Consider the following 55,860-nt stretch of genomic DNA (forward strand, 5'->3'; position numbering starts at 1 on the left):
CCTGACCCCGGATGCCCTGCGGCTTGCCGAAGAGGGGGACTTTACCATCCGGCTCATCGCTGAAGCAATCCCGAAAAAGAAGATCTTCCGGGTTTCGCCCAGACTTATCGAGAAAAGCCACCCGCTCGTGGTCGAGGGCACCTTAAATGCGCTCACCCTTGAAACCGACATGGCAAAGGAGATCACCCTGATCGGGAAGGGCGCGGGGTCGATCGAGACGGCGAGTGCTATCATCGGCGACATCCTGTACATCCGCGACCACTATGGCAAGCGTGCTTGAACACCGGCGGGAATACCTGCGCCTGATGCGCCAGTTCACGCAGGACGCCGGTTTTTTTACCGTTACCGATATCCAGAAAGCCGCAGGTATCCCGCGGAGCACGGCACAGGACTGGGTAACCAGGCTCGTCCGGGAGGGCTGCGTGCTCGTAAAGAAGGAGAAGTCCGGGAGGATGGCCGCCCGCTATGCAGCCCTCTCCGCCATACCCGAGAGCACCTGCCGGCGGATTTTCACCACCACGGACGGCAGACGGGTCGAGATCTTCCACGACTGCATGAGTGGGGCGTGTGCAGCCTTCTGCGGGTACCATCACCTCCGCGCCGGTGGCGTGATAAACGCCGTGACACGCGACGGGACGCTCCTGCGGGAGTGTGCCCGGATAGGGGACGCGCCGGTCTCCATCGGTCTTTCGCCCGATGCTGCAGTCGGGATCTCCGGTATTGCCTGTACAGGCGACCATATTATCCAGCGGATCCGCTGTATCGGCGGGCCGGCGTATTCGCTCACCGACATGATGGCACGCGCTGAAGGGGTGGCACGCGTTGAACTGGATCACGTGGGGGGAATTGTCGAGGGAAAGGTCTGGACCCAGGCGCTCACCCACCTCACCATCGGTGTCGACGATACAGACTCGAATGCCGGGGGGGCAACATTTGCCCTCGCCCTTGCGCTGCTGACCCGGCTTTCAGCGGGGAAGAGCGTGCTCCCTATCAGCCATCATGTAGTGATGCTCAACGATAAGATCGACAATAAAACAGCCGGCAACTCATCAAGCTACATCGAGGTGGCTGTGCACCCATCCCGGATCGACCGGGTGATGGCCAAGAGCCGGGAATTTGTCGAGAACGAGTCCCTTTCACCCGAATGGGGGCTCGCGTTTCTCAAGGGGATGACGATTCCCCCGGTGCTCAGGGAATATGGGAGAGCAGTACGGTGCGCTGTTGTTGACCGTGCCCGGGCAGAAGAGACCGCACAGCAGGCCAGGGCCGTCCTTACCGGGGGCAACGGCGTTATTGGGGCCCTGGGTGCCATAGCGCTGGCCCGGCTGCCGCATGAAATCCAGCTGGACCCGGCACAGCCGTTTGCCTGAATAAGGGGAAGGTTCGTTGCCGGGGCCATTTCCGGTTTACGTGATAAACTCCCCGGCAACCAGCCGGCAGAGCCGGTTGCTTTCCCTTATAAAGGCAGGGGTATCCTTTTCAATCGCCTCCTGCTGTGCGGGGTCCAGGTCACGTATCCAGTCCCGGATAATCCTCTCGGTAAGTTCGAGGTGAAACTGCAGGGCGGTGGCGGTTTTGTACACGAATGCCTGATGCTTCACGGCGGTACCGGTGGCGGCAAGGCAGGCACCAAGGGGGAGATCAAAGGTTTCGCCATGAAGCTGGAAGGCTGGGAACCGGCCCGGAAACCGGGAGAAGATCCCGGGTGCCTCCGGGGTCCGTGAAAGATGGTACCAGCCGGTCTCCTGCTGGTACGGATAGACCCGGGCACCAAAAGCCGAGGCAATCAGCTGGGCTCCAAGGCAGATCCCGAGCACCGGGCGACCCCTGCCGATGGCATCCCGGATTAGCGCCTTCTCCTCTTTGAGGTAGGTCAGCTCTTTCTCGTCATTGACGCTCATCGGGCCGCCCATGAGCAGGAAATGGGTAGCACCGGCCGCAGCGGACGGTATTTCTCCGGTCTCATAGAGCCGGAGATACTCGTACGGGACACCCTGTTCGATAAAGATCGTTTCAAATAAACCGGCCGGTTCTGACGCGATATGCTGGAGAATAGCGACTTTCATGCTCAGCTGCTGATAGGAAAAGAAAACCTTTAATTGCTTTGCCTTAAGGCGTGTCCTGAGATCTGCTGGTTTTTCATTTGCGTCACGAACCGTCCTTTTCACAAAAGCAAGGTTCATCAGCCAATAGGGATCCAAAAGCCAACATCCTGAACGAACGCTTATCAACTTTTCACAGCAATATACAACGCATATCCTTTTCCGCCCGCAAAGTGGCGCATATCTCTGGTGCGTGATACATTTGGTGCAATACAGAAAGAATAATGAGGCCATTTCTGAGGTAGTTAGTACTATCCTGCTGGTTGCGATCACGGTCATCCTCGCCGCAGTCATCGTAGCGTTTGTAATGGGCATGACCGGGAATATACAGAAAGGCAAGATTGCGACATCGACGATCAACCGGGTAAACGGGTCGTTCGTGACAGTTACCTTTGCCGGGGGTCAGAACGCAGGATCGGTAGTCGGGATTAACTGGACCGTTAACGGCGGGGCGCCGGCAACCTGGATCGGCGGATCAAGCGTAACGGCCGGCATACAGAATCGCCCGGCAAGCGGGGGTATCCTTTCCATCGGTGCAAACGCACTGCTTGCGGCCCCGGATCCCGGGAAGGATCGCGTACTGGGTATCGCCGTCTTTACAGACGGTTCGCAGCAGGTTATCCTCGACAAGACCCTCTGATTTTTTCCAAAAACCAACTGATTTTTTGATATTTTTTTCCCACGGCTGCCGTCCATTCCCATAAAGGGAGCCTTATCCAAATCAGGGAATGCCCCGTATTGAGGCAGACCCTTCACGTCCTATCCCGCTAGCCTCAAAAACCGGGTTGTGGATACTCCCCGGGACAGTTCCCAGGATCCTATATACCGCTCCGGCTGTTTGTCGGTTCGTGCAAATATTCTCGATAAGAGATTCTGATTTTTCTGCCCTGCGTCTGGGATCTAGACTAACGATCCCGTTAACCGCTCTGCTCCACGCAAAGCTCAGGTAGATGAAAGGGACCATGAGGTACCCCACCTCACTTTGTGTCTTATGGGGGTCCCCCTTTATTTTTGGCAGAGACCCTAAAGTATCGGCGGGGGGTCCTTTTGATCTGCGAATATTAAAAGCGACTCCCGCTTATGATCATGATAAGTGGGTCCCCCTTAGGATAGAGGAAATGGGGAGCCCCTGTTTCTTCTCGTCAGAAGTTTCAGTGGAAATGGGGGTTCAGAAACTGGAATAAGTAAGGGGACTCCCGCTTTATGTTGAGTAAAGCGGGTCCCGGTTATTTTTTTGCAGACGCCCACATGGAGGGTATGGGGGTGATCAATATTTTTAAAAGGGGATTCGTGATCATGATGAAATGTAAGGACAATCTCTTTTGGCAATTGCCGAGTCGTGAGCCGGCTTATAGAACAGTGATACCAGAAAAGAGGGGTGGTATTTTATGAGATACCTACCACCCAGATTCAATATGCGAGGAGCCGGATTCGAACCGGCGAACCCCTGCGGGAATGGACCCTAAATCCATCGCCTTTGACCTGGCTCGGCGATCCTCGCTTGCTGACACTATTGATCGGGTTAAATAAAGAGCATATCGGGCCGGGCGGCCACCCTACATCTCCACCCGGGTCACAACACCGTGGATCTTGTCCGAGGGCAGGCGGTAGAACTGCACGACCGACGGGGTGAGGTGCTTGATGGCCCCGAAGATCTTCCAGACCACGTGGTTGGTGACGATATCTTCCATGCCGTAGAAGATGGTCTTCTCATCGATATCGGCATCTTTTAAAATGGTCGAGATATCCACGATCTCCATGTATCCCAGATAGATCTCGAAGATCGAGAGTCCCTTGGTAAGCTCCCGGGTCACGCCCCAGGTCACTCCGAACGGCTGCTCTGTGCGGATGATCGAGATGATAATGTTCTCCTCGTATACGATGTTGTTTACAAACATCGTGCGGGGAATATACTGTGGGATCTGACGGAAGTCACGGGCAAAGTACAACGCAGAACCGGAGATCTTGTTCACCGTTTTGTAGAGAGTATTGAACTTCGGGAGGAACTCATCGAGCGGTACAGGCTTGAGGGAGGTGGCAAGCCGGCGCTGGCCGTTGGTGTAGATGAGGATGATGCCGAGCGGGATCGAGGCGATCAGGAGGGACCAGAAGCCTCCCTGCGGGATCTTGTGGAAGTTGGAGAGCAGGAACGTACCCGTAACGATGAGCACCCCGCCCGCAATCAGGCTTTTAATGATCTCTCCCCGCAAAACAAAGATCCAGAGAATCAGGATGCTTGTGATCATCATCGTCCCGCAGACGGCGAGGCCATACGCATGTGTCAGGTTATTGGATGACTGGAAGATCAGGATAATAAAGAGGACGGCAAAGAGGAGCATCCAGTTCACGACATCGATGTAGATCTGGGAACGGAGATGAGGCGAGGTATACTCGATGTGCAGGAGCGGCAGGATGCGGGTCGTGATTCCCTGGTACACAATGGAGAAGATACCGGAGATCATTGCCTGCGAAGCGATCACGGTCGCTGCAATGCTTAAGAGCAGGAACGGGATGTAAAGGAATTTTGCCTCGGCAAAGATCATGTCGAAGAGGACGTTCTGGGAACCCGGGTGGGCGAGGAGAAACGCACCCTGCCCGAAGTAGTTGATCACCAGGGCAAAAAATACCAGGTACCATGCCTTTACGATCGGGTCCCTGCCCAGATGCCCCATATCCGCGTAGAGCGCCTCGCCACCGGTAGCGCAGAGGATGACGGCCGAAAGGATAAGAAATCCCGCAAGGCCGTTGTGCAGGAGGTAATCGAGGGCATAGGCCGGGTTTATTGCAAAAAGCACCTGGGGGGCCAGGAACAGGGCAATGAAACCAGAGACTGCAAGCACCGCAAACCAGACCACCATCACCGGGCCAAATGCCCATGCCACCTTCTCGGTTCCCCGTGCCTGGAATGCAAAGAGGCAGATGGTGATGACAGCGGCTGCAAGCATTAAAAAGATCCGGGCGGTCTGCTCATAGCCGGGGATGAGGAGTACGCCCTCGACCGCTGAAAGGATACTGATCGCCGGGGTTATTACGCCATCCCCAATAAAGAGAGAGATACCGATAATGGAGAGAAGGGTAACAAACGCGATCTGGTTGCCAGACTTTAACATCGGTAGCAGGATCTCCTTGAGCACGATTGTCCCGCCCTCACCTTTCTTTCCCAGGTGCATTGCGAGGAAGGTGTACTGGATCGTGACAAGGATCGTAAGTGTCCAGAAAATCAGGGAGAGGATGCCCATCACATTCTGGGGCGTAGGGGGGATCAAAAGGAAGATAGCGGTGAGCGTATAGATGGGACTCGTCCCGATATCGCCAAACACGAGACCCATCGATTTGACGATCCCGGGCATCACAAAATAATCCCTGAGCATTCCTGCTTTACCCGTGGGGATAATGAGGGTATATTGTTTTCTCTTTTCAGCGCCGGTAACGTCCGGTTGCCCCCGGTTTTCGGTCCTAGAAAACCAGAAAACCGCGGGGATCAGGGAATGGTATCGACAGGCAGTGCCGGCTCCACCTGATCACTGGCCGCTTTCCGCTCATCGGTCCAGATCCGGTAGCTCTTCATCACCAGGACGATGATGAGCGGCCCCAGAACGAACCCGGCCAGACCAAGGGTAAGAAGACCCCCGATTAATCCGACAAACATGATCACCGGGTTGATCTTCACCCGGCGGCCCACAAGCACCGGGCGGATATAGATCTCGGGAAGTGCCGAAACCACGACATACCCCAGGATGATCATGATAAGCAGGCCACGGAGGTCCCCGAGTGCGAGTGCATAAGCACCGACGATGAGAAACGCGACCGAGGAACCGAGAATGGGGATGAGCTCGCAGAAAGCGGCCAGAAACGAGTAAAAAAAGATGTTCCCGTACCCCAGCAGGTAGAAGACCGGGAGAGCAATAAAGAAAGTGAGGGCCGCGATCGCGAACTGGACGATGTAGATCACATAAAGTGTATCGACAGTCACGGGTACAAGCTGGTCGCAGTACCCCTTTATGGGTTCAGGCAGGTGCCGGAAGATCCGCTCCTTTATGGCAGTCCCTTTCAGGAGAAGGAGGAAAAAGGAGAGGAAGAGGACAATTCCCTTGAATGCGATCAACAGGAGATTATCAGCAAGGGTTGTCCAGTAATTGACAAAGAGGGCGTCTCCTTTTGCCAGCCATACTTCGAGCGTGTCCTTGTTGAGGGTAAATCCGAATGCCCCCGGCCGGGTGGACGGGCTGGCAAGCCACGAGCCGATAGTAACAAAGATCTGGTTGATAAGACCGGTGTTTGCCCGCAAAATCAACAGGGTAATGTATGCCACAAGTGCAAAAACCACAAAAAGGCCAATCGTGATGGCAGCCGCCGATATTGACGGGCGGATCGATCGGGAGAGGCGGTTATGGACCGGCATCAGGACCACTGCAAGCGATCCCCCTATCACCGCCATATCAAAGACCGGCCAGAATATGACCAGGGCAACCACGGTGAGAAAAACAACCACAAAAAACGGGTAGTACTCCCGGTCAGGACACTCCATAACAGATCAGATGGTTGCCGGCATGAACGTAAATATATGCGTGTGAGGGCGGAGGTAATGCAACAGAACCCATAACAAGGGAGAGATGCCAACTATCTTCTCATTCCCATGAAGCGACTCGATCACCTTGCCATGATTATCCACGATGTGGGACGCATCTGCAGGTTTCTGGGATTTCTCTCGCTCCTGCCCTTTGTGGTCCTTGTCATTTTCCAGGAATGGGACATGATCATACCTATGGCAAGTGCCCCCGTTGCCTTCCTCTGCCTTGGGTACCTTCTGACCCGGGTGAAGGTCAGGGACTACGAGCCGCCCGTCTCGATCATGCTGGTTGCGGTTGCCATTGCATGGTTTTTGATCGCGCTCATCGGCGCCCTGCCCTTTGTCCTGGGCATGGGCATGTCTTATACTGACAGCATCTTCGAGGCAATGTCAGGCTGGACAAGCACCGGCTTTACCATGATCCCGTCGCTTGAGCAGGTTCCCATGACGCTCCTCTTTTGGCGGACCTATATGCAGTGGATCGGTGGCATTGGGATCATTGCATTCGGGATATCGATGCGGAGGAGGAGCCGGTTTTCGCTCTTCCAGATCTTCCGGTCCGAGGGAAAACCCGATGACCTCATGCCCAACCTGATGTCTACGGGCTGGAGAATGTGGAAGATCTATATCTTCCTTACCCTGCTCTTTACAGGCCTGATAATGCTGGCCGGTATCCCGCTTTGGGATGCGCTCAACCTAGTTATGGTCGCAATCGCTACCGGAGGATTTACCCTCCATTCGGCAGGCCTTGCCTATTATAACAACTCCTTACTCGAGGCACTCCTTATCCCGGTGATGCTTGCGGGGGCCATACCATTTAAAATCTATTTCCTTTTATACCGCGGCAAGGTGACGGCACTCTTCCGGGACCATGCTGTCCGTCTCCTGCTCCTTCTTGCATTGGCCGGGTCGGGGATTGTTTCACTGGAGTTATACCTCTTCAATGGTTTTGCTCCCGCAATGGCACTCCGCGAAGGAGCTTTCACCGCAGTTGCCGCTATCTGTACCTGCGGTCTCCAGAACGCAGATGTCCATGTCTGGACCGCAATTCCTCTAGCCGTTATCGCACTCCTGATCTTTATTGGCGGTGCAATGGGGAGCATGGCCGGCGGGATCAAGATCAACCGCCTCATGCTTGCCTATGAAGGAGTGAAGTGGTGGTTCCGGCGGTTCTTTGTCAGTAACCGGGTGATCGTACCATTCCGGTACGAGAAGCGGACACTGTCGCGGGAAATGTCGGAGATGGAGATCTCCAAAAATATGCTCGTGATCGCCCTGTACGTCATCACGATATTTGCAGCAACCATTCTCTGCCTCCACCTCTATATCACGTCATTCCGGCTTGATGAGGTGCTTTTCGAATGTATCTCTGCCCTCTCCAATTCAGGCATCACGGTTGGGTTTATCACTGCCACCAGCCCGGTTGCTATCAAATGGATCTTTATTGTCCTGATGTGGCTGGGGAGACTGGAGATCGTGCCCGTGATCATCATGGTCCTGGGCATTACAAAAGGAGTCCGGGATGAATTGTTCACCGAACCGCCGGGGCAGGGCTCCCACCCGTATACATCGGTAACAGAAGAGTCCGGCTGAACCGATCCTGCAACCCTAAGTTCAGGATACAGGCGGGAAAAGATCAGCCCGCCCCGGGATATACAATGCCGCTGCATACTCTTCTGCAAAAGCAGTGTCCACCATCAGGTCGATATATACCATGTGGTGGGCCAGGGATTCAGCAGCGGCCCGGTTCTTAAGCGAGAGGAGACACGCATACGCTCCCGCAAGCGAACCATTTCCGATCGAATGAACCGCGGCAGCCGGAAATCGCGGGAGAATCCCGAACCGGACCGCATTATTGATGTCTGTGTAGGCTCCGAAAGCCCCGGCAAGGTAAAGGTGCCGGATATCACCCACCACATACTTGTACCGTGCAAGAAGGACCGCGATCGCGCCACAGGCTGCGGCCTTGGAATCCATAAGGTAATCGATATCCTGCTGGGTAATAACGATCTCCCGGCCGGTGCCTGTCTCGGACGCCCGGGCAAGGAGATACCCGGCCCCTTCCGGATCAGTCCGTACCCGGGGGTGCGAAAAGTTAAGTTTGCCGGCAAAATCAAGGGCGCCGGTCTGCACCATGGCCACTGCAAGATCCACGATCCCCGAACCACAGATACCCCGGGGCGGGGCAGATCCTATCGTGCTCCACCGTATCTCCCCGGTGACCGGATCGCCCTCCACGTGATCGATCGCCCCTTTCATCGCCCTCATGCCGGCACGGATACCGGCCCCCTCAAAGGCAGGGCCGGAGGCGCAGGAGACCGAGGCAGCCCAGTGCCGGTTGCCAAGGACAATCTCCCCGTTAGTCCCAAGATCGACCAAGAGCGAGAGTTCATCCGAGGCATACATCCCGGCGGCGATCATGTCCCCGATTGCATCCCCTCCGACAAACCGGCTGACATTGGGGAGGCAGTACACCTCCGCTGCCGGATGCACGGCAAGACCAAGGTCCCGTGCGGCCCTGACCAGTGGTGCCCGTAAAACCGGGGTATCCGCGAGTTCGAGATACTGGACGTCGAGGCCGCAGAGAAGGTGATTCATCACCGTGTTTCCCCCAATGCAGAGATCGAGAATAGCGGTCCTTACGATGCCGGCATTGAGAGCCAGGGTACCGATGACATCGTTTATGCTGGTGGCTGCGGCCTTCTGGAGTGCTGCAAGCCCTGCGGGCGATGCTGCGTACCCGATCCGGGTAAGCAGCTCCTCGCCATACGTGATCTGGCGGTTGAGAACGGAGGCAGTAGCGAGGACCTCCCCGGTATCGAGCCGGGCAAGGCAGCCAACAACTGTGGTTGTGCCGAGATCGATGGCAACACCATAAAGAGGCTCGGTGCCGTCAGCAGGAGAGCGCGCAAGCATGGTAGGCGGGGCGTGGAGTGCAGAGATGATAGCCACTTGCGGTTGATCGGATGCCAGCAGTGCGTGGTACTGCTCATCGGTCATCCGGGGCCTGAGGCCGGTGTACCCGGCAAACCGGATCGATTGGGACGCAAACGGCAGACCCTCTGAAGGTGAAAGCTCCACCCGGTACCGCCTGATAACGGGTTCGGGCGTCCCGATAGCCGCTGGTCTTGTTACCAGGATCTGGGGGGAATCGATCCGGCTCTCTACCGGGATCGTGAACTCCGCATCGTCTGCAAGGGTAACCTGACAGGCAAGATGGTACCCTGCTTCCCGTTCCTCTTGCGTAAGACGGCACCCGGTGCCGATCTCCGGCGCATCCCAGCAGCTTCCCTTGTCCAGGATGACCCGGCATTTCCCGCAGGTCCCCTTCCCCCCGCAGATACTCTCAATAGAGAGCCCGGCAAGCGTGATTGCTACAAGAAGGGAGGTCCCGGACGGGACTGTGACCACCCGGTTCATCGGCTGGAGAATTACCCTGATTTCCTGTACGTCCGGCTTCTGCATGGGTTGTCTTCCTCCTTTTCGGATACCTGCAAGACCGGGGCCACCTTTTTTTGGGGGGGTTATCGCCCGGTCACCATTTCTTCGGCGGCCAGTGTGCCTTTAAGAAGGCCGGGATACCCGAAGAGTCTTTCGGGCCGACCAGCACATGCCAGCCGCTTGCTTCCTCGGTTTCACCGCTCAGGCGGGCGGCAAGGCCGGGGATGATCAGGTACCGATAGTTGACCCGGTCGGCAATACCGGTCTCCTTTAAAGCTGCTGCAATCGTCTCCGCGTTCAGGTACCTGCCGGCCACTGCGCTTTCCACGCTGTTCCCACCGGTATCAACCACAATCAGGAAACAATCGATCCCTGCTGCCTTGATATCACTTTCAACCGTGAAATACGTGAGCGCGTAATTGGTGGTGATCAATACCGGAGCATCTTTCTTGGGGGTGCCGAAGATCCTGATGCCGGTATCGACAGAAACCGGCTTCCTGGGGTCCGTATAGATATTGAAGCGCCAGATCAACTGCGGCAGGAGAACCCAGCCCTCAAGGGAATGGAGGATTAACAGATCGGCGTACCGGGAGAGGAGCATGGATGCAGCGCACGCCTCCTTCCACTGGATCAGCTCGTGAGAGATCTCCGGGGAAAGCCACGCGGTGATCGGCGTCCCGATCAAAGGGTATCCCAGGAGATCGTCCCCGTCAGCAAAGACCGCCCTGCGGATCTGGGAGAAGGTATGGATTGTCCCCGAGAGGCCGGGTTCAACCGCGGTCCCCGGGTCAAGCACAAGATCGGTCACCCCATAGGCTACCAGGGTTTTTACCAGCGAACGCAGGAGTGCGATGTCGTGGGGGGCCGAGACCACGAGGGGGCAGGTATACCGCAGGGCGAGTTTGGCCATTTCCTTCCAGTTGTCCTTTGTGGCCGCATAGAGAAGAGGGCGGCGTTCGCGGATATGGGCTAGGCCCGCCGCCATGATGGCTGCATCGTAGGTGCAGAGGATAAGGGGGAGATCGGTCTGGGCAGCCACCGCAGTCACTGCGGCGGCAAATGCAGCCGGGTCGTGCCGGGTGGAGCGGATCGCGATCGCATCCAGACGAAGTTCGCGCCCGATGTAGTTGTAGGAGAACTCCGCGATCGCTTTCACCCGTGCGTCCCGCTCCCCTTCGGCAAGGTCATCAGAGATATCGATGGCAATCGGGGTCGGGTTGTGGTAGGTGAATTCATGGCGGTAAAGGACATATTTCCCGCCCAGTTTCATGGCTCGGTCACCGGTCCCGACCACAACGGTTCTGACCGGGGGGGCCATGAGGTTTTCGAGTTTTGCAAAATTGACCCGGTACTCCTCTTTGGTAACTGGCGGACAGTTGTCAGCCGCAAGCTCTCCGTTCACCACTTTCGTGGCAAACGCCATGCAGTTAGCCTCCCCGCATTCCTTGCAATTGGTCTTGGGGAGGAGTTTGTACACGTCGATCGGGCTGATCTCCTTGATCGTTTTACGGGGTTCGCGTTCCGACATCGTGCACCTCCCTAGATCTTCATGGTCGCCCAGCGGGCAATCCCGTCCGGCACCGGCGCGTCCTTCTCGGCAAACATCCGGATGGTGTCCTTGCAGGTCCGGATCGCGGCCGGGTGCATCATCATAAAGATATCCACCCCGGCAAGGAGGAGCGTGAGTGCGTTTATCGTCTCCCAGAGGGGGCCGCGAAGCCCCCGTGAGCCATACTTCTTGTCCATCTTCATCCACGCCTCACGGGCCGCCCATGCATTGGTGGAGGCGGAGATGGTGGGATGCTGGAGCTCGGTATCGCCCATAAGCGCTGCGTGCCGGGCCCGCTCGTGGATGGTAAACGAGTACTCAAGGCCGTACCCGAGTGCGACCGTGGTGAGATCCATCACGATGTCCTCATGAGGCAGGTACTCATAGAGCCGGCGGTTGAGCTCCTTTGCCTTGTTGAGCTCAAGGCCGGTGAAGCCAAGCACCGCGTGGTTATGCTCCTTTGCCGACCTGGCTACTACGTCCAGCGTCTTGGTCTCGGTCATACCGAGGGTGACGGAGTTCAACAGAAGCCGCTCGCCATCGGCAACCTCGGATACTTTTGTGAAGACCTGTGCATCTTTCTTCGGGTCTCCGCACCCCCCGATGATGAGCGGGACATCTACGGCCTGTAGCACCTCTTCCACGGTCTTTGCCGCCGCTTCCGGTGATGCATCCCGGATAAGCGGGTCTGTGGACATGAGGTGCACGGTGATCATGTCGGCGCCATACTTCTTCACGTTCATTTTCGCCCATTCGGCCGGATCGCTGATGACGTCTTTGACATTCTCCATGAGCACCCGCGGAAGTTGTGTCTCCATATCAAAGACATCAAGAGCAAAGACCGGAGGGCGGGGTGCGGGATGATCTGCGCTGACAAACGGGGGATAAGTCGATCCACCAATGACGAGCGTTTTACCGCGGCTGCCTCCCCCGGCTTTCGTCGCGCCCAGATTCACTTCGTGGATCCTGCCCACGAACTCCTCCTTGTGCGGGAAGAACGTCTCTGCCAGAAGGGCGGTCGGTTTCTGGGAGACTGCAGGCAGGCCCTGAGGGGCTGCAGGAGATCCGGTGGGGATCCAGAACTCGAAATTGCCTACCTCCATGGAAAAGTTTTCCAGCTCAAGGCGCTCTTTGCCGGAGAGCAGGGCAAGGAGCCGGGAGATCGCTTCCTGCCCTTCCTGTGGCTCATATATGTGTATATCTTTACGCGGGTTTTTCTCCGGCATATCTTATGCACCTTCCCCCGGTTTTTTGGGTTGTATTGGTTCGATGATAACCCTGTCAGCGGTGATCTTTGCGTTCTTGAAGATGATCTTGAACCCTCCCGCCATGACCGGGAAATCCCCGCCGGAGAATACCTGGACGGCACCGTTTACCGGTTCCAGGGGATCAATCTCCTCTGCCTTCCACCGTTCTGTTACCGGGTGGGTCCTGCCGGAAAGGAAGTCACGGAGTTCACTTACCGTGCTTACATCCTTTTCCGTAGCGATACACGCGAAGAGATCCGCCGGGATGAAGTCCCTCATCTGCTCTTTGAGATCCGAGGGCATCCAGACCACCCGGGCATATCCCCCGTCCGCAGCAAGGAACCGTGGAGATCGCATATATTCGAGTGAGATCCCGTGGAAACCGTCCACCTGCCGTCCACCGGCAGTTGAGTCCGCCATGGTCGAGAAGGGCAGGCCGTTCACGGTCACATCCTTGTAACCCCTCATCACGATCCCGAATCCCTCGACCTCGGGGATGTAAAAGGCGATCCCCTCAAAACAGCCGCAGGAGGTGTGCGGACAGGAGAAGGCACTGTACAGGAAGATCCGGCTGACTGTGCCCAGCGACCGCTTCTTTGCACTCTCGTTGATCCCGGAGTACTCACCTTTGATCGCGTCAAGGCACTCTCCCTTGCTGATAGGAAAGATCGGGCCCTTGGGATCGATCCGGGCCGCTGCCCGGCCATCAAACCAGCTGATGGCCCCGCAGTTTGCGTACCGCTGGGGTGTGATTACGCAGACGTGGCTGGGCGCAAATGACTGGCAGAGGGCACAACCATAGAAGACATCCACATCGTCATCGGTCAATCCCCGGGCCCGGGCATCGCGTGCCTCGTACGAGGCCATCGCTTCGGCGTACCGGGCAGAAATTTTCTCTTTGTCGGTAAAGAACGTGACCTGGATCTTTTCAATGATCGGAAGCTCGTTTTTTAAGAGATCAATAAGGACCTTCCCCACGTATGTAAGGGTGGTGAGCCCTTTTGTATAGGCCTTCCGGGACACCCGCACCCAGATATCGTAACGCTGGTTGAGGTGCATGAACCCTTCGACATAGTTGGTGTACTCGTGGATCCGGCGCTCGATTACGCCCTCGATATCCTCTTCGAGTTGGGGGCCTGCAATCTCGATCAGGATACCGAGAGGGTACTTACCCCCATCCTGCATTTCGGAAAGGTCCGGGCCGGTCACCGTGATCGCCCCATCACGGATCGCCCCGGGTTTTCGCACTTTTACAAGCTCGAACTTTTTCTCCACCGAGGGACCACCAAGCTCGACGTGCATATCGTTCTTCCGGATCCTCTCTCCTACGTGGACAAGCCCGACATCCACCGGCATATCCTCAAACATCTGCCGCACCTCCCGTTGTTCCTGCGATGATGGCCTCCAGGTTCTCCTGCCAGTCCTTTTCGGAGATATTGGCAAACGACCAGGTAGCGTTGGGCTGGTAGGTATTATCCAGCGTGATCGTCTTGGTATGGGGGGCAAAGTTCTTGAGACCGGAAAGAAGCGTCCATGCCATGGGGTAGGGAAGACCGGCGATAATAGCAAGGTCACAAGGGCCTTTTCCCTCAGGTCCTTCCCAGCAGGGATCCGCGATCCTTTGGCCGGCCTCGACTGCCGGTAAGACCGTAGCGTTCAGGTATCCCCTCTCCCGGAGAGCCCGGTTGATATGCCCGGTGGCAATGACCGGGATCCGGTGCGCCCGGGCGAGATCGAGCATGAAATCAACGAGTTTCCGGTTACCGATTTCTCTCGATGCTGCACCGTTGCCAAGCAGGAGCACCGGGAACCGGGCACGGCCAATCACGGCTTTTGCCATGGCCGGTTTGGTGATAACGGCAGCTTTTTTCGGGCCACCCACTTCTGCGGTCTGCCAGGGATCTGCCGAACTCATGGCTGGCCCTCCCCTTGGACATCACGGGCAAGCAGGGTCGGATCCGGGATGGGCGTTTCCTTCCAGCCGGACTGGGAAAGGATACGGGTGATCTCACCTTTCAGAGTCACGGGGATATCCGCATGGGTGCGGACATAACGCGGGATGTCTTCGGGCATTGCGCCGTTGCTGCGCTGGTACAGGTCGATATAGTGCGTGAGCTTCATTGCGCGGCCCCGGGTCGTATCATTAGGCCGCATACAAAGCTTCGCCACGAGCACCATCGCCTCTTCTTTTGTCTCCGCGGCCACAAAGAGGTGCTCCGGGGCCGGGCCGGCATAGACTTTCTCGCCGGTCCGCTGGTCTTGGACATACCAGTCCTCATCATGGTCGGCCCGGCCAAGGAGCATCCTTCGGTATTTCGTGCCGTGGGGGCCGACTACCACCGGGATCCCAAGGCGCCAGAAGCCGCTTGCGATTGCCGCTGCCTTCTGGGACATTGCTCCCCACGCAACCCCGACCGCACCTACCCGGTTGTGAACATAGTCAGCGATCTCGGCGTAGTTCCCGCGCAGGTTGCGCCGGGCAAAGATGCTTGCGATCTTGATGGTTGCCCCGGCAATGTGGGCGTTTGCGACACAAGACCCGACGTTCACGATGCCCCCTGCGGTAAAACTGCCCGGGAACTGCTCGTACGGGGTCTTCCCCTCCTCGTCCCGGTACATCCCGATCGACATCGCGGCACAACCCGAGGTGCAGACAATATACCGGCGCTTTGCAAACTCCACGCTCATCTCGGCGATCTCTTTCCCGCCATTGGCGAAGTTGGAGCAGCCGACAAATGCAACCACGCCGGGTATCTCACCAAGTACGATGGGACCCCCGACATTGCGGATCTCAACATCCTGGATCGCACCTCGCCCGGTCCGGATCACGAACTTCTCGTTCTTGATCTTCTCTGCGGCTGCGGCTACGATCAGGGAATGGACCGGGATATCCTGCGTGCAGGCATGCTCGCACCGCCCGCATCCCACGCAGGTATCGTACAGGGAAGAAAGGAGCGAAAGATCACCTTCCGCTGCCGCTTTCATACCCCGAGGGATGGCAAGATCATTGGGGCAGGCCCGCTGGCAGAGCCGGCACGCTGTGCAGTCCGATGCTTTTTCCCGGATGAGATCCGGTGAGAGAATCTGAGACAACTTTCTCCTCTCCGGCATCACGGCCCGGGCAACCCGGACGGCAACCTCGCCGGCCTTTTCCGGATCAAGGATTACGACACCCTTCACTCTGCCCGAGGAGAGATCGGCAACGATGGCATCCGCCGGGTCTCGCGTCCTTTCGGGCAGACCCATGCAGTTCTTATCCGATGTGGCAATAAAAGGGGTACCGGCAGCCACAGCCTCGTCAAACGCATCGGTCCGGACGCACTGTTCGTCTACCACAATAACGTCGGGAATACCACTCCGGATGTACCGGAGCTGCCAGGACATGGGGCCGACGATCTTTGCCCGCGGGGAGTAGCGGGTGGCATCGATCGAGGTGCAGCAGATACCGGTCACTTCTACCTGGTCGGTAAGATTTTCCTGTGCAAGGTAATCGACGATGGCAACAGCTGGCGGCACGTTATGGCCGATAACAAGGATCACTGGTTTTGTGGTCTCGACCGTTCCCATACCCAGCGCCGCAAGCGGGGCATCAGGGTCGGCTTTCGGGTACCCAAGGGCCGAGATCTGCGCAAGGTCCGCTACTTCCATACCTACCTGGTCGATCATGCCGGCGTGGAGCACCTTGCTCTCGAAATCGAGGTAATTGCCCTCCTGCCCGGTATGGGTCGCCGCAAGGAGCGCGGTGATCTGGCTCTCACAGTAATCGAGGATAGTTTCGAGATCTGAAAGTGTCTGCGGTTTTTCCCCGCAAACGAGCCGGATAACGGGAGCCTCCACGCCAATTGCGTTCCCGCCCGGGTCAAGTTCGCGGTTGCGGCCTGATCGCCTGATGGCATAGGTCACCAGTTCCCGGGCATGGCTCGTGTGGGTGGCAGCGCCGATACAAGCGGCAAGAAGCACGGTCCGGGCCTGCTGGGCCGGCATCGAGATCCCGCAGGCGCCCTTTTTTGTGCCGGTGAGGTCGCACTTGCCGTACGTGCACAGGCAGCAGAGATCACAGAAGGGCATGTAGAACGGCTGATACCGTGAGAGGAGCGTATGGTCCCAGTCGCGGAGGGTGGCAAGCGAGGGATACGGTGTCGGGCCTTTTTCTTCCGCCCAGTCCCCTGCAGACAGTTTCCCGATAGAGACCGAGAGGTCCCGTATCCGGCCAAAACCGGCATCCAGTTCCTTTATCGACAAAGAGACCTTCTTTTCTGTCACCAGCAGCACAACCGGGGTAAATTGTCACCTAAAATACAGGATACTGGTATATATGTACACCTGCAGGTTTTTAACCAAATCGACCGGGATAGCAGAGGGACGGGTGATCACCCTCAACCGGATTTTCCGTAACCGGCTTTCTCCATCAGTGCACAGACGGAGAGGTACCCCGGGGAATCCACCGGCAGGTCAAGAAGCGACCGGCCGGCAATAACCGATTCCTGGACCAGAGGGTCAAAGGTGATCTTTCCCAGGTACTCCCGTCCAGTCTCTTCTTCTGCCCGTGCACCAAGCTCTTGTGGGAAAAGGCAGCCCCCCACCACAAAGAAGCGGTCAAACGCAATCCCGACTTCCCGTGCGATCCGGTCGGCACGTTTGACATGGAGGAATGACTTGTGGGACGGCCCCAGAACATCGAAGAGATCGCTCACGCTGGCCGTTACCTTGCGGTTGAGATGTTCGAGGCCTGCCGGGGAGTCAACCAGCACGTAGCGGTAGGTCTTTGCGAGAGAAGAGAGAGCCCCTTTTAGTGCTGCATCCGGCATACAGTAGCAACCCTCGATCCACTTGGTCCCCACCGCGATCAGATCAAAGCGTTCGCCCTCGTACAGGCCGTCAACGAGCACCCGGCTCTCGATCCGTTCCGCGGGTGCAATTCCTGTCATCGTCCCGCCTTTTTTGATGAAGGTCTCGGTCACGAGTTCAGCGATAGTCTTTACGCCTTCACGTTCCAGGTCTACCCCCACCATCTCGGCAAGGTTCTGGTCGGGATCGAGATCGATAAGTAACAATGGGGTCTCATTCTGATCAAGGAAATACTTGGTCTGCAGTGCGACAAAACTCGTTTTGCCGGTACCGCCCCGGCCCATCGTCACCAGCGTTTTCATACGTTCTCTCCATGCACATTCTGACCCGGGCAGATCCGGGTAAGGATCCCACTGATGGCTTCGAGCGTGGCCGATCCCAGAAGGGTGGAGATCGAATCCCCGTTAACACCCGCACGGGTGACTGCCGGGTCAAAGGGGATCATGCCTGCAACAGTAAGCGCATTGACCCGGGCAAAATCCCGAATAACGGTTTCCTGTCCCGGCTCCTGGATCCGGTTCCCCACCAGTTCCACCCGTGGGATACCCGAATCCTGCGCCATCTTCGCGATCCTCCCTGCAATGACAAGCGACTGCCGGTGGGCATCGCTTGTCACGAGCATCACATCCACGCTCTCCGCGGTCCCCCGCCCGATATGTTCCACGCCGGCTTCCATATCCAGGATCACCACTTCATCCCGCTCCACCAGCAGATGGCGCAGCAGGGCGCGGACCACGCTGTTTGCCGGGCAGGTACAGCCGGCCCCCATCGAGGTCACGGTACCCATGACCAGCAGGTGGGGCCCGGCCGGGGTGGACACGGCATACTTGGTTACCACATCGTCTACAGAAAAATTCAATGCATAGACACCGGGGTAAGGTGTCCCGGTCTTTGCTGCGATAAGATCCGCGTTCTTTGAAACAGGGACGAGTGTATCCGCCCCACCCGGAGTGAGCCCGAGCAGGAATCCCAGATTGGGGGCCGAGTCCGCATCTATGGCAAGGGTTATGCGCCCGGCGCGGGCAAACAGAAAGGCAAGACTACCGGCAAGAAGCGTCTTTCCTGACCCGCCTTTCCCGGCCACTGCAATCTTCATCCCGCACCATTCTCCGTTTTTGATATATTGGTACAACCGGTTTAAGAACCCGGTTACGGTACCAATACTCCCTGTTGCCGTACTGCAAAGGGAAAAAACAGATTTGGTGAAGAATTGACCGGAAAGATCCTGCCTTTCTCCTTTAAGGTTCCCTTACCTTAATGTGGCTCAAAGACCAATAACAACGGAAGTACGGTGACAGATGGCAGAGCTGAAGATCGTCGGGACTGCACACGTCTCCCAGAAAAGTGTAGATGAGGTAAAGGCTGCGATTGAGGAGTTTCGGCCGGATATCGTAGCGATCGAGCTTGACCCGGCTAGGTTCTCTGCCCTCAAAAAACAGGCCCGCGACCCAACCGTAGAGGATGTTCTCGAAGTCAGGAACTTTAACTCGCTTCTTGTCCAGTGGCTCCTTTCCTATCTCCAGCGGAAGATCGGGGTTGATGTTGGCGTTGAACCCGGCGCCGAAATGAAAGCGGCCATTGTTGAGGCAGAGAGCCACAATATCCCGGTAGCGCTTGTGGACAGGGATATCCGGCTCACCCTCATGCGGTTCTGGAAATCCATGGGAATCGTCGAGAAGATCAAGATGGTCTTTGCGCTGATCTTCTCTATTGCCGAAATAGACAAGGGCGAAGAGATCGATATCGAATCGCTTAAGGACCAGAACATTATCGATGCCGTCATGGAGGAGTTCCGCAGGTTCTCTCCTAACGGGGCTCATGCACTGATCGATGAGCGGGATGCATTCATCGCCCACCAGCTCGTTATTCTCAAAACACAACGACCGGATGCCCGCATCCTTGCCATTGTCGGCGCCGGCCACCTGCAGGGAATTGCGAATTATGTCGAGCGGCCGCAGACCCTCCCTCCGTTCGACACACTCGTCAAAGAACCAAAATCTTTTCCCTGGGCAAAGATTTTTGGATTTGCGGTCACCGGGCTCTTTGCCTTTCTTCTGGCTGCAATCGCTTTCTCCGGAGTCGGCTGGACAGTGCTCCTGTATGCACTCCTTTTCTGGGTGATCATCCATGGAGTGCTTGCGGCCCTGTTTACCCTGATTGCCGGTGGTCATCCCTATTCTGCGCTTACCTGTTTTGCCGTAGCATGGATGACCTCACTTAACCCGCTGCTCCATGCCGGGTGGTTTGCTGCGTACGTTGAAGCAAAGGTCAGGAAACCCCCGGTCTCGGATTTCCGGAAGATCTATGAGACAGAATCGCTCCGGGAAATGGCGCGCATCCCGCTCTTCAAAGTGGTACTTGTGGCAGCGCTGGCAAACCTGGGGAGCCTGCTGGGGACGATCCTGTACTTCTTCCTTGTCTTTCCCCTGCTCCACATCGACCCGGCAACCGTGATCTCAAACGGTGTCCACAACATGTATACGTGGGTCACCGGGCTGATCTAAACCTCCTTTTTGCGAACCTTCTCATCCTATGATACGGTACCGGTAAATGCGACCGGCCATGAGAGCATTATATCAGATGTTTCCCGTCGCTCTCCCTGCATGCCCGGATCTCTTCATCTATCCAGTCCTGCACCACCAGTTTCATCTGCTGCTGGGTAATGCTATTGCTGCACCGGATCCGTATCTCGACTTCCAGCAGGTCAAGAATAGGCTGGACAATCCGGAAATAGGCATCTGGTCCGGCAAATCCCCCGGCCCGCTCAATATGGATCGTCACCAGATCATTGAGGTGAGAGAACTCCCCGGTCAGATCGATGATCTGCTCCAGGGTCATGCCGGTAAGGGAATCTGGCCGTGAAGGCCCCGCTGAGTCCTCCCGGAGAACCCCGTTTCCCGCGGTGCCTTGGGGCCCGGTTTCATTATCCTCGTCTGTCATACCAGCCGGAGCACCTCATCACTCTATGTACTGAAGTGGCTCGATCCTGCGCCAATAAATAGGTTGGCATTCGGGGAAGTTACGGTCATCCCTTTCCGGGCCCCTGCTCTGCGGATTTTCTCTCCTTCAGACGGATTCCCTGTGCGGCATAATACCCCGTAGAGAACGCAGCCTGGAGGTTGAAACCGCCGGTATCGCCATCGATATCAAGCACCTCCCCGGCAAAAAAGAGCCCGGGCACCAGTTTTGATTCCATGGTCCGGGAATTTACCTCATTGAGGGCAACACCACCCCGGGTAACCATTGCAATTGAGAGATCGCCCACCGATGAGACCGTCAAGGGACATCCCATGAGCAGATCGATCAGGTGGTTCCTGGCGGTGGCTGTCAGGTGCGCCCCGGTGCACGTGGCCGGGACCCCTGCCATGTCGGGAAGGATCTTTGCGAGCCGTTCCGGGATCCCAAGGCCTGAAACAAGGGATTTTACCATCATGGTAGGTGCACGGGAAATGGCGGCAACCATCTTCCCGGTCAGCACATCGCGCTGGACCGGCCCGGCAAACGAGAGCCGGATCTCGTCACCTGCCCGGATGTCGCGGGAATTGTCGAGGATACCGGGGCCGGAGAGACCGGCATGGGTAAAAAGAAGATCTCCCTCCGCTGAAATAACCTTCCGGCCGGTGCGCCAGACCGAAAATGGCAGCGCGGGAAACGTCATCCCGGCAAGTGAGACAAAGGGGAATGCAGCTATGGTCACCGGGGCGAGTGCCGGGCCAATCTTGGTGATGGAATGGCCCAGTGATGCGGCAATGCGGTACCCGTCACCGGTCGATCCGGTCTTCGGGTACGAGGCACCACCGGTGGCAAGGACAAGGTGCCGCGAGAAGATGGTCCCACCCGGCATATGAACGAGAAAACCGGGATGCCGGTACTCAACTTGCTGTACCGGCTCCCTGCACCGGAGTGTCACACCCCGCAGGTGGCACTCGCGGACAAGGAGGGCCAGTACCTCGCCGGCATCGCGGCTCGCCGGAAAAACCTTTCCATCGTCCCGGGTCCTACAGGAAAGGCCCCTGTCGTCAAAGAACCTGACGAGATCCTGGTTAGTAAATGCGTGGAGAGCCGGCCGGAGGAACTGCCCGTGTGAACCATAACGGGAAAAGAAGGTCCGGATGTCACCGGCATGCGTAATGTTGCACTGGCCGGTCCCGGAAATCCTTAATTTCGCTCCGGGCTCTGCATTCTTCTCACCAAGGAGCACGCGGTTCCCCGGGCCTGCCGCATGGATCGCGCAGAAGAGGCCGGCCGGGCCTGCACCGATTACGAATGTATCGCACTGCTCCACAGGTCACCTGCAGGGACAGTACTTGCTTTTCCGGCAGATGAACCTACCATGCGCCCTGCCGGATTCTCCCGTAAGGTCTTTCCGGAAAATAAATATCGTTTTAAAAATCTCACAGCATGGCAGGTCTAATGGCATTTCTTCCGGAACCATTCGGCATAATGCATGCGTAATTCCTCGGATTCTTCGGGGGTGAAATCCTTTTTTTTGTGAGCATGCAGGTGTTTTTCCATCTGGCGGATGATATGCTCTGCATCGTGGTAATCCTCAACCTCCAAGTACGCCGGCACCCGCGCCACCTCATAGGCATGCCCACAGACAGGGCAGAGTTTCCATTTCTGGAAACGATCCACATAGGTAAACGCCCTGCACCCCGGACACCGGAGGATATGGTACATTAACATGAGGTCATCGGTCTGTCCAATATAAAAATATATTGGGGAATAGTTAGAGGTACGGGCAACAGTTCCGGAGTTTATCCTTTTCGGAGTTTCAGGACAACATGCCAAACGAAACCCCTATATCGGGAGATCAACCCATAGAACCAGTACTATGGAAAATATTGTTGTCACGGGCATCAAGGGGCTTCCCCTGATCAAGGCCGGCGATAATATTACAGCAATGATCTGTGAACGTGCCACAATAGAGCATGGCGATATCCTCTGCATTGCCTCGACAATCTACTCCAAGTCCAAGGGACATACGAAAGCTCTCGCTGAGATTACGCCATCGGACCGGGCGGTGCGCCTTGGCAGGCTCAACAAGGAAGACCCCCGATTTGTCCAGGCCGTCCTTGACGCCTCGAAAGATATTCTCATGGAATACCCGTTCATCCTCTCCGAGCTCCCGTTCGGCCATATCGGGGTCCGGGCCGGTGTCGATCAGAGCAATATCGACGATGGGATGGTGATCTTCCTCCCTCCCGATCCCATGCATGCGGCAGCTCAGATCAGGGAAGAGATCCGGCAGCGTACCGGGAAAAAGACCGGTGTGATCATTACCGATACCTGCGGGCGCTCGTTCCGGAGGGGCCAGACCGGGCATGCTATCGGCTGGAGCGGGTTTACGGCTATCCGGGACTTCCGGGGAGATGTGGATCTTTTCGGCCATGAGCTCAAGATCACGGAAGAGGCAGTGGTAGACGAGATCGCTGGATTTGCCAACTTTGTCATGGGCGAGAGCAACAATGGTGTTCCTGCGGTGCTCTTTCATAACTGTCCGGCATGGAAAGGGCACGACGAGATTTACTTCTCAAAGGAGGAGGATATCACCCGTAAGCTACTCATAGAGCACAATCCAAAATAGAAAATCAGAAATGATCCGGTCCATGGACCGGGATTATGCATGGGTGGAGTAGAGGAGATTGAACGCCATGATGATGATCCCGACGACTGCGGCGATAGCCATGACAGCAATGGGGCTGATATGGACTGCCCGCCGGTCTTCGCTCTCGTAGTAATTGACGAGACCTGCCGATGAAAGTAACCTTCCGCCTTGCTTCTTTGCCATGCAAATATATTTCATTTTTCGCTATATAAAAGAGAGTCACGGTACCCGATGAAATCCTCCCAGGTTCTTTCAGGACAAGCGCTGATCGGTGAGGAACTCGAACTCCGACCAGTGGATATCGTGATCGAAGAAGGCCGTATTACGGCGATCGAAGAGAGGTTACAGTCCCCCCCGCTCTGGATCTGCCCGGCCTTTTTTAATGCCCATACCCATCTTGGGGACACGATCGCCATGGACTGTGGAGCTGACGGTGATCTCGAAAGCCTCGTCACCCCTCCTGACGGCCTCAAGCACCGGCTGCTGGCTGCGGTTGCAAGAGAGGACCTGGTGGCCGGGATGCGGGCGTCGATAAGCGGGATGATACGGTCCGGGACATGCGGGTGCGCCGATTTCCGGGAAGGTGGCCGGGAGGGTGTTCTCGTACTCCGGGAAGCAGCTGCCGGCCTTTCCTTCCAGCCGGTTATTTTCGGCAGGGATGGGGGCGATGCAATCGCTGATGGTCTTGGGATAAGCAGTACCCGGGACATTCACGGGGTAGAGAGTCAGGTCAGGGCGGCCCGGAACGCAGGGAAAAAGATCGCGTTCCACGCAGGTGAGCAGGACAGCGGGGATGTTGACGCTGCTCTTGCCTACGAACCGGATCTCCTCATCCATATGACTCATGCAACAAGAAAACAACTCAAAACATGCGCCGAACGGGGGATCCCGGTTGCAGTCTGTCCCCGGTCCAACTGGGTGCTGGGCGTGACAACATCGGCGAGGCGTCCACCCCTCCAGACCATGCTTGACCTTGGGTGCACGATTATGCTGGGCACGGACAACGTGATGTTTGTCCCGCCGGATATGTTCTCAGAAATGGCATTTGTTTCAGCAGTATACCATCTCGATTCAAAGATTATTCTCCGGTCCGCCATGGAGGGGTCACATTTCACCGGATCGCCATTCTTTATCCGTAAAGGGGCCCGCGCAGCCCTTTTTACGGTTGATCCAACCCAATCCGGGCTCGTATTCAGCCATGATCCTGTAACCTCGCTGGTAAAGCGTGCTCAATCGGGCATGCGCGGGAATAACGTTTTTAATTTGAAAACTCAATAAAAATGGCATGTTTGTTTTGGGTGATGCCAGTGTTTACTAACATACTTGTTGCCATCGATGGTTCAAAGGCGAGTGATCAGGCAATCGAACGGGCCGTCGACGAAGCAAAGGTATGGAACGCACGGCTCCACGCAATTTACGTGGTAGAGACAGGTCTTTTCTCATCACTCCCTTCAGATAATACCGTAGAGATCATGTACCGCGTTCTCGAAAACGAGGGAAATGCCGCTCTTGAGAAAGCAAAGAAGACCGCAGCGAAAAACGGTGTGGCCCTGATTACGCACCTGAAACAGGGTCATGCCGGGACCGAAATCGTTGCTCTGGCCCAGAAAGAGAAAGTTGATCTTATCATTTCCGGCTCACACGGAAAAAGCAAGACCGACAGCATTCTTCTGGGAAGTGTCAGCACCTACATTGCCACACACAGCACGGTCACGACCATGGTGGTGAGATCATAACAGACATGATTGTTAAAGATTACATGACCTCCGATGTCGTCCACGTCGACATCCCCGGTAACCGCGATGATGTCCTCAAGATTCTCAAACGAACCGGTATCTCCGGTGTTCCTGTTCTCAAGAACAAGAAACTGGTCGGCATTATCACCAGAAAGGACCTGCTGCGCAAGCCCGAGGAGACGCAGCTCGGCCTGCTTATGGCATCAAAGCCGATCACGATCGATCCGGATGCAGACATCCGGGAGGCAGCCCGGTTGCTGGTCAGCCACCGCATCCGGAGACTACCGGTCGTAGAGGACAACAAGTTAATCGGTCTGCTCTCCGTTGCCGATCTCATCCACGCGATCGCCCAGATGAAGATCAAAGAGGAGATCAAGGATGCATACACGAGTACCACCTTTGCGCTCTGGGAAGACACACCGCTCCCGCTGGTCGGTCGTGTTATGGAGATCTCCGGTGTGGATGCGATCCCCATCCTCAATTCCGACAGCGTCCTTCAGGGAATTATTTCGGAACGCGACCTGATCCGGCACTCGAGCATCGAGGATTCCGTCGGAGTCAGTGACTTTTCCAATGGTACCGACGACGACGAGTGGACTTGGGAGAGCATCCGGGACAACCACACCATCAGCTTCGGCATCTCGCGGGTACAGCTGCCCAACCGGCCGGTAAAACTTGCCATGGTGAAAAATGTCGTGGCGGTTCCCAAGAATTCCGAGGTCAGTGAGTGTGCACTCAAAATGCGCCGATCAAGAGTAGACCAGCTCCCGGTGATCAACGGGGACAAACGCCTCGTGGCCATGCTCTATGACCGGGATCTCATCAAAGTCCTCTGCAAAGAGGACGCAGAATAAAAACCTTTAAGTTTCCCGGTATCATCTTATACCATAAAACGCTTTTATTTGATTTTTAGCGTTCATTTATTTTTGAGGTGTGACATGCCTGAACAGTACCAGGAATCGATGACAGGGACGACAACGGTGGGTCTGGTATTTGCCGGAGGGGTGATCCTTGCCACTGAAAAGCGTGCGACTATGGGGCTCATGATCGCAAGCAAGCGTGCAAAAAAGGTGTACCAGATTGCCGACCGGATTGGCATGACTATCGCAGGCGGTGTTGGGGATGCCCAGCAATTGGCCCGGATCATCACCGTGGAATGCAACCTGTACCAGATACGCAGGTCGCGCCCTATTACGGTCGGAGCGGCGTCAACCCTCCTGTCCAATTACCTGAACCAGAACCGTTACTTCCCCTATTATGTCCAGTTGCTCGTTGGCGGTATTGACGAACACGGGCCAAGCGTTTATTCGGTAGACGCAATGGGCGGGGCCACCAAAGAAGAGGATATTGTATCGACCGGCTCCGGTTCCCCCATGGCATACGGCGTGCTGGAAGACCGGTTCCGCCCCGGCATGAAAGAGGATGAGGCGATTGAACTTGCGGTCCGTGCACTGCGATCAGCCATGAAACGTGACGCTGGTTCCGGTGAAGGAATCCACGTCATTGTTATTACCAAGGATAAATACCAGGATGTTGACGAGGATGTCATTAAAAAACACCTTGCCAAAAATTCCGCATAATCTCTTTTTGGGACGTTTACTGTTATGTTGATTGAAGATCGGCTCAAAGAGCTCAGGGACAAAATAAACGAACGGGTGCCTGCAGGGATCCGGGTAACCGAAGTTGAATTCGAAGGGCCCGAACTGGTCATCTATACCGATGACCCCAAACGGTTTGCCGATGAAGCTGACCTGATCCGGGTCCTGGCCCGCGACCTGCGGAAACGCATCGTTGTCCGCCCTACCATTCTTGAAGATCCCGAGAAAGCGGCAAACGAGATCCGTGCCGTGGTCCCCGAATCCTCCGGTATCACGGATATCTTTTTTGATCCGGATACCGGGGAAGTCCTGATCGAGGCAGAGAAACCCGGGGTGGTCATCGGGAAGAACGGCATCACGCTCCGCGAGATCACCAAACACATCGGCTGGACACCCAAGGTCGTCCGCACCCCACCCATCGAGAGCAGTACAGTCAAGCAGATCCGGCAGTACCTGCGCTCGGTCAACGAGGAGCGCAAGACATTCCTGCGCACCATCGGGCGGAGGATCCACCGCGACATCCCGGGCCGTGACGACACAAACAAGGACGCGACCCGGAAGGACCAGTGGGTCCGGGTCACCACCCTTGGCTGCTGCCGCGAGGTTGGCCGGGCTGCATTCCTGCTCACAACACCGGACAGCCGCGTGCTTATCGACTGCGGGGAGAAGCCGGACAATGCCGGTGGTACCCCCTACCTTTACGTCCCCGAGATCCACCCCCTTGCCCAGCTCGATGCCGTGGTCCTCACCCACGCCCATCTCGACCACTGTGCGCTTATTCCCCTCCTGTACAAGTACGGTTACGAGGGCCCGGTGTACTCCACCCCGCCGACGCGGGATCTCTCCGCCATGCTCCAGCTGGATTACCTGGACGTCATCAACAAAGAGGACCGGAAGATCCCCTACAGCTCAAACGAAGTCAAGACGTATATCAGGCATTCGATCACACTCAATTACGGCAGTGTGACCGATATCGCTCCCGACATCAAGCTCACGTTCCACAATGCGGGGCATATCCTCGGCTCTGCAATAGCCCATTTCCACATCGGGGACGGGCTCTACAACATCGCATTCACCGGTGATTTCAACTACAGCAAGAGCCGTCTGTTCAACCCGGCTATCAACCAGTTCCCGCGTCTCGAGGCACTTTTTATGGAGAGCACCTACGGTGGTTCGAACGATTTCCAGCCTGCCCGTTCGGATGCAGAACTAAAACTCTATGAGACCATCAACAAGGTACTTTCCCGGGGTGGTAAGGTCATTATCCCCGCATTTGCGGTCGGGAGATCCCAAGAAGTTATGCTGGCTCTCGAAGAGGGCATGCGCCTCGGGAAGATCCCCCATGTCAAGATCTATCTTGACGGCATGATCCGCGAGGCCACGGCCATCCACACCACCTACCCGGAGTACCTCAATAATGACCTCCGCAACCTGATCTTCAGAGAGGGCATGAACCCCTTCCTGGCCGAGTGTTTCCAGCAGGTGGACTCCTCTGAGCTCCGCGAGAAGGTGATCAATGGCGAACCCTGCGTGATCATCTCCACGAGTGGTATGCTCAATGGCGGGCCGGTCATGGAGTACCTGACAAACCTTGCCGAAGACGAGAAGAACGCACTCGTCTTTGTCGGGTACCAGGCAGAGGGTACGCAGGGCCGGCGCATCCAGAAAGGCTGGCGCGAGGTGCCCATGGGCCGGAAGGGGACGATCACCATTAACCTTGAGATCGATACCATCGACGGGTTCTCGGGGCATTCTGACCGGAGGCAGCTGATGAACTATATCGGCCAGATCCAGCCCCGGCCCGAGAAGATATTCTGCATCCATGGTGACGAGAACAACACCATCGACCTTGCCAGTTCCATCTACAAGCGCTACCACATCCAGACACATTCACCCATGAACCTCGAGACATACCGGATGGTGTAACCCGGACTTTCGATGAAGGCATATCTCGTTGTTGTCTGCCTGGGCGTCTTTGCACTGATGGCGCTCTCAAACGCAATCGTCCCGGTGCTTCCGGCATTTGCAAACGGGGCTGCATGGGAGGGGGCGATCTATGCTGCCTATTTTCTCGGGGCTTTCCTCTCGACACTCCCGGGAGGGATCCTTTCTGACCGGTACGGGAGGACACCGGTAATCCGCACGGGTCTTCTTCTTACCGTAGCAAGTGGTGCGTTGCTCTTCTGCACCACCGGGCCGGTTCCGGTAATTTTCCTGCGGCTGGTCGAGGGTATCGGCGCCGGCCTCTTCATCGCAGCCGGGATGTCGTACGTCAACTCGCAGGAGGATCACACCCGGTTGAGTGGCTATTACCTTGCGATGCTCAACGTCGGCCTGGTAACCGGACTTGCCGTGTCCGGCTGGCTTGCAGTACGATTTTTGTACCCTGCTCTCGGGATAGGTGTCTTTACCGCACTCTCCCTTATGGCTCTGGTCACAAGCCTTTTTTTTCGTGAGATGCCGACACAACCTTTACTGGCTGGAGCCATTCTCCAGCGGGGTTCCGGAGAAGACAAAAACGATCTCGGCGAGATGGCAGACCTTATCTTTACTCACGGACGATTGTGGTACTCTGCGATTATTCTCGTGGGCATCACCGGAGTAGTATCCTCGCTTTACCCGGGATTCTCCGGGATGACTGCGGATCTGCTCGGTTACTGGATCGCAGCCATGAGCGTAGCCACGATCATCACGGTCCTTGCCGTCTCACGGTTCCCTATCCCTCCCCGGGCCGCTATCCGGTGGTCGGCGGCCCTCATGATCGGCGGGGTTATCCTTGCGTACGTATCACCGCTCGGTTTTATTGTGCTCGGTGCTCTTGCCGGGGTCGTGATGGTTGCCCAGATGTCAGTCCTTGCCGGAGAACGTGACCGGCAGGGGCTGGTTATGGGTCTTTTCTCGACATCGAGTTACTTAGGGATGACGATCCTGCCGTTCATCGCCGGGATTATTGCCGCTGCTGCAGGGTACTACCTGGCATTCCTGTTTACAGCAATTCTTGGCGGGACCGTGGCTCTCACGATCTGCAGCCTCTCCCGATGCCCACCGCACCCGGTACGATAAAACCTGCCAGTACTGCCCCTGAAGCATAATCAACAATACCTTCATCTGTTTTCAAGGAGAATTTTCGGTTATGCAGACGAGCGCAAAAGTGGGCATTCTTGCCATCCTTGTTCTCTTCCTCGTCGCTTCAGTGGCGGCAGAAGATGCAACGGAATGGTACACCAAAGCCCAGAATGCTGCAGCAACCGGCGATTATACGGATGCAGTGACCTATTATAACAACGCGATAGCCCTCAATCCCACCTATGATGCCGCTTATGCCGGCGATGCCGCGGCGCTCAATGCACTGGGCCAGTACTCTGCAGCCCTTACTGCAGCAAACCAGGCCCTTGCCATCCGCTCAAGCCCGACAGCATTGGGGGCACGGGCAGATGCACTTTTCTATCTCGGCCGGTATAACGATGCAGTCGGGGCCTACCAGAACTATACAGCAGTGGTATACAATCATGCATCTGCGTACTGCAACCTTGGGTATTCATATGTCCAGGTGAATGATTCTGCCAACGCGCTTACACCATATTCCCAGTGTACGAACCTCAATTCAACCGATCCTCTTGCATGGAACCAGCTCGGCCTTGTGTATATGTCGCTCGGCCAATACTCCAATGCCCTGAATGCATATACCAAGGCAACGGGTATCACGATTAGCAACCCTGATATCTGGAACAATAAGGGGGAGGCACTTGTTGCTCTCGGCAGGTACCAGGACGCTATCGACTGCTTTAACACGGCACTCAGCTTGGACCCGAATTATACCCCTGCTCAGGAAAACAAGGCAGCTGTCAATGGCAAAGGTCAGATATCCATCAATACAAATACCCCCACTCCGACCCAGGCACCCTGGTATCTGGGGGGGGTTACCCCAACAAGTGCAACTCCCACGCCGGTTGCAACCCTTAGCGTAACAGGAACACCGACAGTAGAGACCACCAGCGTTCCCCAGACAACACAAGCAACACCGGTCCCGACCCGGACCACATTTGCTCCCCTGTCACCGGTCCCAGCCTTTGTGGGGCTTGGTGCCGCGGCAATGTTCCTTGCACGGGCTGGCAAAAGAAAGGGCCGGTAATTCACTGGAGTAAATTTTTTCCGACTTTTTTCGGACTGGACAGCTCGTTCGTTTTATTTTTTTTCTGACGGGCGCCCGGACATTCAGGTTCCTGAAAAATGTTTTTATTTGTCCGATCCCGAAGGGGATAAAAAAAGGAGGGAGGATTGGTACATACACCCTGCAGAGCGGGATAGCCAGGGTTCGCCTGTTAGTTCAGATCTTTGCCATATACGTGCATAATCCGCAGGTAGATATCCGTTGCTTTTTCAAGCGCTGCCACCGCGACACGCTCATTTGTACCGTGCAGGGTAGAAAGCTCCCCGGGGCCGTACTCAATCACCCGGAAACCTGCGGCACGAAGGTGGCGGGCATCGCTCGCCGCCCACTGGAGGATCGGCGAGGCAGATCTCCCGTAAACTGCCCCGACCTCACGGCAGACCACCGAAACAAAATCGCATGCGGGATCGGTCAGGGAGGGTTCATGCAGGGTCTCTCCGAGAACAGTCGCGTGGGGGGCATGCGCCAGGATTCCCCGGACCAGCGCATGGATATCGCATCCCCAGGGAATGCGCAGCTCAAGATCGAGGTTGCAGTACTGGGCCACGATGTTAACCTTTTCACCCCCGTTAATAAGGCCGGGATTGTACGAGATCCGTTCAAGGATCTCAGTGCCTTTTTCAATCCCGAATTCCTCGGCAAAAACATCCGATGAACGCTGAATGATTTCACGAAGTTGAGGGTCCACAGGAAATGCCTGCTCATGGAGACCACGGATATATTCGAGCAAATGCATTGCTTCCATCACTGCACTTACACCAACCAGCGGGTAAAGGGACCCATGACCTGGTGTACCGGTAAACCTGAGATCCAGCCGGCAGAGCCCCTTTTGCCCGATGCAGGGATGCAAGGCAGGAGAGGGTTCAGCGATCAGGCAGTCACAGGGTGAAAGGAGATTCTTTTCCAGCAGGAACCTGATCCCGTTTTCGCCTCCGGTCTCTTCATCGCAGACAAAAACAAGGGTAGCCGGGAGGGATTCTCCCTGCTCAAGAAGTGCATCGCAGGCCGAGAGGATCGCAGCAATCCCACCCTTCATATCGCTCGATCCCCGGCCCCAGATATACCCCCCCTCCATGGTTCCGGAGTATGGCGGATGCGTCCATCCTTCTCCCTGAGCCGGCACCACATCCACATGCCCGCAGAGCATGAGCGGGCGGGGCTCCCCCCGCGTCACCAGGTTGCATCGCCCGCCCGGTGAGCAGATAACATCCGACAGAATACCACGGGCATCCAGGAAATCTTTTATGTACCTGATGGGACCGGAGGTATCGCCCGGCGGGTTCTCGCTTTTGAGCGCAACCAGGTCCGAGCAGATCTTCCCAGGTTCGATCATGAAGATTTCTCCCTGTCACCATTCAGGAGTTTTTCTGGGAGAGGAATTCGGCAAAGAGACGGGAGAGAGAGGCTTCTTCATACAGGCTCTTGAGGAACTCCTGCTCGAAAAATTCATCGATGATAATGAGAAAGAAACCGGGCGATAAAGCCTGTCTGCTGTCCGGGTCAGGCACGATCCGGAAACTCCGGTAGCTTGCAGGGTCTTCAGGATCATAGATCATCTGCCAGAGTGACGGTAGTTTTGCAAATTTTTCCGGCTTTTTCTCCTTGAGCCAGGCCATGAATGCCGGGAAATGCACCCGGTCACCCTTCTTCTCTTCATCGATACGCCACCGCATGTACTCGGCGCCCATAATGTTTTTGGGTGACTGGTAATTGAAGGCGTAGACGCTGCAGGTATAATCGATATGGGCAAGGGCATCAAGGAAATAGAAATACAGGGTCTTGTCAAAAAGGGAGGTATCGTGGAGGATGAGAGATTTCTCGTAAAGGTGGGTAAGGACATGGAGGTATTCGGGGTCAGCGCTCATACGATCCTAGTGTATGCCGGAATTGTAAATAAATCCCCGTAACCGGGCACCGGCCCTTGTTTTGTGTAAGATACTAAGCTTATTTGAAAAACGGTTCCCGTTGCTCAACTGCCTGCCGGAAGAGAGCCTCGAGTTCGGCACCTTTTTTTCCCCGGATCGAAATGTGATTGTCGGTCCGCAGCAGGCAGGGTTTGAGCTTACCATCCGAAGTGACCCGGAGCCGGTTGCAATAGGCGCAGAATTCGGTGTTGTGAAGCGGTCGCACCACCTCAACTTCAGCACCATCAAGGCAGTATTTCTTCCGGTGGTGCATCCGGCGCGTGAGAACCTGGTTTGAACGTGAAGCCAGCATCGCCTCGAGACCGCGCAAGTCGCCGTGATAATCGCAGTCCTTAAAATGCATCAGCTCGATGAGCTGGAGGACGAGATGCCGGTTGCCCCGCACATAGTTCAGGAAATCGTCGATCTCGTGGTCATTAATCCCGGCAAGCACGACCATATTTAATTTGACCGGGGTAAGACCGGCCCTGAGCGCTGCATCGATCCCGGCTAGTACATCTCCCAGACGGTCACAACCGGTGATGCGCTTGTACGTTTCCGGATTCAGGCTGTCAAGGCTGACATTGACACGACGGAGACCGGCCTTTTTGAGGTCTTCTGCCATCTCAGAAAGCAGGATACCGTTTGTGGTAATGGACGATTCGACACCGGGTGGAACGGCGCGGAGGATCTCGAGAATATCCGGCCGGATCAGGGGTTCTCCCCCGGTAAATTTTATACTCCGGATGCCGAAATTTGCCGCTACGTTCATGATATCAATGATCTCTTCCGTGCTCATCTCGGAATCCGGGTCCTTCTCCCCTTCAGCGTGGCAGTAGATGCAGGAGAGGTTACACCGGGAGGTGAGGCTGATACGGAGGTTGGTCACGGGCCGACCGTAAGAATCCCTGAGCACCTGTACCATCGAATTACCACTTACCCCCGGAAATTCTTGGCAATGATGTAGATTTCCGTGCTGCCTTTTCGTGTTGCCTTGGTGGAGTAGGTCTTAACCACAAAAAAGTGTTCGCGGATGAGTGCCATAAGTTCGGGAAAATCCACTCCCTGGAAGGATTTGATAACAAAGTTGCCACCGGGTTTGAGCACGTTGCAGGTAAAGATAAGAGCTTCCTCGCCAAGGGCAATCGCCCGTGCCTGATCATAGCTCTTGTGGCCAGACAGTTTCGGCGCCGCATCACAGACAACAATACTGACTGTGCCCAGCATCTCCTGTGCCTGCTTCTGGATGGCGGGGTCGGTGAGGTCTCCTTCAAGAGTCTCGATGCCATCAAGGGCGGCGATCGGGTTAAGGTCAATCCCCAGGACCCGGCCATCAGTGAGCGTGCGCAGCACCTGGAGCCAGCTTCCCGGTGCGGCACCCAGGTCAATAATGTTGTCGTCACGGCGGATGACGTTAAACTTTTCCTGGATCTCGATAAGCTTGAAGGAGGCACGGGACCGGAACCCTTCGTGCTTTGCCCGGAGATAGACCTTGTCCCGTGACCATTGTGAACCCATGAAACACCCCCGTAAATCCGGGAAATCTTACCCAAAACGCTATAATTAAAGTATGACGATATACTGTATAAGACAGTTGTTAAGGGGAACGCGATGTTAAAAGCAACCATTGACGCAGAGATATTCCGGGAGGCCATTGAAGCGATCTCGGCACTCGTTCCCGAGTGCCGCCTGCATACCGCGGAAGACGGGATATCCACCCGGGCCGTGGATACCGCCAATGTCGCTATGATTGCCTTCAAGCTCAAGAAAGAGGCATTTGACACATTCAAAGCCACAAAAAGTGAACTGGGTGTTGACATCACCAAGATGAAGAACATCTTCAATATGGGTGGCAAAGGCGATCTTATCAGCCTCGAACTTGCGGATAATGCCCAGAAGATGGCCGTCAGCGTCCATGGTTACCACTACTCGATCACACTCCTGGATACCAATACGATCCGGAAGGATCCCAATTCCCCGACCATAAATCTCCCGGGGAAAGTGGTGATCTCCGGAGAGGATCTCAATAATGCGATCAAAGCTGCCGCAGTTATCTCTGACAAGATTGCCATGGGCATCAACCCCAAGGACCAGACGTTCTATATGGTTGCCGAAGGCGATACCGATCATATCCAGCGCGAGTTCGGAAAAGACGAACTCAAGTCGCTTGCCCCGGTCGAGGCCCGCTCGCTCTTCTCCCTTGACTACCTCAGGGACATGGGCAAGGTGATGTCCCGGGCACCCGAGATCGAGGTCTGCCTTGGGATCGACCACCCGGTCCGGTTCTCCTTTGACATTGCGGGCGGCAACGGGCACGTGGAGTACCTGCTTGCACCCCGTATTGAGGCTGACTGAATGGAATATGTGCCTTCCGGCAAGGAAATTTCCCATTTTCCGTTTTTAAAAAAAGCCCAGGATCCTATCCGTACCCGTTTTGCTTCGCTGGGTTCGCTTCTTTCTACGCCCAAGGGTCAGGCTATTGTCGCGTTTGCAGTAGCCCGCATCCAGGATGCGCTCTCCCAGAAAAAAACCCGGGCGCCCGAAGTTCACGAGTCCCCGGAGGATGAGATCGCTGCCTATGCACTCGCCCGGATCATTGTCTCCTGCGTCAATGACAAACAGCTGATCGACCGGCTCACCCGGTACGAGGCTGAACGGGCCTATTATTTCCTGGTCAACGAAGAGGAGTGGAACAGCCGCTACAGACAGGGTGAGGGCGAATATTCCCGGCTCTGGGACGCGATTGCAGAGGAGCTGGGGATCAGGATCGAGAATGACCGGATGCCCGTCCCTGATTATGTGGAGCTTGTCGCGCCCCTGCACGATGACCGGTACCGGCTGATCAACCGGCATGTGGTTCAGGGGTATGTAACAATCGACAAGAGCGAGCGCTACGACCTGCTGCGGGAGCGGGTCCGCGTGCTCCTGCGCCGCGATCTCCCCCACCGGGTGCCAAAGGAGATCTGCGAGCAGCTCGCCCCGAAGGCAGCGGAGATTAAGAAGATATATCAGGAGCAGATGCTCCGGCAGTTCGGTAAGGTGGAGGAGGGAGCTTTTCCTCCCTGCGTGCAGGCTCTAATTTCGGCTCTCGCGGCGGGCACCAACCTTACGCATGCCGGCAGGTTCTCGCTCACCGCATTCCTTCACAACATTGGCATGGACATTACCGGGATAGCAGAACTCTATGCCCGGTCACCGGACTTCGATATCGAGAAGACCATGTACCAGGTCGAGCACATCACCGGTCGCGGGGGTACCTCAACTGAGTATACAACGCCGGCCTGTGCCGCCATGCAGACCACCGGCCTGTGTGTGCACCGGGATGCCATCTGCGAAAAAATCAGCCACCCGCTCAGTTACTACAAGCTGAAAAAATCGCGGGTCCCCCGTAGAAATGCAGCGCAGAAGGATGAGCCAAAACCAGCTCCTTCAGCAGATAATCCCTGAAAAATTAGTAAATCTGCCTAAGCGATCTTCTCATTTACCATATAACCGGCTCCTGAGAGGAACAGGATAAAGACAATTATGGCGATCAGGTAGGCAGCTCCGGTCACGGAAATAATCATCGGGAGTACCGCAAGACAGACAACCAGGATCGCAAAGCCCGTTACGCCGATAAGAACATCGAGCAGTCGTGCATCCATCCTGAAGATTTGGGTGTTTATCGGTTATATGCATATCCACAGGAACGCAGCAGTCAGGCTGATGACCCGGCAGGTACATCTCATGCCATGGAACGTTCTGCTGCACTCGCCCTGCTGGATCAATTCGTTCACGACCCGGGCCTTAAAAAGCACTGCCTTGCGACGGGTGCCGTGATGAAGGCTCTTGCCCTGCGTCTTGGCGGGGATACCGGTTCCTGGGAAACGATCGGGATTCTGCACGATATCGACTTCGAATTGATCCAGGGGGATATGCAAATCCACGGAATAAAGGGAGCTGAGATCCTGACAGCGGCCGGTGTCGATCCCGGGCTGGTCCGGATCGTCCGGCAGCATAACCATCATCTCTTTTCCGGGACCTATGAACAACCAGTCGAGATTGCATTGCAGGCCGCGGACAGCGCTTCAGGTCTCGTGATTGCCTGTGCGCTGGTCAAAGGCCGCAGGCTCTCCGAAGTTACGCCACAGACCGTAACAAAAAAGGCAAAAGAGAAGTCCTTTGCGGCGGGCTGTGACCGGACTCGGATCGCCCTCATTGAACACCTTCTGCCAATAACGGAATTCTACGCTGTTGCAATCACCGGTCTGCTGGAGATACGCACGGAACTGGGGCTCACCTGAGGTGCCGAATAAGAGAAGGGAATAAAAACCGCCCGGATCAACAACAGGAGCAGGAACGATGATCAGCCCTGATCAGGAAAGAGAGGCAGTGCTTGCCGAGCTTTCGCGCACTGTGGATCTCCTCGCGGGATCGATGGCACCGGTGCTTGTAACAAAGAGCGGGACCAACATCGGCTTTGCTCTCCGGGGAGCCCGGGACAGCGCGGGTGTCGCCGCAGTCAGCGGAGGGTTCGTGGTGCAGGACACTATGGTCAGGGCCGCGGGCCCCTGCGGGTTTGGCTCTGATAATGCACTTGCAGCGATTATCCTGACTTCAGCAAAATTTGACCCGGCTATGCGCTCGGCTGCAACGATCCGGTATACGGAAGAGGAAGGCCGGATCCTTAACGACATGTTCCTGGAATGCTGCACAATCGACCGGCGCGGAACGGCCCCGGGGATCGGTACCATGGACTGGGGTGTTGCTTCCTGCTGCAGGGACGGGGTGCCGGAAGCAATGATAGACCGCGGCCTGTCCGGAGATCCTCCCAGGATCCATCTCTTCGGGGAGAAACCGGCAGATATCGCGGGCAATATTATTATGTTGTCGAACCGCATACTAGATACAGCACTTTGAGGAATATTTCATGGGAATCAAACCATCCTACATAAAGACCATGGGCACGGCACTCCTTTCCACCCAGAAAGAGAACTTCAGCAATAACTTTGATGTGAACAAGCAGCAACTGGCCACATCAGCATCTATTGATAGTAAAAGGGTCCGGAACCGTATCGCCGGCTATATTACAAGAAAAATTAATACAAAAAGACACTCATAACGCATTGTATGTTTGAAGGTGTCCTTCCCGCTATCATTACCCCTTTTCAACGGAATTCCGCGATGGGCCTCGACATCCCTGGCCTTGAACGAAACATTGCGTACCTCCTGTCCTGTGGCATCCATGGGATCGTACCCTGCGGCTCGACCGGCGAGTCGGCAACACTCTCGTTTGCCGAGCACGAGAAGGTCGTGAGCATCACCATTGACAAGGTCAACGGCAAGATACCGGTCCTTGCGGGCACCGGCTCGAATAATACGGCAGAAGCAGTCATCCTCACGAAGGCGGCAAAGGACACCGGCGCCGATGGCGTGCTTGTCATCAGCCCGTATTACAACAAGCCCAACCGGGCTGGCCTTGTCAAGCACTATACAAAACTTGCCGATCTCGACATTCCCGTGGTCATCTATAATGTCCCCGGCCGAACGGGACAGAACCTTGAGCCCGATCTGATCGCCGAGCTGGCGAAACACCCGAGTATCGTGGGGATCAAGGAGGCGAGCGGCAATATCGGACAGGTCTCACGGATCATCGAGATGACGCAGGACGAGGATTTTGCCGTTATCTCCGGTGACGACAACCTCACTCTTCCGATCATGGCGCTCGGTGGGAAAGGTGTGATTTCGGTTGCAGCGAACGTAGACCCCTCCCGGATGGTTGCCCTCTGTGAAGCAGCAGAAAAGGGAGATTGGAAAAAGGCGCTTGCCCTGCATTATGCCCTCTCACCGCTCTTCCGGGCCATGTTTATCGACACCAACCCGATCCCGGTCAAGAAGGCCGTGGAGCTGGTGGGTATGGCAGGAGGCCCGGTCCGGCTCCCGCTGGACAACCTCGATGAGAAGAAAACCGCAGATTTAAAAAAGGTCCTTGCAACCATCCCTGTGGCAAAAAAGGCCGTGCAGAAGAAGAGACCTGCCACACAGCGCAGCCGGCGGTGAACGGAGCATGGTAAAAGTCGTTATCTGCGGCGCCTCCGGCCGCATGGGCCAGACCCTGGGGAGAATGGTAACGGATTCCCCGGATCTCGAACTCGTTGGCGGAATCGACCTGCACCCGGGCAGTTTCTTCGGTGCCGAGATTGTGGCATCAAAGGATATCGAGATGCTCCTGGTGAGCAAAAAACCGGATGTCCTGATTGATTTTACCGTTGCAGGCGCGGCAGTTGAAAATGTCAAGGTCGCTGCAAAGAACCATGTGGCCCTGATCGTGGGCACTACCGGGTTTACCCCGGAACAGCGCGATGTCATGGCACATGCCATCAACGGCCATGTCCCTGCCGTGATATCGAGTAACTTCTCGGTCGGGGTAAACATCTTCTGGCAGCTGGTGAGGGAAGCCGGGAAGCTGCTCAGGGATTACGATATTGAAGTGATTGAAGCCCATCACCGGAACAAGAAAGATGCCCCGAGCGGGACCGCAAAAACCATCCTGCAGATCCTGGATGAGGAGACCGGTGCCCGCAGGAAACTCTACGGCCGCGAAGGGATGATGGTGCGGGAGAACGAGATCGGCGTCCACGTAATCCGGGGCGGGGATATTGTGGGAGATCACACGGTCATGTTCTCGAAGAACTTCGAAACAATCGAACTCTCCCACCGTGCATACGACCGCTCGGTCTTTGCGAGCGGGGCACTCCGGGCCGCCCGCTGGGTTGCAGGTAAAAAACCCGGCATCTACGGTATGAACGATGTCCTGGGCCTGCAGAAAAACTGACCGTATTCCAATTGGATAAATCGAAACCTATTTTTTATCTTTGACCTCATTATTACGATGGAGTGAACTCTTTGGTTGCTGTAGTTGATTCGACGAAATGTACCGGATGCGAGACCTGCGTGAGTGAGTGTCCTGCATCTGCAATCTCCATGGAAAACGAAAAGGCCAAGGTCGACAAGGACATGTGCGTGGACTGCCAGACCTGCGTAGATGTCTGCCCGTCCGAAGCCATCCATATGGAATAATCCTGAAAAATTCCCGAGAACTTTTTTCTGGCCTTACCGGTCTGTTTATCGGAAAGCACCGGAAGGGTTGTCCCTTCTCCTCCACGTGCACTGTTCCACCCCGTAAGAGGGTGTAAATACCGTCGTTATGGAAGTGTCACGCCCGGGAAACTAAAAAAAACAATGTTTTTATTATCACAGGTGAAATGGGATTTTACAACCCGCCATCATCTCAAACGGGATAGACATACTACATAACAGGACCTGTCAGCTATGATCAATGTTGGAGTGCTCGGTGCTACGGGCGCGGTTGGTCAGCGATTTGTCGAACTCTTATCAGATCATCCCTGGTTCAATCTGACAACGCTCGCGGCCTCTGAACGAAGTGCGGGAAAACCCTATGGAAAAGTGGTAAACTGGCGCCTTGAAACGCCATTCCCGGAGAAGATTGCAAAACTCAAGGTCACCACGATCTCCCCTTCTGCGATGAAGGACGTGGACCTGGTCTTCTCCGCGCTTCCTGCTGAAATTGCACAGGATGTGGAGACTACCTTTGCCGATGCGGGCATCGCGGTCTGCAGCAATGCAAGCTCGCACCGGATGGAGCCGATGATCCCGCTTGTGGTACCGGAGGTCAACCCCGAACACCTGGGGCTGATCGATGTCCAGCGCGATGCAGGCAGGGACGGGTTTATCGTGACCAACCCGAACTGTTCCACGATCATGCTTGTCTCGGCCCTCGCCCCTCTGCGGAAATTTAAGTTTACCGATATCCGGGTCGCCACCATGCAGGCGATCTCGGGTGCTGGTTTTGCCGGTGTGGCTGCGATGTCCATCTACGACAACGTCATTCCCTATATAGGGAAAGAAGAGGAGAAGATGGAGACCGAGACACTCAAGATCATGGGCACGCTCAAAGGAAAGAAAGTGGTAAATGCGCCGTTTTGCGTAAGCGCCAGCTGCCACCGTGTTCCGGTCATTGACGGTCACACCATGGCGGTCTGGATCGATATCAGGGAACCGGTCGAGAAGGTAAAAAAGGCCTACGCGGACTACAAACCCCCCATCAAGGGCCTGCCCACCCAGCCACCGGAATCCGTGCACCTGTTTGCTGAGGACGACCGGCCCCAGCCCCGGCTCGACCGGATGCGTGGCCGCGGCATGACCGTATCGGTTGGCCGGATCCGTGAAGGGCTCCGGTTCATTGCCATGGGGCACAACACGATCCGCGGCGCAGCGGGCGCAAGCGTGCTGAATGCTGAACTAATTGCCAAGAAGAAGTACCTGTGATTCCTATGGAAACGAGCATGCAGCCGATGAAGGAAAACACCGTGTTTGTGGGGAACAAGCCGGTCATGAACTATGTACTGGCTGTTGTTACCCAGTTTAACAACGGCGCCGGGGAGGTCGCTATCAAGGCCCGGGGCAAGGCGATCTCACGGGCGGTCGATACAGCAGAGATTGCTCTGAACCGGTTCCTTGACGGTGTCACCAAGAAGGATATTGTGACCTCGACTGAGGTGATCGATACCGATACCGGCAAGACCAATGTCTCGAGCATCGAGATAATCCTTTCAGCCAAAAAATAATTTTTTATATATTAACCCTGGCATATCGAAAGTGCAATTTACCGACGGTAAAACCAGGCATTATGGATACCGTAAACCATTTAACTGGTGCCTTCACAGTGATAGTGTTATGAATGCACGTGCTGCCGCGTGTATCAGTCTCCTTCTGATCATACTCTGTATAGCGCCGGCTGCAGCGGCCAATGATCAGCGCTATGGGTATATTACCCTCGACTCCGTACAGATTCAGCTCCATAACGATACAGCGCTGGTCGATATGCACTATACCGTTGATGAGGGAACGAGAATCATCTTCTTTTTACTGGGAAAACAGGATCTCCGGAACAAGCTTACGACCATCCTCAATTACAACAATGCCCAGATGGAGTACGTCAATCTCTCCGATGCGGAGTTCGTGGTAGACCAGGCCTCGTACTCGTACGGGAACGGGATATACTGGTTCCCGACCCACCAGTTCAACGTGGTTATCCCGAAACTGACGGTCACCTCTCCGCAGATCGTACGGAATTATACCAATACCAATCTCTTCCCTGACGGCATGGGATATTTTGAAAATGCCCCGCTCTTCCCCCCGGTGCAGGGACAGCCACCGGTTCCGCCGGCCATTTCCCAGACTGCCACTCCGTAAAACGGAGTACCGCCAGCAGAACGGAACCATCCTCCGGCCTTTGAACATCCTGGTGGCGTGAGAGCGTTTCCCGGCAGGTTTTTCTCACATGAGATATTCGGGATGAAACCCGGCCAGACTTATATCACGTTGTCCCTGCTGTGAAGAAGGTTGGATGCGGAAGGGTGGCTCATCCGATCTATACTCCGCGGAGAACAACTGCTGATTCGTACAGGCCGCAGATATGGCGGATAAGCAGATAAAAAAATGAGCAGGCTATTCAGATAGTCTCAATAATGGCTTCTTTCTGCGCTTCTGCCTGTCGTTTTGTCATGATAAACTGGACAAAGACACCGACAATCGCACAGGCAAGCCCGAAGAGGGTCGAGTACATGATATAGATCCCGCCGGCTGCAGAACTGATAGGGAAACCCGTGACACTGCTGACCGCAAGGATGTACGTGCTTGCACCGTACAGGATCAGCCCGATCGCGGTCACAAAGAAGGGAAACACGACAACTTTTGCAAGGTTTTCCCGTTCATTGAGATATACATCAGTAATAACACCTAGGGACGTAACCAGCCCTGCAACAATCAGCCAGAGGATCGCCCCGTAGATAAAACTCATGATGTAGAGAAGAATACCCAGGCTGTTATCTGCGGCGTAATAATTAAGAACCGTGAAAAAGCCAATCGTAAACCCGATCACCACAAGGACAATCGTGGTCGAGTACGTGACAAAAGAAAATTTGCCCCGGGACATCGATGCCCGGAGGGCATTGATCACCCCGTGAATGACCTCGTCTAGGCCAAACCCTTTATACAGCAGGTACATCCCGATAACCCCGACCACGATGATCGTAGCAGTGCCCGGGTATCCCAGGATGTACGCGCTTGCATACAAGAGCATTGCCAGGCCCAGGGGAACAAAGACCACCCGTGACACCTTCGGGTCGTCCAGGAGTTTTTTAAGGATATAGTAGGTTCCTTCGAGGTTTGGCATCTGGTTGACGATAACGCGGCGGATGCTTGCCACCGGAATACGGGACTGGATGATGGGAACAACGAACTCGTCTTCTGCACCATCCGAAACAAGGATGCAGGACGTCGGCTGTGTGGCTTTGATTACATCATCGAGCGTTGCAGCGATCTTCCGGTCACCCTCGATCATATGGAGGTGGTTGCCGGCAATCACCGCAACAACCGCCTCTTCCCCTCTTGCGATCAGCTCATCATAAATTTTTATTGCAGAAAAGATCGCATTGACATCAGAGTCTTCGGGATCGGCAAGCGCAAGACTGTCAGCGGCTTTCAGGCATTCCTGCCTGCCGACGACCGGGCTTTCAATCTTTGCCTTCCACCCGATATCATCGTCCCGGTCCACGCTCAGGACGAGCGTCCGCTCTTTTGTCATTGGTATAATAGAGTCACTGTAAATCTATTAATTATTACCTGCGGTGAGAAAAAAGAAAATGACGGATGAGGGAATTAAATAAGTTTTGAACGCTGGAGCAGGAGGATATCGTCCGTGGTAAGTTTCTCCCCGGCCCGGAAGTTCTTGAACAGGTGCTCGGCTTCCTGGCGGACGGCTTTCTGCTCTTTTGTCACCTTGACCTTCTTGGTCTTCTTGCGCAGGCCGGAGATCACCTTGTCGTAGTCGCGCAATTCCTTCTGGCAGGCAATAAAAAACTTGTGCTCAGAGTCTGCGGCTTCCTGTGCCTCAACAAAACTCTTATGGGACGCATCGGCTGCCTCGCGGGACTTGTCGGCCTTCCGGTAAGACTCGACCATCAGGTCGTGGTGCTTCTGGGCCAGTTCGGCCAGCTCGGTCACCTTTGCATGGAGGTCGGATGCCAGCTTGCGAAAATCGCGGGCAGAGGTAATCTTGGTCCGCATCTCCTTGTTCTGTTCGAGCTCGGCTTCCTGCTCCTTGACCTGCCCCTTCATCTGCTTGATCTTTTCGATGAGCTCGCGTTCCTTATCGGTGGTGAAAACCTCGGTCTGCTGCCGGTACTCCATGTACTCGATCTGTTTCTGGAGTTCCTTGATCCCCCGGTTCTTGAGCGAGCCGTGTTCTTTTTTGAAGGCCTCGATGTCCTCGAAGAGCGTGTTTGCCTTGTCGTTGAGGTCATTGCGCTGGGCCTTGAGGTCAAGGACTTCCTGGTTAAACTTATCCCGCAGATCCTTGTTCTTCTGGGCCTCTTCCACAAATTCCCGGGTCTGGTTATTGAGCGTGTTCCTCTCCCGCGCTGCTTTGCTCGCGGTGGCGTTGAGCTCATTCCTTCTGTTCTTGTGCTGTTCAGACTCGGCAAGGATCTTCTTTCGCTTTTCCATCAAATCATTCAACATGCGGTACCACTCCTCATCCTGACTCCTGGAAGGGATGGACAGGCCCGTGGGCCAGAGGCATGAGCCTTCTGGGGCACCCGTAACACGGGCGCTTCCCGGCAATGACAGCTCTGCATGGCTGGTGCAGGGCAAAAAACATCAGAAAAGGATCGTTGCGTATCTGTTTTGCAAGACTTCAAAGCGAAGCCTTTGTTCGACACTCTATTCATGATGTTCAACTCCCGGTACACGGATGACACCCGCGAAGGGTATCGCCCACCATTCTCCCTTCAGATGATCTGGTCGAATGTACTATATTTTAAAGGCAGGGAGTCCACTTAAGCATTTCGCCGTGGCGGGGGGAGAGCAGACCATGCCGGCCCGGAAATGAACTGGTTAAAACAGCGTACCTTAAAAAATCCGGGGGACTGGATTTTCCCATTTCCCCCGGATATGTATTTTATCTCTTTTTTTTAGCGTGTTAGCCGACCCATTCAAGAACGCCGCCGCCGCTGGCCTGGTCGCGGGGAGCGACTTTGCGCGCCTGCGGCATCTCGACCTGCTTGGGGCTGGCTCTCTTGGCATCGATCTCCTGGACCATGGTCTTGTAAGACTGGCGGGTCCCGAGAATCTGTGCACTCTTGACACCGGTCATGATGGCGAGGACGCGGATCTTGCCTTCCATGTCGGGCCGGACACGGGCGCCCCAGATCACATCTGCGTGCGGGTCGAGTTCGTACGTAAGCGAGGTTGCAACCTCTTCTGCATCCTGCAGGGTAAGGTCGGTACCACCGGTGATGTGGATAAGGCTGCCGGTTGCGCCGCGGTAGTCGATGTCGAGCATCGGGTTGCTTAAGCATTCCCGGACAACGCTCTCTGCCTTGTTCTGCTGCTTGCTCTCACCGACGAGCATGGAGGCCACGCCACCCTTGGACATGATAGCCCGGACATCGGCGTAGTCGATGTTGATGAGCGAGGGTTCGGTGATGGTCTCGGAGATGCCCTTGACGGTCTCACCGATCAGCTGGTCCATAACGGAGAATGCCTGGCCCAGCGGGAGGTTTGGAACGAAGTTCTTGAGCCGGTTATTATCGAGGACGATGACCGAGTCTGCGGATGCGGCAAGTGCTTCAAGTCCTTCCTCTGCCCGGATAAGCCGTGCCTTTTCAACCTGGAACGGATAGCTGACCATCCCAACTACAATTGCGCCCTGCTCCTTTGCCACCTGGGCAACGACCGGAGCGGAGCCGGTACCGGTACCTCCTCCCATACCGGCAGTGATAAACACCAGGTCTGCCGATTCAAGCAGTGCCTCAAGAGTCGGGCGGGCCATCTCGGCTGCGCGTTTACCGACATCGGGGTAACCGCCGGCACCGAGACCACGGGTCAGGGATTTCCCGATAAGGACACGCTTGTCAGCCTGGATCATGTCCAGGTGCTGTTTGTCCGTGTTGATCGCAATTGTTTCTGCGCCGGATACGCCCATGTGGTGGATCCGGTTGACGGTGTTGTTACCGCCACCACCGCAGCCGATGATCACGATTCTCGGTTGCCCGAGGAAATCTTCATCCGGTGCGCTGGATCCGGACTTGCTAACCTCTTTTTCAAGTTCGGAATTTTTGAGTGCATCGTTAATTATGCTCTGCATTTCTACCCTCTCATACCTTGAATGAAACCTGGTCATTATCCTTTAAGACACGGCCCGCTCGTTTTTCAACAAGATCACGAACAGCGGCCCGGACCGCTTCTGAAACATTGGGATACTCGCCTGCGTCCACCATCTGCTGGAGCAGGCCAATCTGTTGTTCGGGCAACCGGAGCGTGATTCGTTGCATCATGGTATCTCCATTTCAGACATATGTCTGCTTTTTGTCATCTATATGTCTGACAAGGGGAACTCTTGTGTCTGACTTAACCAGATAAACCAAAGTGAAACATAATGCTATAAATACCTTCTTATTCGCTTTTCGCCCGCCCTCCAAACGCATTTATGACTTCCCGGCCAAGTATTTTTGAAAAAAGGCGGGCAATCTGATGGCTGTTGATTTTCCCAAACCCGTTGTCCATGGTGGAACCGGAAAGCGGGAGCGGGAAAAAACGGGAAAAAACCTGCTGGATTTCAGCGCGAGCCTCAATCCCCTGCCTCCCCGGGTCGCGTGGTCCTGCGATCCGGGTGACCTTGCCTCCTATCCTGACAACGACTACTGCCAGCTCAAGGAGCGTGTCGCTGATATTTTCCACCGCGATCCTGAGGAGATCTGCGTAGGAAACGGTTCCATTGAGCTGATCCGGGTCTTCTGCGCAGTTGCGCTCTCCGGCAAAAAGACCTGCTATATCCGGCCACCTACGTTTGGGGAATACGATCTCTCGGCAAGGCTTGCCGGGGCATCAGCAGCAAAGAGCCCGCAGACGGCCGATGTGACCTTTGTCTGCAACCCCAACAACCCCACCGGGGAACTCTGTTCCCGCCCGGAAATGCTCTCCCATATCAGGACAGCTGCCTCCCGCGGGGGGATCCTCTTTGCTGATGAGGCATTTATCGAACTTGCCGATCCCGTGCAATCCGTTGTCGGAGAGCCCAAAGACTCCCTTTTTGTCCTGCGGTCGCTCACGAAGTGCTTTGCAGTCCCCGGGATCCGGTTCGGGTACGGTTTCGGGAACCCTGAGCTGGTCGCAAAGATTGAGACCGCACGACCCCCCTGGAGCATAAACGCGTATGCCGAGGCATTTGCCCTTGCAGCATTTTCCCACATGGATGATCTGGATGCATCGCGTGCGTATATCCACCGGGAGCGGGAACACCTCCGGCAAAAAATCCAGGATCTGGGACTGCAGTGCCGGCCATCCTCGGTCAATTACCTGCTGGTGGACTGTGCCCGCGATGCGGGCCCGCTCTCTGCGGCACTTGAATCCCATGGTATCCTTGTCCGCGACTGCACCTCCTTTGGCCTTCCCGCCGCCATCCGTGTAGCTGTGAGGACACGGGAGGAGAACGCCCTGCTTGTGGAGGCGCTCTCGGCATGCGTGCGCTGATCATGGCCGGAGGGGCAGGAAGCCGCCTCAACCTCGGGGAAAAACCCCTTATCCTCATCAATGGCCAGCCGATGATCCGGTACATCACCGATGCTTTTTCCGGCGCCGGATGCCGCGTTGTGGTGGTAACCTCCCCCCGGACCCCCATGACCATGAACTGGTGCCGGGCAAACGGCATCGATGCTTACGCAGCCGGAGGTGCTGATTATATCCCGGACATGGAGGAGGCCGTTCTGGCACTTGAAGAGACAGATCCCCTGTTCGTGAGTGTTTCGGATATCCCCTGCATCGATCCTGACATTATTTCCTCGGTTAACAGGGCCTACCGGGCCTCGGGAAAAAACGCCTGCTCAACCTGGGTCCCTTCTGCAACCGTTACCTCCTGCCGGGGCGGCCCGACATACCGCACGAAGATCCAGGATATCGAATCCTGCCCCACCGGCCTTAACATTCTCCGGGGCGACCGGATCACGGAACCCCAGGACGAATTCCAGCTGGTGCTGGACGACCCCCGCCTGGCCATTAACGTCAATACGCGGGCAGACCGGGATGCCGCGGAGAGGTACCTCATGCACCACCGGGAAAGGCGGAAACAACCCGGCAGATCCTCCTGAAGCCCGGGTCAACTGGCCCCAATCTGCGTCATTCCACCCAAAAAAAGGCAGATCCTGCCGTATTTAATACGAATGCATATTAAGGTGCGAGGACAGATAGATCTGTACTATGGTGGAGGCGCAGGAGATAGAGCTGCAGGGTCATATCATTGACTCAGGCATCATGACCCAGCTCTTTGACCGGGTAATGGACATGGGGGGGAATTTCGAGATCCTGACGTTTGACGTAGGGAAGAAAAAGACCGATCCCAGTTACGCCCGCTTAAAAATTGTCGCCCAGGACCGGGAAAAACTGCGCTCCATCCTCTCGGAACTCCACCGGCTCGGCGCCCGGCTTCCTCCCGTAGAATCTGTCCACTATGTCCCGGCAGCAGGCGACCGGAACGCCCCAAAGGAATTCTACACCACCACCAACCACCCCACCCAGGTGCGCCTCGCGGAAGAATGGATCCCGGTCGACGGTATTGAGATGGACTTCCTGATCGTGGTCGATCCTGCAAAGAAGAAAGCACGGTGCGTACCGCTGGGAAAGATTAAGAAAGGCGATCTCGTAGTCATCGGGGAGGAAGGGGTGCTCGTGAGCTATCCCGACCGTCCCCGCACGAGCAGCACGTTCGAGTTCATGCACGGGACAGTCTCGTCGGAACGGCCCAGCGAGACCCTGATCGCCCAGATTGCAAAAGAGATCCTCGAGGTCCACAAAACCGGTGGCAAGATCATCCTTGTCGGGGGCCCGGCGATTATTCACACCGGGGCGGACAAGGCGGTTGCCGATATGATCCGTAAGGGGTACATCAATGTCCTCTTTGCGGGAAATGCACTTGCAACGCACGATGTCGAGTACAACCTCTTTGGCACATCGCTGGGTATGGACATTAAAACCGGGAGACCGGTCATGGGCGGACACCGCCACCATATCTACGCGATCAGCGAGATCATGCGGGTCGGCTCACTGAAAAACGCGGTGGATCAGGGCGTTCTTACCGGTGGCATCATGTACGAATGCGTGAAACATAATGTCCCGTTCGTGCTCGCCGGCTCTATCCGTGACGACGGTCCCCTGCCCGATGTGATCCAGGACACGATGGTGGCACAGGACGAGATGCGTAAGTATATCCCCGGCTGCAAGATGGTCCTGATGGTGGCTACCCTGCTCCATTCGATCGCCGTGGGCAACTGCCTGCCCTCCGGGGTAAAAACAGTCTGCGTGGACATCAACCCCGCCTCCGTCACCAAGCTGATGGACCGCGGCACCACGCAGGCCATCGGTATTGTTTCGGATGCAGGTACTTTCTTCCCCCTCCTTGCTGAGCAGATCGAGCGCCAGAGCAAGGGAAAGAAGTAAAAAAATGCACGGGGGATGTGAAAAGCCCCCGCCTCTTTTTTGATCCCGAAATTAAACCATACCGTAAAAGGAGGTTACCGGGTCAGCGGCATGCAGTACGGCTGCTCGCGGGCGAGCACGTACTCCCACTCGGCCTTGCAGGCACATTCCGTGTCGAGGAGTGCCCCGATCAGGTCCCGGTCCGCGGTGAGGGAATAGTCGCGGATACCGCGGACGATCTCGTAGTCGCACGTCCCACAGTTATGCGGTCCCCGTTTCTGCCCGCCCCCAAGAGGATCGCAGGTGACCTCCATGGGGGCATCCTTTAACAGGGAGAGGACGCTCCAGAGATACGGGGGACGGTAGGCCCCCTGCCGCCAGTAGAGCTCCAGCTCGGTCCGCTTCTGGACCGTGCAGGGGTTCATGGAGACCATTTCCACGCGCCCGGTAAGATCCGCAAACGAGGAACGCATATCGGCGACCGCTTCGGCCTCGGTCAAAAAGAGTGGTTTGAAGAGGAGGTACGCCTTCACTCCCGCCCCGGCGGCATGGGCCGTGTGGGCAGCTGCAGTGAAATCCGCAAACGAAAAACCCTTGTTGATGCACTTCTCACGGATCGGATCGCTCGAGGTCTCCAGGCCGATTGCACAGTAGAGCGGGGTCGCATGGGTGCCATTGTCGATCTCCGCCACAAAACGTTCCAGGGTTTCACGGTTAATATATTCCGGCCGCGTCTCCGTGATCACGATCTTTCCCCGGAATGCCGCTGCAGCTTCTGCCAGAAATGCCGGGGGAACCTCGGCGGGGTCAAAAAAACTTCCCGAGGTAAAGACCTTGATCATTGCAACCTCATCCAGGGAAAACTGCGAACGCACCCAGGAGAGCTGGGCATGAAGGTGGCGTGCCAACCCCTCACAGGACCGGTCCGGGAACTTCTCGAACCGGTAACTGCACATCCGGCACCGTGCCCACGAGCAACCGCCGGACTCAAAGATGATAGTGAGGCATTCAACGGTCGTGCCGTTGTACCGCTCCTTGCCGCGCCAGCATGCCAGGGGTTTTTTGAGGGTTTCAGAAATCATTAACAGCCTCATTGTTGATCTTGTACATAGATGAAGAAGATCGTCCTCCTTGTACTGGGGATAGGTTTCCTCATTTCTGCGGTTTCGGCCTACCAGGTCACCGTTTATGCCCCGGGAAGCCTGACCATCGGTCTTCCTCTTGTTGTCAACGGGACCACCACCTTTGGCATCGGGACCCCGATCGACGTGGTGCTGTACCAGCAGGTGACCACCAGTACCGAGATCGATCGCCAGATTGCCTACGTGCAGGAGGACCATTCCTTCCGCGTGGTCTTTGACACTACCCGCCTTCCCCCCGGCACCTACAAAGTCGAGGTTCCGGCAAGCGGGACCGGGGATTCCATTACCATGCGGCAGGTCCTCCTTGTTGACCGGTCTGCCGATCTTGTCCTGACCTCCCAGACTACGCAGGCATTGTCGGACTCGCTGTACCTCTCCGGGCAGATCGCCGTGGATGCCGGTTCCGGTGTGCAGGTTGCCGTGATCGGCCCCGACAACGGCGTGGTATTCGGCCCTACGTTTGTCTCAACGGACAGCATGGGACGGTTCAGCCTTGTCGTGCCCATCAGCCAGCCCGGAAATTATGACATGAGTTTTACCGATGCACGGGGATATATCACCACCCAGACCGTCACTATTATCGGGGAGACGGCAACCATCACCCCGGGACAGACGACCGCTGCCAATATCCTTTCCGCCCACGGGAAATCCTCCCGGGACAATCCGATCTATTTCATCGTGCAGCCCTCGGGAAATGGCCCGGTGACCGTATTTACCTCCGCTTCGGTTGACTGGGTTGTGGAATACGTGGATGCAGAGGGAAACCTCCAGACGGTCAACGACCAGGGAGGTTCCGTACCCGACATGATCGTGCTCCAGGAATCGGACAAGCCCCTGTACTTCAAGGTCTACCCCTACAAGTATTCGGTCACGGATGATGTCACCCTCACGGCAGAGAACGCTGCATCGATCGCGGTGAGCCCCGAGGTTCCCGGGGGGTTTACGGCAGCCCAGGCATCCCAGGCGGAAACGACCACATCACCGGTTCCTGCCATCCTCTGTATCATAGCTACGGGAACGGCAGTCCTCGTCATCCACCGGAAAAAGACCTGACAGGCACGAGGGAATGGCGGCAAAACCGCGCGATCCAAAGAAGCCTTTTTTATATTCCACCGCGAAAAGAATAGAAACACATGCCGGGGTAGTCTAGTCCGGTAAGGCGGTGGCCTTGAAAGCCACTGGTGCCCTGCACCTCAAGAGTTCAAATCTCTTCCCCGGCGTAACGGACGCTTATTCTGCCTGTTTTTTCATTCTCCACAACGGGTACTGCTGGGAAGTCCGAACCCCGGGCGGATGATCCGTATCACTGTTTTTATGAGCGAGAACATGCTATAGTAGATAACCGGATACAGGTGTGAGCCATCGATGTGTGTTGCAGTTCCTGCCGAAGTGCTTGAGATAAAAGACGGGAATGTCGGGGTCGTGGACTATGGTGACCTCAAACAGGAGGTCCGGCTCGATCTCGTGGATGTCAAGGTTGGGGAATTCGTCCTCGTGCACGTGGGTTTTGCAATCCAGCGTCTCTCCCGCGAGGACGGTCTCGAGACCCGCGAGATCTTCAAGCAGGTCTATGCCGCACTGGAGGAGTGATGCACGAATACAGCATCGCTTACGACCTGTACGCAACCGCAAAGAAAGCAGCGCTGGATAACAAGGCAACCCAGGTAAAACGGATCCGGGTCGATGTGGGAAAGATGGCCATGGTAAACCCGGAACAGGTGGTTTTTTTGTTCGATACGATAAAAGAGGACGACCCCCTCTTTTCCGGTGCCGTTCTTGACTGCAATGAGGTGGAACCGGAGACCACATGCCCCTGCGGGTACCGGGGAAACGAGATCTATGTCTGCCCCCGCTGCGGATCCCTTCCGCAGGTGATCCGGGGCCGGGAGATTGTCGTGACCAATATCGAGATCGAGGCGGCGGATTCCCCATGAAGGTCAACTTGATGCACGGCGCCGGGGGCGAGGTGATGGGCGAACTCCTGCAGACGCTCACGAAGTTCTCCCACAACAATGCCGGGGGGATCGGGCTTGAATCCCTTGACGACGGGGCCGTGATCCCGATCAACGGCACGAACATCGTATTTACCACGGACTCCCACGTGGTCCGCCCGCTCTTCTTCCCGGGAGGGGATATCGGGAGGATCTCGGTCTGCGGCACGGTAAACGACCTCACCATGATGGGCGGGCGGCCGGTCGCACTCTCGTGCGGGATGATCATCGAAGAAGGCTTCGATGTGGCCGACCTTGCACGGATCGTTGCCTCAATGGACGAGGCGCTGGGCGAGGCAGGAGCCTGCATGGTGACAGGAGACACCAAGGTGGTTGAACGGGGCTCGCTCGACGGGATCGTGATCAACACCGCGGGGATCGGCGTTGCAAAAACCATTGTCCGGGACAACGGGCTTGTGCCCGGCGACGTGATCATCGTCTCGGGGACACTGGGCGATCATGGCATTGCAATCATGGCCCACCGCGAGGGTTTCGACCTGGGCGAGCAGATCCACTCCGATGTTGCCCCTCTCTGGGGAATGATGGAGGGCGTCCTTGCCGCCGGCACCATCCATGCGATGAAGGATCCGACCCGGGGCGGGTTTGCGAGCGCCATCAATGAGATGGCAAAAAAGAGCCGGGTGCAGGTCCGGATCGAGGAGGAACGTATCCCGCTGCGCCGGAGCGTAAAGAGCGCAGCCGGGATGCTCGGCATCGACCCGCTCGAAGTGGCAAACGAGGGCAAGGTCGTGATGGGAGTGCCGGCTGCTGATGCGGACGCGATCCTCGCTGCCCTGCACGCCCACAAATACGGGAAGGATGCTGCAATCGTCGGCCGGGTAGTTGCCGGGTCCCACGTGATCATGGAGACGGCAATCGGTGGCGAACGGTTCATCGAACCGCCCATGGGCGACCCGGTGCCCCGGGTCTGCTGATTTTCTTTTTTTTTTGCACGGTAGAAATCCTGAAAGAAGGAGGACCGCACTTCCTGGGCTGCTGCCCCCGCCACTGTGGTATCCCCCGGTCGTGATGATGCCGTATTGCCTCATTTCAGGTAATTCCAGGTACAGATAATACCCATACTATCGCATACGCCTCCGCCCCCGTTGGAGGCAGGGCTGGCGCAAGGGGGGCTGCATTATGATTGAAAATAAGGGATGTCGATCCAGCCCACTTTTACTTTTTTAAAAGAAGTTTCCTCGGACAGATACGCCGGGTGGCGGCTTTTTGTTACCCGTCCCCGATGTACTGCTGCAGCAGGTCAAGGGCGGCAAGCTCCTTTTTCCCGCCGCATTTCCGCACGATCCCGGTATGGTATTCGAGGAGTTTTTTCAGCTCAGGGTCCCGGTTCTCCCGGTACCGGGTCGCATGCACGGTCGCATCGACAAGATTGTTGAACCCCCGGTTTACCGGGTGGACGGCCACGGTCTCGATGATCTCTTTTTCCTGCGTAAGTACGACCCGGAGCGTCCCGGCAGCATTCTTCTCCACCTGCGCCGTGTAGGCCACCCACGCCTCTGCCTCCGCCAGCCGGCACATCGTCTTTCCTGCCACCGGCTCCTCCACGAAGGCATCGCGGGGGAGGTCCTCAAAGGCGGTCTTCACGTACAGCAGGGGATCGTGGACGAGGTTAGCCACCACCCAGCCGTCACGCAGGATATTCTCCGCGGTATGGGTACCGCTAAAAAGGATCATGCTCACCGTTCCGTCACGGACATGGACACCGATAGGTGCTGCGTTGAACGCGGTGGTCGCGATCACCTCGTTGATGCCGGTCTTCAGGAGTCCCATTCCCATCCCTCCCCAAGGGCGACAAAGATCGCCGCGATCGTGATGTCGGCAATGGACCCCGGGTTGATGCCGGCCCCGATGCACTCGGCATCGAAGGTCTCCAGTACCTTCTTCCCGTCCAGCACCAGCCTTGCATTCTCCATGGTCTGCTCCGCCACGGCCCGGCCGTGCTTCTTGATGATAAACGTGTCCGGCTCGGTGGCAAGGAGGGTCAGAAACATCTCCACGATCGCCCCCCGGCCGGGCCCGATCTGGCGGAGGATGTCAGCCCCGCGCCGGGTGAGCATAAACCCGTTGATCCACTCCCGGGCCACCATGTCGTTTGGCGCAGAGTGCTGCATCACGTCGAGCAGGGTCATGTCGCGCTCGCGGAGCTCGTCCAGGGCCCGCGGGTCGTTCACATCGAGGTCGTCGGTATCGTTCATCCGGACGCGGGTCAGGGCAAAGGCCTTGTAGAACGCCACCGCATCGGAGACATCAGTCTTTGTGACCGCGGTTGCCGCACCCTCAAGGGAACCACCGTACAGGAGGGGTACAAGGAGAATGAACGCCCCGAAATGCGTGTTTCCCCCGGAATGCTGGTTCGTCTGCCGGACGGCATGGCCGATGATCTCGCCGATCCGTCCCTTGCCGGAGGCCGCTTCCTCAAGCGCCGGGCGGGCAAGGATCACCGAGGCAAGGAAGTGTTCGAGCCGGGTGTCGGGATAGTCGTGGCACCGGTCAACGTTTCCGGGCTTGGGAAATGCGCAGACCTCCAGCATCATCGCCAGCTGGGCGCGTTCAACCGGACTCAGGAGATGGGACGTCATGGAACACCCGTGTCATCAGGGTATCTGAGAGCTCGCGTTTCCGGCGCATATACTCTCTCTTCGAGAGCTTGTCGGAAGCAAGCGTCATGTCCCGGAACATGCAGGGTGAGGAGGTCTTGCAGCACCATGCAAGGCTGCCAAAACAGGTATTGGGGCCGGCCTCGAGAGGGGTGCCTTTTACCGCGTCCATTTTCATCCGCACATACTCTTCCTTGGACATGCCAATCCTCTTTAAAGCCGGGAGAAGCGGGCACTCCTTGACCGGCATGCAGCAGAAGGTGAGCGCCCGGATGTCCCCGCCCCGGCAGAGCTGCTTGGGGGAATTGTACCAGCCCTCGTCATCTGCAAACCGGGAGATGGCCGCGTCCAGTCCCGCAAGGGTCCCGACATCGGACTGCCGGGCAAGCGAGACGAGATCGGCCCCGTGGGAGAGCATCTCCCGCATCCGGTCGAATCCCGTGATCCCGTTGTTTGCGATGAGCATGAGCGGGCAGCTGTTCCGGATCTGGCGGAGCTTTGCACTGCCCGCATCCATGAGATCGACATGGAGGATATCCGCCCCGGCCCCCCAGAGCGCCCGGGCAAGCTTCTGGTCGTCACCGGAAACCCCGACACGGATCTTGACCGAGACCGTGACATTCTTTGCTTTGAGGGCCTTTACAACCGCCACCAGGGCACCGGGATTTTTCAGGTAATACTCCCCGGCCCCGGCAGCGATCATGGGGGCCTGCCGGCAGTGGGCGTCGACCTCGTACACGACCTCATCACCGAAGGCATCTGCGATCGCGGTAAAAGCCTCCGGGGAACCACCCCGGAGGTT

Annotated in this window: 58 protein-coding genes, 2 tRNA genes and 1 pseudogene (1 of these 61 only partly in view); 32 read left to right on the top strand and 29 right to left on the bottom strand. The window is 56.3% G+C overall.

Annotated features, from left to right (window positions below):
* Together VMS83_RS01445 and VMS83_RS01450 are read left to right on the top strand one after the other, a co-directional pair.
* Window positions 1–280, top strand: a pseudogene (locus VMS83_RS01445) (homoserine dehydrogenase); the annotation flags it as partial.
* Entirely contained in the window at window positions 264–1,370 is a 1,107-nt protein-coding gene (locus VMS83_RS01450) for a sugar-specific transcriptional regulator TrmB (protein WP_325409148.1), read from the top strand. The pseudogene VMS83_RS01445 and the gene VMS83_RS01450, both read left to right, overlap by 17 nt.
* A gap of 36 nt (window positions 1,371–1,406) precedes the next feature.
* Here VMS83_RS01450 and VMS83_RS01455 read toward each other — a convergent pair whose 3' ends face one another.
* A complete protein-coding gene (locus VMS83_RS01455; RefSeq protein WP_325409150.1) occupies window positions 1,407–2,066 on the bottom strand; it encodes a type 1 glutamine amidotransferase in 660 nt (219 codons plus the stop codon).
* Between the two features lie 241 nt (window positions 2,067–2,307).
* On the opposite strand from VMS83_RS01455, the gene VMS83_RS01460 reads away from it, so the two are divergent.
* Window positions 2,308–2,742 (top strand): type IV pilin N-terminal domain-containing protein, encoded by a 435-nt coding sequence (locus VMS83_RS01460; protein ID WP_325409414.1) that lies wholly within the window; start codon window positions 2,308–2,310, stop codon window positions 2,740–2,742.
* Between the two features lie 776 nt (window positions 2,743–3,518).
* On the opposite strand, the gene VMS83_RS01465 is transcribed toward VMS83_RS01460, so the two are convergent.
* The 3 genes from VMS83_RS01465 to VMS83_RS01475 form a co-directional block, all read right to left on the bottom strand.
* Window positions 3,519–3,603 (bottom strand) — tRNA-Leu (locus VMS83_RS01465).
* Window positions 3,604–3,658: 55 nt separating this feature from the next.
* Window positions 3,659–5,473: a KUP/HAK/KT family potassium transporter gene (locus VMS83_RS01470; protein WP_325409152.1), complete on the bottom strand. Its 1,815-nt coding sequence runs from the start codon at window positions 5,471–5,473 to the stop codon at window positions 3,659–3,661.
* Window positions 5,474–5,583: 110 nt separating this feature from the next.
* Window positions 5,584–6,630: an AI-2E family transporter gene (locus VMS83_RS01475; RefSeq protein WP_325409154.1), complete on the bottom strand. Its 1,047-nt coding sequence runs from the start codon at window positions 6,628–6,630 to the stop codon at window positions 5,584–5,586.
* Between the two features lie 108 nt (window positions 6,631–6,738).
* Between VMS83_RS01475 and VMS83_RS01480 the strand changes: the two genes are divergently transcribed.
* Window positions 6,739–8,265, top strand: coding sequence for a TrkH family potassium uptake protein (locus tag VMS83_RS01480; protein ID WP_325409156.1), 1,527 nt, complete (start codon window positions 6,739–6,741; stop codon window positions 8,263–8,265).
* A gap of 21 nt (window positions 8,266–8,286) precedes the next feature.
* Here the strand turns inward: VMS83_RS01480 and VMS83_RS01485 are convergent, their stop codons facing one another.
* From VMS83_RS01485 to VMS83_RS01520, 8 genes are all read right to left on the bottom strand, one after another.
* A complete protein-coding gene (locus VMS83_RS01485; protein WP_325409158.1) occupies window positions 8,287–10,137 on the bottom strand; it encodes an ASKHA domain-containing protein in 1,851 nt (616 codons plus the stop codon).
* Between the two features lie 70 nt (window positions 10,138–10,207).
* Window positions 10,208–11,641, bottom strand: coding sequence for an acetyl-CoA decarbonylase/synthase complex subunit gamma (acsC, locus tag VMS83_RS01490; protein ID WP_325409160.1), 1,434 nt, complete (start codon window positions 11,639–11,641; stop codon window positions 10,208–10,210).
* Window positions 11,642–11,652: 11 nt separating this feature from the next.
* A complete protein-coding gene (gene cdhD / locus VMS83_RS01495) occupies window positions 11,653–12,888 on the bottom strand; it encodes a CO dehydrogenase/acetyl-CoA synthase subunit delta (protein ID WP_325409162.1) in 1,236 nt (411 codons plus the stop codon).
* A gap of 3 nt (window positions 12,889–12,891) precedes the next feature.
* Window positions 12,892–14,277 carry a CO dehydrogenase/CO-methylating acetyl-CoA synthase complex subunit beta gene (gene cdhC, locus VMS83_RS01500; protein WP_325409163.1) on the bottom strand — a complete coding sequence of 462 codons (1,386 nt, stop codon included), beginning with the start codon at window positions 14,275–14,277 and terminating at the stop codon, window positions 12,892–12,894.
* The gene (cdhB, locus tag VMS83_RS01505) at window positions 14,270–14,824 is read right to left on the bottom strand and encodes a CO dehydrogenase/acetyl-CoA synthase complex subunit epsilon (RefSeq protein WP_325409165.1); all 555 of its coding nucleotides are present in this window, start codon (window positions 14,822–14,824) and stop codon (window positions 14,270–14,272) included. The genes cdhC and cdhB overlap by 8 nt, the downstream gene beginning before the upstream one ends.
* A complete protein-coding gene (gene cdhA, locus VMS83_RS01510) occupies window positions 14,821–17,172 on the bottom strand; it encodes a CO dehydrogenase/acetyl-CoA synthase complex subunit alpha (RefSeq protein ID WP_325409167.1) in 2,352 nt (783 codons plus the stop codon). Before cdhA ends, cdhB begins: the two co-directional genes overlap by 4 nt.
* Window positions 17,173–17,285: 113 nt before the next feature.
* Window positions 17,286–18,059, bottom strand: coding sequence for an AAA family ATPase (locus VMS83_RS01515; protein WP_325409169.1), 774 nt, complete (start codon window positions 18,057–18,059; stop codon window positions 17,286–17,288).
* Window positions 18,056–18,853, bottom strand: a complete 798-nt coding sequence (locus VMS83_RS01520) for a cobyrinic acid a,c-diamide synthase (RefSeq protein ID WP_325409171.1) — start codon at window positions 18,851–18,853, stop codon at window positions 18,056–18,058. The genes VMS83_RS01515 and VMS83_RS01520 overlap by 4 nt, the downstream gene beginning before the upstream one ends.
* Before the next feature lie 202 nt (window positions 18,854–19,055).
* Between VMS83_RS01520 and VMS83_RS01525 the strand changes: the two genes are divergently transcribed.
* A complete protein-coding gene (locus VMS83_RS01525; RefSeq protein WP_325409173.1) occupies window positions 19,056–20,261 on the top strand; it encodes a TraB/GumN family protein in 1,206 nt (401 codons plus the stop codon).
* A 67-nt stretch (window positions 20,262–20,328) separates the two neighbouring features.
* Here the strand turns inward: VMS83_RS01525 and VMS83_RS01530 are convergent, their stop codons facing one another.
* The 3 genes from VMS83_RS01530 to VMS83_RS01540 form a co-directional block, all read right to left on the bottom strand.
* Window positions 20,329–20,697 (bottom strand): hypothetical protein, encoded by a 369-nt coding sequence (locus VMS83_RS01530; protein ID WP_325409175.1) that lies wholly within the window; start codon window positions 20,695–20,697, stop codon window positions 20,329–20,331.
* Window positions 20,698–20,782: 85 nt separating this feature from the next.
* Window positions 20,783–22,042 carry an NAD(P)/FAD-dependent oxidoreductase gene (locus tag VMS83_RS01535; RefSeq protein WP_325409177.1) on the bottom strand — a complete coding sequence of 420 codons (1,260 nt, stop codon included), beginning with the start codon at window positions 22,040–22,042 and terminating at the stop codon, window positions 20,783–20,785.
* Between the two features lie 125 nt (window positions 22,043–22,167).
* Window positions 22,168–22,443, bottom strand: coding sequence for a DUF1922 domain-containing protein (locus VMS83_RS01540; RefSeq protein ID WP_325409179.1), 276 nt, complete (start codon window positions 22,441–22,443; stop codon window positions 22,168–22,170).
* A gap of 148 nt (window positions 22,444–22,591) precedes the next feature.
* On the opposite strand from VMS83_RS01540, the gene VMS83_RS01545 reads away from it, so the two are divergent.
* Window positions 22,592–23,344, top strand: coding sequence for a coenzyme F420-0:L-glutamate ligase (locus tag VMS83_RS01545; protein WP_325409181.1), 753 nt, complete (start codon window positions 22,592–22,594; stop codon window positions 23,342–23,344).
* A 33-nt stretch (window positions 23,345–23,377) separates the two neighbouring features.
* On the opposite strand, the gene VMS83_RS01550 is transcribed toward VMS83_RS01545, so the two are convergent.
* Window positions 23,378–23,548, bottom strand: coding sequence for a preprotein translocase subunit Sec61beta (locus VMS83_RS01550; protein WP_325409183.1), 171 nt, complete (start codon window positions 23,546–23,548; stop codon window positions 23,378–23,380).
* A 48-nt stretch (window positions 23,549–23,596) separates the two neighbouring features.
* On the opposite strand from VMS83_RS01550, the gene VMS83_RS01555 reads away from it, so the two are divergent.
* The 7 genes from VMS83_RS01555 to VMS83_RS01585 all read left to right on the top strand — a co-directional run bounded on the left by VMS83_RS01555 (window position 23,597) and on the right by VMS83_RS01585 (window position 30,831).
* Complete coding sequence (locus VMS83_RS01555) at window positions 23,597–24,643, top strand: amidohydrolase family protein (RefSeq protein WP_325409185.1); 1,047 nt, start codon at window positions 23,597–23,599, stop codon at window positions 24,641–24,643.
* Window positions 24,644–24,672: 29 nt separating this feature from the next.
* Complete coding sequence (locus tag VMS83_RS01560) at window positions 24,673–25,101, top strand: universal stress protein (protein WP_325409416.1); 429 nt, start codon at window positions 24,673–24,675, stop codon at window positions 25,099–25,101.
* Window positions 25,102–25,106: 5 nt separating this feature from the next.
* Entirely contained in the window at window positions 25,107–25,955 is an 849-nt protein-coding gene (locus VMS83_RS01565) for a CBS domain-containing protein (protein WP_325409187.1), read from the top strand.
* An 84-nt stretch (window positions 25,956–26,039) separates the two neighbouring features.
* On the top strand, window positions 26,040–26,681 hold the full coding sequence (gene psmB, locus VMS83_RS01570; protein WP_325409189.1) for an archaeal proteasome endopeptidase complex subunit beta: 642 nt from the start codon (window positions 26,040–26,042) through the stop codon (window positions 26,679–26,681).
* 24 nt (window positions 26,682–26,705) lie between these two features.
* Window positions 26,706–28,625 (top strand): beta-CASP ribonuclease aCPSF1, encoded by a 1,920-nt coding sequence (locus tag VMS83_RS01575; protein WP_325409191.1) that lies wholly within the window; start codon window positions 26,706–26,708, stop codon window positions 28,623–28,625.
* A 12-nt stretch (window positions 28,626–28,637) separates the two neighbouring features.
* The gene (locus VMS83_RS01580) at window positions 28,638–29,762 is read left to right on the top strand and encodes an MFS transporter (RefSeq protein WP_325409193.1); all 1,125 of its coding nucleotides are present in this window, start codon (window positions 28,638–28,640) and stop codon (window positions 29,760–29,762) included.
* Window positions 29,763–29,832: 70 nt separating this feature from the next.
* The gene (locus VMS83_RS01585; RefSeq protein ID WP_325409195.1) at window positions 29,833–30,831 is read left to right on the top strand and encodes a tetratricopeptide repeat protein; all 999 of its coding nucleotides are present in this window, start codon (window positions 29,833–29,835) and stop codon (window positions 30,829–30,831) included.
* 190 nt (window positions 30,832–31,021) lie between these two features.
* Here VMS83_RS01585 and VMS83_RS01590 read toward each other — a convergent pair whose 3' ends face one another.
* From VMS83_RS01590 to VMS83_RS01605, 4 genes are all read right to left on the bottom strand, one after another.
* On the bottom strand, window positions 31,022–32,203 hold the full coding sequence (locus tag VMS83_RS01590) for a M20/M25/M40 family metallo-hydrolase (RefSeq protein WP_325409197.1): 1,182 nt from the start codon (window positions 32,201–32,203) through the stop codon (window positions 31,022–31,024).
* Between the two features lie 22 nt (window positions 32,204–32,225).
* Window positions 32,226–32,735, bottom strand: coding sequence for a hypothetical protein (locus VMS83_RS01595; protein ID WP_325409199.1), 510 nt, complete (start codon window positions 32,733–32,735; stop codon window positions 32,226–32,228).
* 79 nt (window positions 32,736–32,814) lie between these two features.
* The gene (gene moaA, locus VMS83_RS01600) at window positions 32,815–33,699 is read right to left on the bottom strand and encodes a GTP 3',8-cyclase MoaA (protein ID WP_325409201.1); all 885 of its coding nucleotides are present in this window, start codon (window positions 33,697–33,699) and stop codon (window positions 32,815–32,817) included.
* Window positions 33,700–33,710: 11 nt separating this feature from the next.
* Entirely contained in the window at window positions 33,711–34,292 is a 582-nt protein-coding gene (locus VMS83_RS01605) for an RlmE family RNA methyltransferase (RefSeq protein ID WP_325409203.1), read from the bottom strand.
* A gap of 93 nt (window positions 34,293–34,385) precedes the next feature.
* Here VMS83_RS01605 and VMS83_RS01610 point away from each other — a divergent pair, with 93 nt between their 5' ends.
* On the top strand, window positions 34,386–35,129 hold the full coding sequence (locus VMS83_RS01610) for a DNA polymerase sliding clamp (RefSeq protein ID WP_325409205.1): 744 nt from the start codon (window positions 34,386–34,388) through the stop codon (window positions 35,127–35,129).
* The gene (gene priL / locus VMS83_RS01615) at window positions 35,130–36,221 is read left to right on the top strand and encodes a DNA primase regulatory subunit PriL (protein WP_325409207.1); all 1,092 of its coding nucleotides are present in this window, start codon (window positions 35,130–35,132) and stop codon (window positions 36,219–36,221) included. It abuts the gene before it with no gap.
* Window positions 36,222–36,238: 17 nt separating this feature from the next.
* Here priL and VMS83_RS01620 read toward each other — a convergent pair whose 3' ends face one another.
* Window positions 36,239–36,418: a hypothetical protein gene (locus VMS83_RS01620; protein WP_325409209.1), complete on the bottom strand. Its 180-nt coding sequence runs from the start codon at window positions 36,416–36,418 to the stop codon at window positions 36,239–36,241.
* Window positions 36,419–36,505: 87 nt separating this feature from the next.
* On the opposite strand from VMS83_RS01620, the gene VMS83_RS01625 reads away from it, so the two are divergent.
* The 9 genes from VMS83_RS01625 to VMS83_RS01665 all read left to right on the top strand — a co-directional run bounded on the left by VMS83_RS01625 (window position 36,506) and on the right by VMS83_RS01665 (window position 42,029).
* Complete coding sequence (locus tag VMS83_RS01625) at window positions 36,506–37,057, top strand: HDIG domain-containing metalloprotein (RefSeq protein WP_325409211.1); 552 nt, start codon at window positions 36,506–36,508, stop codon at window positions 37,055–37,057.
* A gap of 58 nt (window positions 37,058–37,115) precedes the next feature.
* The gene (locus tag VMS83_RS01630) at window positions 37,116–37,673 is read left to right on the top strand and encodes a thiamine-phosphate synthase family protein (RefSeq protein ID WP_325409213.1); all 558 of its coding nucleotides are present in this window, start codon (window positions 37,116–37,118) and stop codon (window positions 37,671–37,673) included.
* A 10-nt stretch (window positions 37,674–37,683) separates the two neighbouring features.
* Window positions 37,684–37,875 carry a 30S ribosomal protein S17e gene (locus tag VMS83_RS01635; protein ID WP_325409215.1) on the top strand — a complete coding sequence of 64 codons (192 nt, stop codon included), beginning with the start codon at window positions 37,684–37,686 and terminating at the stop codon, window positions 37,873–37,875.
* A gap of 8 nt (window positions 37,876–37,883) precedes the next feature.
* Window positions 37,884–38,813, top strand: coding sequence for a 4-hydroxy-tetrahydrodipicolinate synthase (gene dapA / locus VMS83_RS01640; protein WP_325409217.1), 930 nt, complete (start codon window positions 37,884–37,886; stop codon window positions 38,811–38,813).
* Between the two features lie 7 nt (window positions 38,814–38,820).
* Window positions 38,821–39,588, top strand: coding sequence for a 4-hydroxy-tetrahydrodipicolinate reductase (gene dapB / locus VMS83_RS01645; protein ID WP_325409219.1), 768 nt, complete (start codon window positions 38,821–38,823; stop codon window positions 39,586–39,588).
* Window positions 39,589–39,659: 71 nt separating this feature from the next.
* Window positions 39,660–39,833: a 4Fe-4S binding protein gene (locus VMS83_RS01650; protein ID WP_325409418.1), complete on the top strand. Its 174-nt coding sequence runs from the start codon at window positions 39,660–39,662 to the stop codon at window positions 39,831–39,833.
* A gap of 252 nt (window positions 39,834–40,085) precedes the next feature.
* Entirely contained in the window at window positions 40,086–41,102 is a 1,017-nt protein-coding gene (gene asd, locus VMS83_RS01655; protein WP_325409221.1) for an aspartate-semialdehyde dehydrogenase, read from the top strand.
* 5 nt (window positions 41,103–41,107) lie between these two features.
* Window positions 41,108–41,401: a DNA-binding protein Alba gene (gene albA / locus VMS83_RS01660; RefSeq protein WP_325409223.1), complete on the top strand. Its 294-nt coding sequence runs from the start codon at window positions 41,108–41,110 to the stop codon at window positions 41,399–41,401.
* A gap of 109 nt (window positions 41,402–41,510) precedes the next feature.
* Window positions 41,511–42,029 carry a hypothetical protein gene (locus tag VMS83_RS01665; RefSeq protein WP_325409225.1) on the top strand — a complete coding sequence of 173 codons (519 nt, stop codon included), beginning with the start codon at window positions 41,511–41,513 and terminating at the stop codon, window positions 42,027–42,029.
* A gap of 259 nt (window positions 42,030–42,288) precedes the next feature.
* Here VMS83_RS01665 and VMS83_RS01670 read toward each other — a convergent pair whose 3' ends face one another.
* The 4 genes from VMS83_RS01670 to VMS83_RS01685 form a co-directional block, all read right to left on the bottom strand.
* On the bottom strand, window positions 42,289–43,422 hold the full coding sequence (locus VMS83_RS01670) for a DUF373 family protein (RefSeq protein ID WP_325409227.1): 1,134 nt from the start codon (window positions 43,420–43,422) through the stop codon (window positions 42,289–42,291).
* Window positions 43,423–43,496: 74 nt separating this feature from the next.
* Window positions 43,497–44,357 (bottom strand): coiled-coil protein, encoded by an 861-nt coding sequence (locus VMS83_RS01675; RefSeq protein WP_325409229.1) that lies wholly within the window; start codon window positions 44,355–44,357, stop codon window positions 43,497–43,499.
* 460 nt (window positions 44,358–44,817) lie between these two features.
* Window positions 44,818–45,984 carry a cell division protein FtsZ gene (gene ftsZ / locus VMS83_RS01680; protein ID WP_325409231.1) on the bottom strand — a complete coding sequence of 389 codons (1,167 nt, stop codon included), beginning with the start codon at window positions 45,982–45,984 and terminating at the stop codon, window positions 44,818–44,820.
* Between the two features lie 10 nt (window positions 45,985–45,994).
* On the bottom strand, window positions 45,995–46,174 hold the full coding sequence (locus tag VMS83_RS01685) for a ribbon-helix-helix domain-containing protein (RefSeq protein WP_012106956.1): 180 nt from the start codon (window positions 46,172–46,174) through the stop codon (window positions 45,995–45,997).
* A 196-nt stretch (window positions 46,175–46,370) separates the two neighbouring features.
* Here VMS83_RS01685 and VMS83_RS01690 point away from each other — a divergent pair, with 196 nt between their 5' ends.
* From VMS83_RS01690 to VMS83_RS01700, 3 genes are all read left to right on the top strand, one after another.
* A complete protein-coding gene (locus VMS83_RS01690; protein WP_325409235.1) occupies window positions 46,371–47,369 on the top strand; it encodes a pyridoxal phosphate-dependent aminotransferase in 999 nt (332 codons plus the stop codon).
* Window positions 47,357–47,983 (top strand): NTP transferase domain-containing protein, encoded by a 627-nt coding sequence (locus VMS83_RS01695; protein WP_325409237.1) that lies wholly within the window; start codon window positions 47,357–47,359, stop codon window positions 47,981–47,983. The genes VMS83_RS01690 and VMS83_RS01695 overlap by 13 nt, the downstream gene beginning before the upstream one ends.
* A 109-nt stretch (window positions 47,984–48,092) precedes the next feature.
* Window positions 48,093–49,328 carry a TIGR00300 family protein gene (locus VMS83_RS01700; RefSeq protein ID WP_325409239.1) on the top strand — a complete coding sequence of 412 codons (1,236 nt, stop codon included), beginning with the start codon at window positions 48,093–48,095 and terminating at the stop codon, window positions 49,326–49,328.
* A 74-nt stretch (window positions 49,329–49,402) separates the two neighbouring features.
* Here VMS83_RS01700 and VMS83_RS01705 read toward each other — a convergent pair whose 3' ends face one another.
* Window positions 49,403–50,389 carry an archaeosine biosynthesis radical SAM protein RaSEA gene (locus tag VMS83_RS01705; protein WP_325409241.1) on the bottom strand — a complete coding sequence of 329 codons (987 nt, stop codon included), beginning with the start codon at window positions 50,387–50,389 and terminating at the stop codon, window positions 49,403–49,405.
* A gap of 30 nt (window positions 50,390–50,419) precedes the next feature.
* Here VMS83_RS01705 and VMS83_RS01710 point away from each other — a divergent pair, with 30 nt between their 5' ends.
* From VMS83_RS01710 to hypE, 5 genes are all read left to right on the top strand, one after another.
* Window positions 50,420–51,502, top strand: coding sequence for a hypothetical protein (locus VMS83_RS01710; RefSeq protein ID WP_325409243.1), 1,083 nt, complete (start codon window positions 50,420–50,422; stop codon window positions 51,500–51,502).
* A gap of 82 nt (window positions 51,503–51,584) precedes the next feature.
* A tRNA-Ser gene (locus tag VMS83_RS01715) sits at window positions 51,585–51,669 on the top strand.
* A 145-nt stretch (window positions 51,670–51,814) separates the two neighbouring features.
* A complete protein-coding gene (locus VMS83_RS01720; RefSeq protein WP_325409245.1) occupies window positions 51,815–52,039 on the top strand; it encodes a HypC/HybG/HupF family hydrogenase formation chaperone in 225 nt (74 codons plus the stop codon).
* Window positions 52,039–52,383 carry a hydrogenase maturation nickel metallochaperone HypA gene (locus VMS83_RS01725; RefSeq protein WP_325409247.1) on the top strand — a complete coding sequence of 115 codons (345 nt, stop codon included), beginning with the start codon at window positions 52,039–52,041 and terminating at the stop codon, window positions 52,381–52,383. The genes VMS83_RS01720 and VMS83_RS01725 overlap by 1 nt, the downstream gene beginning before the upstream one ends.
* Entirely contained in the window at window positions 52,380–53,375 is a 996-nt protein-coding gene (gene hypE, locus VMS83_RS01730) for a hydrogenase expression/formation protein HypE (RefSeq protein ID WP_325409249.1), read from the top strand. Before VMS83_RS01725 ends, hypE begins: the two co-directional genes overlap by 4 nt.
* Window positions 53,376–53,670: 295 nt before the next feature.
* Here the strand turns inward: hypE and VMS83_RS01735 are convergent, their stop codons facing one another.
* The 3 genes in view from VMS83_RS01735 to VMS83_RS01745 are tightly spaced (each overlapping or abutting the next) and all read right to left on the bottom strand, a layout consistent with a single transcriptional unit that may run on beyond the window.
* On the bottom strand, window positions 53,671–54,231 hold the full coding sequence (locus tag VMS83_RS01735) for a DUF447 domain-containing protein (RefSeq protein WP_325409251.1): 561 nt from the start codon (window positions 54,229–54,231) through the stop codon (window positions 53,671–53,673).
* Window positions 54,219–55,040: a triphosphoribosyl-dephospho-CoA synthase gene (locus VMS83_RS01740; RefSeq protein WP_325409253.1), complete on the bottom strand. Its 822-nt coding sequence runs from the start codon at window positions 55,038–55,040 to the stop codon at window positions 54,219–54,221. The genes VMS83_RS01735 and VMS83_RS01740 overlap by 13 nt, the downstream gene beginning before the upstream one ends.
* Window positions 55,012–55,860, bottom strand: partial view of a methanogenesis marker 9 domain-containing protein gene (locus VMS83_RS01745; protein WP_325409255.1) — the 3' portion only. 291 nt of this gene lie beyond the right edge of the window; 849 of the gene's 1,140 nt are visible here — the last part of the coding sequence; the start codon falls outside the window, past its right edge; the stop codon is at window positions 55,012–55,014. Before VMS83_RS01745 ends, VMS83_RS01740 begins: the two co-directional genes overlap by 29 nt.

Source organism: Methanoregula sp. (assembly GCF_035543475.1).
Classification (GTDB): Archaea; Halobacteriota; Methanomicrobia; order Methanomicrobiales; family Methanospirillaceae; genus Methanoregula.

Bases quoted from the DNA above. Each gene is read 5' to 3' on its own strand.
- VMS83_RS01450 (WP_325409148.1), top strand. From the start codon at position 264: ATGGCAAGCGTGCTTGAACACCGGCGGGAATACCTGCGCCTGATGCGC.
- VMS83_RS01455 (WP_325409150.1), bottom strand. From the start codon at position 2,066: ATGAAAGTCGCTATTCTCCAGCATATCGCGTCAGAACCGGCCGGTTTA.
- VMS83_RS01470 (WP_325409152.1), bottom strand. From the start codon at position 5,473: ATGCTCAGGGATTATTTTGTGATGCCCGGGATCGTCAAATCGATGGGT.
- VMS83_RS01475 (WP_325409154.1), bottom strand. From the start codon at position 6,630: ATGGAGTGTCCTGACCGGGAGTACTACCCGTTTTTTGTGGTTGTTTTT.
- VMS83_RS01480 (WP_325409156.1), top strand. From the start codon at position 6,739: ATGAAGCGACTCGATCACCTTGCCATGATTATCCACGATGTGGGACGC.
- VMS83_RS01485 (WP_325409158.1), bottom strand. From the start codon at position 10,137: ATGCAGAAGCCGGACGTACAGGAAATCAGGGTAATTCTCCAGCCGATG.
- acsC (WP_325409160.1), bottom strand. From the start codon at position 11,641: ATGTCGGAACGCGAACCCCGTAAAACGATCAAGGAGATCAGCCCGATC.
- cdhD (WP_325409162.1), bottom strand. From the start codon at position 12,888: ATGCCGGAGAAAAACCCGCGTAAAGATATACACATATATGAGCCACAG.
- cdhC (WP_325409163.1), bottom strand. From the start codon at position 14,277: ATGTTTGAGGATATGCCGGTGGATGTCGGGCTTGTCCACGTAGGAGAG.
- cdhB (WP_325409165.1), bottom strand. From the start codon at position 14,824: ATGAGTTCGGCAGATCCCTGGCAGACCGCAGAAGTGGGTGGCCCGAAA.
- VMS83_RS01515 (WP_325409169.1), bottom strand. From the start codon at position 18,059: ATGAAAACGCTGGTGACGATGGGCCGGGGCGGTACCGGCAAAACGAGT.
- VMS83_RS01520 (WP_325409171.1), bottom strand. From the start codon at position 18,853: ATGAAGATTGCAGTGGCCGGGAAAGGCGGGTCAGGAAAGACGCTTCTT.
- VMS83_RS01525 (WP_325409173.1), top strand. From the start codon at position 19,056: ATGGCAGAGCTGAAGATCGTCGGGACTGCACACGTCTCCCAGAAAAGT.
- VMS83_RS01530 (WP_325409175.1), bottom strand. From the start codon at position 20,697: ATGACAGACGAGGATAATGAAACCGGGCCCCAAGGCACCGCGGGAAAC.
- VMS83_RS01540 (WP_325409179.1), bottom strand. From the start codon at position 22,443: ATGTTAATGTACCATATCCTCCGGTGTCCGGGGTGCAGGGCGTTTACC.
- VMS83_RS01545 (WP_325409181.1), top strand. From the start codon at position 22,592: ATGGAAAATATTGTTGTCACGGGCATCAAGGGGCTTCCCCTGATCAAG.
- VMS83_RS01550 (WP_325409183.1), bottom strand. From the start codon at position 23,548: ATGGCAAAGAAGCAAGGCGGAAGGTTACTTTCATCGGCAGGTCTCGTC.
- VMS83_RS01555 (WP_325409185.1), top strand. From the start codon at position 23,597: ATGAAATCCTCCCAGGTTCTTTCAGGACAAGCGCTGATCGGTGAGGAA.
- VMS83_RS01565 (WP_325409187.1), top strand. From the start codon at position 25,107: ATGATTGTTAAAGATTACATGACCTCCGATGTCGTCCACGTCGACATC.
- psmB (WP_325409189.1), top strand. From the start codon at position 26,040: ATGCCTGAACAGTACCAGGAATCGATGACAGGGACGACAACGGTGGGT.
- VMS83_RS01575 (WP_325409191.1), top strand. From the start codon at position 26,706: ATGTTGATTGAAGATCGGCTCAAAGAGCTCAGGGACAAAATAAACGAA.
- VMS83_RS01580 (WP_325409193.1), top strand. From the start codon at position 28,638: ATGAAGGCATATCTCGTTGTTGTCTGCCTGGGCGTCTTTGCACTGATG.
- VMS83_RS01585 (WP_325409195.1), top strand. From the start codon at position 29,833: ATGCAGACGAGCGCAAAAGTGGGCATTCTTGCCATCCTTGTTCTCTTC.
- VMS83_RS01590 (WP_325409197.1), bottom strand. From the start codon at position 32,203: ATGATCGAACCTGGGAAGATCTGCTCGGACCTGGTTGCGCTCAAAAGC.
- VMS83_RS01595 (WP_325409199.1), bottom strand. From the start codon at position 32,735: ATGAGCGCTGACCCCGAATACCTCCATGTCCTTACCCACCTTTACGAG.
- moaA (WP_325409201.1), bottom strand. From the start codon at position 33,699: ATGGTACAGGTGCTCAGGGATTCTTACGGTCGGCCCGTGACCAACCTC.
- VMS83_RS01605 (WP_325409203.1), bottom strand. From the start codon at position 34,292: ATGGGTTCACAATGGTCACGGGACAAGGTCTATCTCCGGGCAAAGCAC.
- VMS83_RS01610 (WP_325409205.1), top strand. From the start codon at position 34,386: ATGTTAAAAGCAACCATTGACGCAGAGATATTCCGGGAGGCCATTGAA.
- priL (WP_325409207.1), top strand. From the start codon at position 35,130: ATGGAATATGTGCCTTCCGGCAAGGAAATTTCCCATTTTCCGTTTTTA.
- VMS83_RS01620 (WP_325409209.1), bottom strand. From the start codon at position 36,418: ATGGATGCACGACTGCTCGATGTTCTTATCGGCGTAACGGGCTTTGCG.
- VMS83_RS01625 (WP_325409211.1), top strand. From the start codon at position 36,506: ATGGAACGTTCTGCTGCACTCGCCCTGCTGGATCAATTCGTTCACGAC.
- VMS83_RS01630 (WP_325409213.1), top strand. From the start codon at position 37,116: ATGATCAGCCCTGATCAGGAAAGAGAGGCAGTGCTTGCCGAGCTTTCG.
- VMS83_RS01635 (WP_325409215.1), top strand. From the start codon at position 37,684: ATGGGAATCAAACCATCCTACATAAAGACCATGGGCACGGCACTCCTT.
- dapA (WP_325409217.1), top strand. From the start codon at position 37,884: ATGTTTGAAGGTGTCCTTCCCGCTATCATTACCCCTTTTCAACGGAAT.
- dapB (WP_325409219.1), top strand. From the start codon at position 38,821: ATGGTAAAAGTCGTTATCTGCGGCGCCTCCGGCCGCATGGGCCAGACC.
- asd (WP_325409221.1), top strand. From the start codon at position 40,086: ATGATCAATGTTGGAGTGCTCGGTGCTACGGGCGCGGTTGGTCAGCGA.
- albA (WP_325409223.1), top strand. From the start codon at position 41,108: ATGGAAACGAGCATGCAGCCGATGAAGGAAAACACCGTGTTTGTGGGG.
- VMS83_RS01665 (WP_325409225.1), top strand. From the start codon at position 41,511: ATGAATGCACGTGCTGCCGCGTGTATCAGTCTCCTTCTGATCATACTC.
- VMS83_RS01670 (WP_325409227.1), bottom strand. From the start codon at position 43,422: ATGACAAAAGAGCGGACGCTCGTCCTGAGCGTGGACCGGGACGATGAT.
- VMS83_RS01675 (WP_325409229.1), bottom strand. From the start codon at position 44,357: ATGTTGAATGATTTGATGGAAAAGCGAAAGAAGATCCTTGCCGAGTCT.
- ftsZ (WP_325409231.1), bottom strand. From the start codon at position 45,984: ATGCAGAGCATAATTAACGATGCACTCAAAAATTCCGAACTTGAAAAA.
- VMS83_RS01685 (WP_012106956.1), bottom strand. From the start codon at position 46,174: ATGATGCAACGAATCACGCTCCGGTTGCCCGAACAACAGATTGGCCTG.
- VMS83_RS01690 (WP_325409235.1), top strand. From the start codon at position 46,371: ATGGCTGTTGATTTTCCCAAACCCGTTGTCCATGGTGGAACCGGAAAG.
- VMS83_RS01695 (WP_325409237.1), top strand. From the start codon at position 47,357: ATGCGTGCGCTGATCATGGCCGGAGGGGCAGGAAGCCGCCTCAACCTC.
- VMS83_RS01700 (WP_325409239.1), top strand. From the start codon at position 48,093: ATGGTGGAGGCGCAGGAGATAGAGCTGCAGGGTCATATCATTGACTCA.
- VMS83_RS01705 (WP_325409241.1), bottom strand. From the start codon at position 50,389: ATGATTTCTGAAACCCTCAAAAAACCCCTGGCATGCTGGCGCGGCAAG.
- VMS83_RS01710 (WP_325409243.1), top strand. From the start codon at position 50,420: ATGAAGAAGATCGTCCTCCTTGTACTGGGGATAGGTTTCCTCATTTCT.
- VMS83_RS01720 (WP_325409245.1), top strand. From the start codon at position 51,815: ATGTGTGTTGCAGTTCCTGCCGAAGTGCTTGAGATAAAAGACGGGAAT.
- VMS83_RS01725 (WP_325409247.1), top strand. From the start codon at position 52,039: ATGCACGAATACAGCATCGCTTACGACCTGTACGCAACCGCAAAGAAA.
- hypE (WP_325409249.1), top strand. From the start codon at position 52,380: ATGAAGGTCAACTTGATGCACGGCGCCGGGGGCGAGGTGATGGGCGAA.
- VMS83_RS01735 (WP_325409251.1), bottom strand. From the start codon at position 54,231: ATGGGACTCCTGAAGACCGGCATCAACGAGGTGATCGCGACCACCGCG.
- VMS83_RS01740 (WP_325409253.1), bottom strand. From the start codon at position 55,040: ATGACGTCCCATCTCCTGAGTCCGGTTGAACGCGCCCAGCTGGCGATG.